Raw genomic sequence first — 57,671 nt, forward strand, 5'->3', positions numbered from 1 at the left:
GGATAATAGAATGATTTATAGGTGCTGCTTGACATTAATATAATGTGATAAAAACGTTACCTATCTATCAAATTTCTTTAATGTGAATAAGAATTATCTTTTTGTGTTACATCTTTGCGTAAAAAATACTTTTGAATCAAACGGAGTTAATTCTCCAGTTTAATCACAATAAAAAGATGCAGGCACAACATGTTAACTATTAATAAAACGAAAATAGCACTACTAATTAGTACGGGCATACTTAGCTCTACTATTGTTCAGTCATCCTATGCAGCTAACGTTCCAGCCGGAACTAAACTAGCAAAAAAACAAGAATTTGTACGAGGTAACGGTACCGAAGTGGCAACCATTGATCCTCAAAAGTCAGAAGGTGTTCCCGAGTCAAACGTCATTCGTGATTTGTTGGAAGGTCTGGTGACACAGGATGCCAATGGTGAAACCATTCCAGGTGTGGCCGAATCTTGGGAAACTCCTGACAATAAGACCTTCACTTTCCACCTCCGTCACAATGCTAAATGGTCCAATGGCGACCCTGTGACCGCGGGAGATTTCGTCTACAGTTTCCGCCGAGCAGTGGATCCGAAAACTGCGTCACCTTACGCTTGGTATCTTTCCTCAACCAAGATGAAAAACGCGCAAGATATTATTGAAGGTAAGAAAGATATATCTGAATTAGGTGTTGAGGCCGTTGACGACTACACACTGAAAGTCACATTGGATACCGAAGTACCTTATTTCGTTAAGATGTTGGCTCACACCACTATGATGCCTGTACATAAAGCGACAATTGAAAAATGGGGCGAGAAGTGGACCAAACCGGAGCACTTTGTTGGTAATGGCGCATACCTTCCGGAAAAGTGGGTGGTGAATGAGCGATTAGAGCTGAAGCGAAATCCTAATTACTGGGATAATGAACACACAGTGATCAACAAAGTCACTTTCTTGCCTATTGAGGATCAAGTCGCTGAAATGAACCGTTTCCTGTCGGGTGAAATTCAGATGACCAACGAAGTGCCAAACGAGCATTTCCATCGCCTTCAAAAAGAGTATCCGCAGGATGTCGCTATCAAGGGTAACTTATGCAGCTATTACTATCAGTTCAACGCAATGAAAGCACCGTTTAATGATGTAAGAGTCCGCAAAGCACTGTCTTATGCTATTGACCGTGACATTATCACTAAAGCCATTTTAGGGCAGGGACAGAAACCCGCTTACTTCCTAACGCCAGAAATCACCGCGGGATTTTCGCCACAATTGCCGGAATACGGCAAGCTAACGCAAAAACAAAGAGATGAGAAAGCGCGGGCGTTGCTGGCAGAGGCTGGTTACGATAAAGACCACCCGCTAGATTTTAGCCTGCTGTATAACACGTCGGGAAATCACAAGAAAATTGCGGTAGCTATTTCGTCGATGTGGAAGAAAAAACTCGGGGTTAATGTTCACCTGGAGAACCAAGAATGGAAGTCTTACCTAGCGAGTAGGGACCAAGGCAATTTTGACGTCACGCGTGCTGCGTGGTGTGGAGACTACAACGAAGCATCGACCTTCTTAACTTTGATGATGAGCGATAACGTCAATGGTGGTGTTCATTATAAGAGTCCAGCTTATGATGCCATTATCGACAAAGCCCTCAACTCAAAATCCGAGTCTGAGCGCACTCAGCTCTACTATGACGCAGAGGCACAGCTGTCGAAAGACATGCCTTTAGCTCCAATCTATCAATACGTGACGACACGTCTCGTTTCACCTCAACTTGGCGGTTATCCCGAAGGGAACGCGGAAGACAAGATCTACGCAAAAGACCTTTACATCAAAGCTAAGTAATCATTGTTAAAAAGTCAGCAAGGACTCTGTATGTGATCGTACATGCAGTGTCCTTCTGTTATTCATAATTTCAAACTGGACACGTTTATGATTAAGTTCATCATGAAGCGGATATTGGAAGCAATACCAACGTTATTGGTGTTGATCACCGTATCTTTTTTTCTGATGCGTTTTGCACCGGGTAACCCTTTTTCAAGTGAACGCCCACTTCCCCCTGAAGTCATGGCAAATATTGAAGCTAAATATGGCCTAGACAAGCCAGTATTTGAGCAGTACACGACCTACCTATCTAATGTTCTCCATGGAGATTTTGGTCCCTCATTCAAGTATCAAGATTACACGGTTAACGAACTGATCGCTGTGGCACTGCCGGTATCGGCAAAAGTGGGGTTAGTCGCGTTTATCTTTACCCTCATTATGGGAGTGACAGTCGGTACGATTGCCGCCTTAAAGCAAAATACCTGGGTCGATTACACCATTATGTCGACCGCGATGTTAGGTGTCGTGATGCCATCCTTCGTGTTAGCTCCGGCACTGATTTACTTGTTCTCACTGCACTGGCACCTGTTTCCAGCAGGGGGGTGGCACGACGGTGGTCTGCAGTACATTGTACTACCCGTTATCGGGATGTCGCTTTTGTATGTGGCGACCTTCGCTCGTATCACTAGAGGCAGCATGATAGAAACGCTCAACAGTAATTTCATTCGTACAGCGCGAGCCAAAGGGCTGAGTTATTCCTATATCGTTCTTAAGCATGCGTTAAAGCCTGCTTTACTGCCTGTAGTGTCGTATATGGGGCCTGCTTTTGTCGGCATTATTACTGGCTCCGTTGTTATCGAAACTATTTTTGGCTTACCGGGTATCGGCAAGCTGTTTGTTAACGCGGCTTTTAACCGAGACTATTCGTTAGTGATGGGAGTGACCATTCTGATTGGTTTCCTCTTCATTCTATTCAACGCTATCGTGGATATTTTGCTTGCGATGATCGACCCGAAAATTCGTTACTGAGGAAGTGAGTGATGTTAACGAAAAAAGAAAACTTGGAAGCTGTCGAGAAGTTTTCAGAAAGTTTAGAAATTGAAGGTCGAAGCTTGTGGCAAGACGCGCGAATTCGTTTTATGCGAAACAAAGCTGCGATGGTGAGTTTGTTGATTCTGTTTGTAATGACCATGGCAGTGATTTTCCTTCCTATGATCGCAAGTTACACCTTTGATGATACGGATTGGTATGCCATGCACGCTGCACCAAGTGCAGAGCACTGGTTTGGGACGGATAGCTTAGGACGAGATCTCTATGTGCGGACCCTAATCGGTGGACGTATTTCATTGATGGTTGGTGTGCTCGGTGCTCTGGTTGCTGTGCTTATTGGGACTTTGTATGGGGCGACCTCTGGATTTATCGGAGGCAGAGTGGACCGCGTGATGATGCGTGTGCTTGAAATTCTCTATGCAGTGCCATTTATGTTTCTGGTGATCGTGTTAGTAACCTTCTTTGGTCGCAACATCGTGCTGATTTTTGTCGCTATCGGCGCAATTGCCTGGTTGGACATGGCCCGAATAGTACGTGGTCAAACGTTAAGTCTTCGTAGTAAAGAGTTTATCGAGGCGGCTCATGTCAGTGGTGTGAGCAACTGGCGAATCATTACACGCCATATTGTGCCGAATGTATTGGGTATTGTTGCGGTTTATTCGACACTACTTATTCCGAGCATGATTTTAACCGAGTCGTTCCTATCGTTCCTTGGATTAGGCGTGCAAGAGCCAATGACAAGTTGGGGCGCGCTACTGCAGGAAGGATCCCAGACAATGGAAGTGGCTATTTGGCAACTGGCTTTCCCTGCTATTTTCATGGTGGTCACACTATTTTGCTTTAACTACGTTGGCGATGGTCTTCGTGACGCGCTGGATCCAAAAGACAGATAGTCGTGACTAAGGAAAAATAATGAGTTTATTAGATGTAAAAGATCTGCGAGTTGAGTTTAAGACGCAGGATGGCTTAGTGACGGCAGTGAATGACCTCAACTTCGCGTTAAACCAAGGCGAAACGTTGGGGATCGTCGGCGAGTCTGGTTCCGGTAAGTCACAAACCGTTTTCTCGATTATGGGTTTACTGGCGAAAAATGGCATTGTCTCTGGTAGTGCTAAATTTGAAGGTCGTGAAATTCTTAATCTGTCTGAAAAAGAACTGAATAAAGTTCGTGCAGAACAGATTGCAATGATCTTCCAAGACCCAATGACTTCTCTCAATCCATACATGAAGGTCAGTGACCAATTGATGGAAGTCCTGATGCTGCACAAAGGGATGGGTAAAGCGGAGGCGCTTGAAGAATCTGTGCGCATGCTAGAGGCGGTGAAGATTCCTGAAGCCCGTAAGCGTATCTCGATGTACCCTCATGAATTTTCAGGAGGTATGCGCCAACGTGTGATGATCGCCATGGCTCTTTTGTGTCGCCCTAAGCTGTTGATCGCCGATGAGCCTACCACTGCGTTGGACGTAACAGTTCAGGCGCAGATCATGGGCCTATTGAATGAGCTAAAAACTGAGTTCAATACGGCGATCATTATGATTACCCATGATTTGGGTGTAGTCGCTGGTTCCTGCGACAAGGTATTGGTTATGTATGCAGGCCGTACCATGGAGTATGGAACTGTGGATGATATTTTCTATAACCCAAGTCACCCTTATGCAGAGGGTCTGCTCAAGGCTATTCCTCGATTGGACACGGAAGGGGAGATACTCCCTACTATTCCCGGCAATCCACCTAACTTGCTTCGCTTACCACCTGGCTGTCCTTATCAAGAACGTTGCCATCGTGCTATTCCACAGTGCAGCGTTACGGCGCCGGCGTTAGAGAACTTTGCCGATAATCGCCAGCGAGCCTGCTTCTCTGATTGGGAGACTTGGACCAAATGAATGCTATGAAAGATAACAAAAACCTGCTGTTAGATGTAAAACAGCTCAAAGTACACTTCAGCATTGCTTCGAAATCCGCATGGCCTTGGAGTAAGGCTTCTCAGTTGAAAGCGGTCGATGGAGTCAATGTCCGTCTTTATGAAGGAGAAACGCTCGGAGTAGTGGGTGAGTCAGGTTGCGGTAAATCCACATTCGCACGAGCGATAATTGGTTTAGTTGAAGCTACCGATGGTGAGGTGGTCTGGCTTGGGAATGACCTTGCTAAAATGCACTCTGTGCAGCGTAGGGAGACGCGCAAGGAAATCCAGATGATTTTCCAAGATCCGCTGGCATCTCTCAATCCTCGCATGACAGTAGGAGATATCATTGCTGAACCGCTAGAGACATTTTATCCAGAGCTTGGCAAACAAGAAGTGAAGCAACGCGTTAAAGAAATGATGGCGAAAGTCGGTTTATTACCTAATGTGATTAACCGCTACCCCCATGAGTTTTCTGGTGGCCAGTGTCAGCGTATCGGTATTGCCCGAGCACTGATTCTGCGTCCCAAGATGATCATCTGCGATGAGCCAGTATCAGCATTGGATGTATCGATTCAAGCACAGGTAGTGAATTTATTGAAAGCACTACAAAAGGAACTAGGACTGAGTTTGGTATTTATTGCTCACGATCTGTCGGTAGTCAAACACATATCAGACCGAGTGTTGGTGATGTATTTAGGAAACGCGGTAGAGTTGGGAGAGTCAGAGGCGTTGTTTGCTGAGCCAAAACACCCTTATACTCGAGCTTTGATGTCAGCGGTACCAATACCAGATCCTCACATTGAGCGCTCGAAAACCATCGAGATGTTGGAAGGGGATTTGCCTTCTCCAATCAATCCACCTTCAGGTTGTGTGTTCCGTACTCGCTGCCCACTAGCCAATGAAACCTGCGCCAAGGAAAAGCCGATACTAACTGGTGACGAAGCGCACTCGGTATCTTGCCTGTTAGCATAATAAAACGGCGGCAGTGACTCTGCCGCCTTTATGCAACGTTTTTATCGCCTCCTTCCGTAACTTAAACTCAGTCTTATCAACCAGTTCTGCCACCATTGTTCCAATAGTGAGGGGGGATGTAACTCGGTGATTCAGCACTGTACTGGTGTTATATCAATGTTATGATGACGCTTTGTGCCAGCGCCGGAGTTACTATGTCTAAACCACTCAACCAATGTATTGTGCCTATGTATCCAACGATACAAGCTCTGGATGTGGAAGGTTTAGAGCCGGGTGAGCATAAATTTTGGTTTGCGGTCGCCACCGACGCCATAGGCCATCCCCAGACGTTGCCCGTTCGTGTGTTCAAGGGCTCTCGCCCTGGAAAACGGATTATGATTACCGCTGGTATCCATGGTGATGAGCAAAATGGGATCCTAACGGCTCAGCAATTGGCTAGAGAGCTGATTGGTAAAACGAATGCCGGTACGGTCACCATTGTGCCGACAGTTAACCTGTCTGGGATCGCACGCCATAGTCGTGATTACCACTCCGCTGCTCCGGATAGTTCCACCTCGAACTTGAATCGCGTTTTTCCCGGCAGCCCAGATGGCGATGATGCGAATCGTTTTGCGCACAGCCTTTGGACCAACCTTCTTCAGCCCAACGCCGATCTGGCCATTGATCTGCATTCCCAAACTTCGGGCGCGGCATATCCACTGTATGTGTTTGCCGATTATCGACTTGATGACGCCATTCGAATGGCGCGTCTGCTGAACCCCGATGTGATTTTAAACGACCCAGGAGACCCTGGCATTCTCGAAACTGTGTATAACCGAGCAGACATTCCCTCAATTACGATTGAAGTTGGCGTCGGGCGCTATTCTGACCTAGACATGGTGCAACGTGCGGTAGATGGGGTGCTGAATATTCTGCGCTCGTATCAGTTAATTGATGGTGAAGTGGTGCCGCAAACTCTACCTTGTACAGAGGGCGAGCAAATTGTCAGTATTCGAGCGAATCAAGGTGGGTTTGTGATCAGCCATGTTGAGTTGCTAGATAAGATATCAGAGGGTCAAAAAATAGCGACACAGTACAACAGTTTTGGTGATGTTATCGAAGAGTACTTGTCACCTTCAGACGGCGTGCTGATCAGTCACAATGTAGAGTCTGTACGAGCACCGGGTTCACTACTTGTTCGGTTAATTAAATAACGGCCATAAAAAAGCTCTCTAAAAAGAGAGCTTTTTTATGATTTCGAACGACAAATTGACTAACTCAGCAAAATAGAGGTTTCTAAAAGGTGCTGAGCGTTATCTAGTAGCTGTGGGTAGCTATTCATGATTTGCTTAAATTTGTCATCGATAGAGTCTATGCAAACCAAAGAGTTGAACATCTCTACTGCCTGATCAGGGTTGACACTCAGTGTGTTTTTGAGTGCTTCCAAATTGATATGGTTAGCGTGTTCTACTCTTGTAATTGCTGTGTCGACCATATCGAAGGTAATAGAGTTTATATTTTGTGTCATCGGATAGGTCACTTATATAGTTTTTACTTGAAAAAAGTAAGTCCAGTGCGTCTCGATGATACTGGATAAAAAGTGAGTTTCTTATGACTAAGATCATGTCTTGTTTGATTTTAGGCAGGACGACGCATAAACACACTGCTACAACTTAGAAGGAGTAGAACAAATATTAGTGAGTTTAGTTCGGGATAATTTTAATGAATCCATTCACAAGACTAATTAAAGTTGATATTATCAACCATATTCTAAAGCTAATCCTATGCTACTGACACAATCTGGTCATATCAGCATCGACTAGTACGCCCCTAAATCTTTCCAAATAAAGAGCTTTATGAACACTAGGCAGTTGATTTCGCACTATTTGTATATGAATCGCAAATCCTATATTTTCGCGATCATTTTTATTTTTCTCGTTAACTGGCTGCAAGTAGAAATTCCACGCTATATCCAACTGGCGATAGATCTGATTGATGATGCGTCGAATGACGGTCATCAACAATTGCAAACTTATGTCGCCATCGTAGTGGGCATGTCTGTAGCTATGGTTGTGGTGCGTATTCTGTCTCGAGTGTATGCGCTTAACCCCGGAAGGATTGCAGAAGCTGCACTTAAAAATAGACTGTTAAAACAGCTCAATCGGCTACCAAATAGCTACCACGAGAAGTTTGCATCAGGTCGACTCATTTCTATCATGAACAACGATGTGATGGGGGTTCGACTGATGTTTGGGATTGGCTTTCTCCAGTTCTTTAACACTATGTTTGCTCTTTCTCTGACACCAATTTGGATGTGGCGTATCTCTCCAGAACTGACCATGTATTCAGTCATTCCAATCTCCATTGCTTTTGTGATTTTCCGCATTGGATTTAAGCGAATGAAAGTGTTGCACACTGAGCATATGAATCGCCTACAAAGCTTGTCTGCTCAGCTTATGAGCTACTTGTCAGGCATCGACTTGATTAAAAATCAACGCATGTCACCTTGGGTAACTACAGAAATAGAGAAGCTCAATCAGCAACTGCTGCGTTGCCGAATGCAGATTACTCGAATCCAGGTGTTCTTTTTACCGGTACTTGATTACGCCAATGACTTAATGAAGATATTAATTCTCGGTCTAGGTGGTTACATGCTGATGAATCAAGAGCTAACTCTTGGCGAAATCACCGCATTTCTTACTTATTCTGTGTTACTGGCTATGCCACTGATGCAGCTTGGTCGAATCGCGACTATCTACCAGCGAGGTATTGTTGGTATTCAAAGTGCTCAAACTATCCTCAATGCTAAAATCCCTGAAACTGATCAAACTCGTCTCGCTGATGAGGATGTTGAACAGTTGAAAGGGGAGTCGTTATCGGTAAGAAATTTGAGTTTTCATTATCCAAATGATGAACGGCTGATTTTGGACAATATCAGCTTTGACATTCCAGCGGGGAAAAAAGTAGGGGTACTTGGTGGAATCGGCTCAGGCAAAACAACCTTGGTGAACTGCCTGAATCATCATTTAGATGTTCCCACTAATGCGATTTTCTTAGGTGGTAAAGACATTACGGATTTTGCCCGCAGTGACTTGCGTCGCTATGTTAAAACCGTCACCCAAGATCCTTATCTGTTCTCGGCCACGGTAGAAGAGAATATTCGATTCGGTAATGCCAACAATGATGCCACGAAGGAGCAAGTGGACGAAGTGCTCTCGCTGAGCCAGCTCGTAAACGATGTGGCTAGGTTTGAGGATGGTGATCAAACTCTGGTAGGTGAAAAAGGCATTATGCTCTCTGGTGGGCAAAAGCAGAGGTTGAGCATTGCACGAGCACTCTTAGAGCCTGCAGACCTTGTCATTATGGATAACGTACTCTCTGCGGTTGATTACGAAACCGAACGTAAAATATTGAATGGGTTATTTGAGCGACTCAAACACCAATCGGTGCTCGTGGTATCGCACCGTGTTAACGCTTTAGAATATATGGATGAGATCATCGTACTTAATGAAGGCAAGATAATTGCGAAAGGTGACCATAAAACGTTACTGAAAACATGCCCGTACTATTTGGAAACGTGGCAGCTTCAGCAAAATGAAGCGGAGGCGAGCGCATGTTAAAAGGTGTCGACGTAAAGTATCTCAAGCACTTCTTCAAGTTCGCTAAGAAATACAAGAAAACCGCTCTGATTGGTATTGCTATGCTTCCTCTGTCGGTCGCAACCAGCTTGTTATTCCCCTGGTTAATTATCCAAGTTATTGACGTTCAGTTGGGACAAAATGACTTCGCTGGGTTAATGCAGTACGTGGTGTATTTGGTTCTAGTCCTTATTGCTGGGTACGTGGTGGACACCACTTATGCTTACAATTTAAGAAAAACTGGTCAGCTAACGATTACTGATATGCGCGCAGTGTTGTTTGAACGCGTACTCAGACTTCCGCGCAGCTATTTCGACAATACGCCAGTAGGCGTCACGTTGTCACGTTTGACGAGTGATTTAGAGACTATTGGTGAAACGTTTGTGCAATCGGTTGTCGGGTTGGTAAAGGATTCAATAAACACCATTGCCTTGTTGGTAATGATGCTATTTATCGATTGGAAGCTGACTTTGATCGTATTAGTAGTCATGCCTCCTGTTATGTATTTAACGGTGTATGTACGTAATCGTCTAAGAGCTTTACATAAGATAACGCGCGCATCCTTGGCAAGAGGTATCGGTTATCTACAAGAATTGTTGTTCGGTATGAGTACCGTTCAAATGTACCGCGCTGAAGAGAAAGTAGAAGCGAAATACAATGGGCATATTGATGAGTTTTTGGTTGCTCAAAAGAAAATCAATAAGTATGACGCCATCTTATTCTCTTTCATTTCTGGTGTGACGTCGGTAACCATTGGCCTCATGATTTGGTATGGCTCTGAACAAGTGCTAGCCGGAACGCTGACTTTAGGTGTACTGATTGCCTTTATTAATACGCTAGAAAAAGTGTTTGTGCCGATTCGTGATTTCACCTCTCAAATTGCCTCTATTCAAAGCTCGTTTGCGGCGTTTGATCATATCGAAGAGCTGTTTGTTGAGCCGACCGAGGAACAAGGTCGAACCTTGTTACCGAGTCATCAGGTCCAACAACCATTGCAAGAGTTTGTGAGCTTAGAGTTCATTAATGTTAGTTTTCGATATAAGCAAGATGCTCCGTATGTACTGAAAGATGTCTCTTTCGTACTTAAAAAAGGCCATCAAATTGCCTTGGTAGGCTCTACTGGCTCTGGAAAATCAACCATCATGAGATTGATTTCAAAAACCTATCAAGATTATGAGGGCAGTATTCTGTTAAATGGCATTGAGCTATCGAAGATTTCAGTGGATGACTCGGCACACCTATTTTCGATGATGATGCAAGATGTTCATTTATTTGAAGAAAGTATCGAGTTCAATATCGCCCTTGGCAAACCAGGGATTTTGCGTGAACAAGTTGAGCAAGCCGCACGCTATGTCTATGCTGATCGATTTATAGAAGAGTTACCTCGAAGTTATGACTCGGTTTTAGATAAGAATGGTTCGAACTTATCGGTGGGGCAGACGCAGCTTATCTCGTTTGCTCGAGCAGTTGCTCAAGGTGGGCAGATTATGATGCTTGATGAAGCGACAAGCTCTGTAGATTCGATTACTGAAGATCTTATTCAGAAAGCCATGCAGCGTTTATTTGAGGAAAAAACGGTTATCGCTATTGCTCACCGTTTAAGTACCATCAAACACTCGGATCAAATTTTAGTATTAGAAAAGGGTCGAATAGTCGAACAGGGCAACCATCGACAATTGGTGTCTATTAATGGCATCTATGCAGGGTTGTTAAGTGAGTCGACAGGGGACACAAGTGAGATCGATTCTGCAGAAGCTATATGATTCAAGAAAGCTTCGCTTAGTCACTTTGACGATTATAGGCATATACTTTAGTACTGTTCTTCAGAGGGCGAGTATATGTCTAAAAACAAATTTATTCTTCATTCCGCATACCCACCTTCAGGAGATCAGCCTGAAGCCATCGCTCGTTTAATCTCAGGCATCGAAGGTGGTAAAAGCCATCAAACATTACAAGGCGTAACAGGGTCGGGTAAAACATTCACGATGGCGAATATTATCCATCGCTTGAAACGACCCACGTTGATTCTTGCTCATAACAAAACATTAGCTTCCCAGTTATATAGCGAGATGTGTTACTTCTTTCCCGAGAATGCCGTTGAGTATTTTGTTTCCTATTACGATTACTTTCAGCCAGAAGTCTACATTCCCGGTAGCGACCGTTTTATCCGCAAAGACTCCGCGATTAACGAACAGCTAGAGCGACTAAGGCTCTCGGCAACCAAGTCACTGATTGAGAGAAGAGACGTTATCGTGGTGGCTTCCGTTTCTTCTGTCTACGGGTTAGGCGATCCACAAACTTATCGAGACTTACAAATATCGCTCGCAGTAGGTGAGGCATTAGATAAAGCTGATTTAACTGAACGATTAGCACGCTTACAATATACCCTTACCGAGCCCAAATTAGAGCGCGCTGGTTTTCGCATTCGTGGCGACGAAATAGATGTGTTTCCAGCTGATTCTGCCCAAGATGCTATTCGCATTACTTTAAATAACGGAGTTATTCAGCATCTTGATTGGGTCGACCCTATCGCGGGTACACTCTTAAAATCTTGCACAGAGTACAAGATTTCACCTAAAACACTCTATGCGTCGTCACCACAAAAAGTCCGTAAAGCCAGTGAATTGATCCGTATTGAAATGGAACAAAGAGTTAGAGAGCTCAACGAAGCAAACCGATTAACCGAGGCGGCAAGGCTTTACGAACGGTGTATGCATGATATTGAAATGATGCAGCAATACGGTTATTGCTCCGGTATCGAAAACTATGCCTGTTATCTTAATGAACGAGATCCTGAGCTACCGCCGACGACATTAATGGATTATCTACCTAAGGATGGGCTGGTGTTTATCGACGAGTCTCACGTGATGGTTCCTCAGATTTCAGCAATGTCGAAATCAGACCGAAGTCGTAAAGATACCCTTATTGATTACGGGTTTCGTCTTCCTTCAGCTTTAAATAATCGTCCACTGACGTTCAGTGAATTTGAAAAAGCAAAACCGCAGACCATTTTTGTTTCTGCGACGCCAGGAAAATACGAAGTTCAGCGTTCAGGTGGAGTGGTGGTTGAACAAATTATTCGACCAACAGGTTTGCTTGACCCTGAGGTTGAGGTGCGCCCATCAGCGAACAATATGGAAGACCTGTTAAAGGAGATACGTCAGCGTACGAGTAATAATGAACGAGTGCTTGTGACTACTTTAACTAAGGTAAGTGCGGAATCGTTAAACGACTATATGGCGGAGCAGGGAATACGCGTTCGTTACTTACATTCCGATATTAAAACCTCAGAAAGAGTCGATATTATCAATGGATTAAGGGCTGGGGAGTTCGATGTCTTGATTGGTATCAACCTACTCAGAGAGGGGCTGGATATTCCAGAAGCTTCCTTGGTTGCCATTCTCGACGCGGACCACGCAGGATTTCTACGTTCGGTAGAAGCGCTGATTCAGATCATTGGTCGAGCAGCACGAAATGCCAATGGTAAGGCGATTTTGTATGCCGATAGAATCACACCCGCCATGAAGCAAGCGATAGACGAATCGCTACAAAGACGTAAAAGACAACAAGTTTATAATCAAGCAAATGCCATTGTGCCCGCTACATCGCGTCGTAAAGTGGCATCAGCAATTGAAGAGGCGCAGCAGCAGGCTTGTCATAATGTCGCGTTTTGCGACAGTCTTGCTAGCCTTTGTCAACAAATCACCGCGCGCGAGAAAGGACTGCTTGAAGCGGTGTCTACGCAAAATGAAGCGCAAATTCGTCAAATACGAGCGGAACTGGATAGTTTATATAGGCAGTTCATATTTATGTAGTTCTAGCTCACCTTGTTCGTTGGACGAGAGGTCAAAGTGCGTTACGATTTCGCTAACGCACTTACTTAACAGGATATCGGATGCTCAATTACATTGAACCGGTTTTTAGACCACCGTCGGAGTGGAAGTCGCTGATATTACAAGTAACCAATGGTTGTAGCCATAATCAATGCACTTTCTGCGATATGTATACTCAGCCTCAGAAGAAGTTTCGTCCTAAGAAGCTAGAAGAATTAGAGCGAGAGTTGCAGCAAGTGGCCGCGTCTGGTGCACGAGTTCATCGAGTTTTTCTTGCGGATGGTGATGCGATGACATTACCATTTCATCGCCTTAAAGCGATCTGTGAGTTAATTCATCGCTACCTTCCCAACATTCAACGTATCTCAAGCTACTGTTTGCCACGAAATTTAACCAATAAGACATCGGAGCAAGTCGCAGAGCTTAGAGAGCTTGGGTTGAGTTTGATGTATATCGGTTGTGAAAGCGGAGATGACGAAGTACTAGCTAAAGTGAAAAAAGGTGAGACGTTTGAATCATCGTTGGCCGCGCTAAACAAGATAAAAGCGGCGGGCATGAAAAGTTCTGTCATGATCCTAAATGGTCTAGGAGGCCCTATTTTGAGTGAGCAGCATGCACTGAATTCGGCCAAGCTAATGAATGCCGCTCAGCCAGACTATCTCTCAACCTTAGTAGTGTCTTTTCCATTTGGTGAAGAGCGCGTCGCGGCAGAATATAACGGTGACTTTCGCCAATTGACTCAACCCGAGTTATTCAAAGAAATAAAACTATTGCTTGAACACTTACAGTTAGACAAGACAATATTCCGCTCAGATCATGCTTCTAACTATCTAGTGCTCAAGGGAGTACTGGGTAAAGATAAAGAGGCATTATTGCAACAAGTTGAGCTGGCAATTCACCATCCAGAGCAAATTTCGCTTCGCCAAGAGTGGCAAAGAGGTTTGTAAAAATCCCCTTTTTTACTCGTTCATACAGTGAATTTCACAAAACCCTCTTTTAGCGGGTTTTGTGTTTTTTTGCATGTCTGATTTTATTAACGTTTTGAAAAATAGAGAATAAATATGATTTCTAAGAGTGCTTTATCGATTTTTACACAGAGTGATTTTGTAAAATTGACAGTGTAAAAATTTCGTTGTGAAATTGTTGTCAAAAAAGCGCTATTCTAATAATCAAGCAATAACGAGACAAACCAACAAGGTGTTAAGGGTATTTGCTTAAGCTGTTATTAATTGCCTCTGAAGGAATAGACTATGAATATGCAGACATTCGATAAAACAGAACTACATAACCCACAAAATTTTATCGCTGAAGCCGTGTTTGCCGTGGAAATGGTCAACGCTGATAAGCCAACTCAAAAACAACAAATGACTAAGCAACTTCTTGATACCTTGTTCCCGCTAGAGAATGGTTCTCACGAAGATGTAGTAAGTTATGAAATTGACTATCGCCACGTTCAAGCGTATTTCAAAAATGGTCAACATAGCGGCCTGCGCCATGCCAAACAGTTTGTTGCCTATACTGGCGATAAGTGTTCTCCGGATTCGATTCTATTCCGCGACGAAAGTGGCACTCATGTAGAAGTTACGTTTGCTCGCCGTCAAGGCAACGGCTTTCTGCAGTTGGTTCAAATTGCTGATATTCAATTAGAAACGTGTACTAAGTTTGGTCAGTCTGAAGGCCATCAAACCACAGGTCTTCGTCACTGGGTAAGCTTGGTGAAAGGCGATGATAAATGTCGCCCAACGGCGAGTAATGAAGACAAGGAATATACGGCGAAGAGTGGTGAAGATTACAAATTAGGTTTTTGTTTCGCTTATTAGCTTAGCTAGCTCACTTACAAACTGCTATAAAATAAAGCCGCGCTGTGTATGCGCGGTTTTTCTATTTAATCATTCATCGGTCGCTAGTCTTCGGTTATGTGATTTTAGTGTCTAAAATGGACCTAGAGTCAATTGGGGCGTTCTGAACGGCTAAGTTTGCTGTTTTGGCAGAACGCTGTGTAGGATGATTGGGGGAGTGGTTTGCTAAATAGAAAACCTTGACCCCACTGACAATCGTGATCTATCAAGATTTTCATTTGTTCTGCGGTTTGTATCCCTTCCGCAATGACATTAATACCAAGCTCATTAGCCATTTGTAAGGTCGAACTTACTATCGTCATGTCTTCTGGGTGAAGTTGGTCTATGAAAATACTGTCGATTTTTAAGCTATCAACAGGAAGTTGCTTTAAATAACTTAACGAGGAATAGCCGGTTCCATAGTCATCGATAGCTATATTTACCCCAATCTTCTTCAACTCTGTGATGAACCTGATGGCTTGGCCCATATTTTGTACTAATACACTCTCAGTAATTTCAAGTTCAAGGGCTTCAGGTGAAATCCCGTAGCGTTGAAGTGGATCCATCACATCGTCAATTAGTTGACCCGAAACTAGCTGCACTACTGATACGTTTACTGATACTTTTTTATGGTAAATATTCTGGTCTTGCCACACTCTGATCTGTTTGCAGGCTTGCTCGATGACCCATGCGCCAATAGGAATGATCTCTCCAGAGACCTCCGCAATAGGTATAAATGAATCGGGTGAAATTACTCCATAGGTAGGGTGGTTCCATCTTAGCAAGCACTCGCAACCAAGATGCTTCCCAGAGCGAAGCTCGATAATAGGTTGGTAGTATAATTCAAACTGTCCTTTCTCCAAGGCTCTCGGCAGTTCTGATTCAATAAATAGTTTGTGTTGTGCTTGTTTTCTTAAAGTGTTCGCGTAACAAAAATAACCAACCGATGACTCTTTCGCTTTATACATGGCGGTATCAGCTGCTCGAAGAAGATCGTCGACATTTTGACCATCTTTAGGGTAAGCGGCAATGCCTATACTAGTTGATATCGTAAGGGACTCTCTCCCAATTTGAATGGGTTTTCTCAACCCATTAATGATCTTTTTGGATAGAGCGATTGCTTGTTCTATGTTGGTAAGGTTTTCGATAAGAATTGTGAACTCGTCACCGCCAAAACGAGCTAGTACGTCGCTACTTCTCAAGCAACCACTTAACCTTTTAGAAACTTCGACGAGTAACTTGTCGCCAAAGTCATGCCCTAGGCTATCGTTTACGTGTTTAAAACGATTGAGGTCAAGAAAAAGAACGGCTGCGATCGAACGATTCCGTTCGGCCAATCTTAAAGCATGGTTAGTTTGCTCGATAAACATGCGTCTGTTAGGTAAGTTGGTTAGTGCATCGTTAAACGCGTAACGCTTAAGCTGATCTCTTGAAGCTTCCAATTCTTTAGTTCGACTTTTTACACGCCTTAATAAGACCTTATGATTGTTAAACACCGTCATGATAAGCAGTACACTTAAAGCACCAAACACAGACTCATAAATGAGAAATGTTACGGATTTTTGAGCGGTTAAAGAAAGGAGTACTTGTTGTGATACAGATAAAACGACGGTCCACTCTCGAGTAGTCACTTGTTGAGAAAAAGAAAACTCTACTGCGCCTTCAGATGGGGCTAAATTGTCTGGTGAGAAGTAGCGGTAAATAACTTCATTTCCTGCACTAGAGTCGAGAATTTCTACGTCCATATAGTGTGCAGAGCTATTGTTCACACTCGCTTTAACAATATCCCCAACGACAAAAACGCCAACGGCAAAACCAGATAGATTGAAAGAGCGCGTAATAACTGAGGTATCAAGAGAAGGTCCATCATTTATCGGAGTAAATATTAAAAATCCAGGCTCTTTGGTCTCAAGTTGGACAAGTTGAATAATCTCTGTAGCGACTGGATAGTTATTGTTCTGCGCGAGAATCATTGCTTCTCGCCGTGCTGCATTAGAGAACACATTGAAGCCAAATGCTTTTTCATTGGAAAGAAATGGCTCGATCCATTTTACAACAACGAGAGGATCATACTCATTCAATGGGGTGCCCCGAACTTTAAACATCGAAGAGCTTTGGTTATTGGTCTCTATTTCAAACTTGCTCACATGACGCTGTTCTACAAGTGGATTCCAAGAAAACCCTCGAATCCCAGGAGTTTTGTCGATAAGCGGCAAGGTTATCTCTCTAAACTCTTCTTGTGTAATGTCGCCATTCCCGGAAAGATGTCTAGCTAAAGTTGATAAAGACTTTAAATAGTTTTCTACTTGATGATTAAGGTTTTTTTCAATCAATTGAGAACGGACTTGGACCTCATTGAGGCTGTCGGATTTGAGCGTTTTATCACTGTAATTTTGAATGATAATAAGTGTAATAAAAACAATAGAAAGTGGAAATATCAGAGCCCTAGAGTGCTTTAGTCTGTTGGCTAGTCGGTCGCGCGATTTAAATAAGATAACAACGATAGGTGTAATAATGATGATACCTAAAAAGTCACCTAAGCATTGAATGACTACATTTGCCCAGTAGCTGTCGCTAAAGCGTAATATATGAGCGGGCTCTATGAGCAGGTTTACTAGCAAACTACCGATTAGAGAGCATATAAATGCTACTCCTATAAATAGAGTAACTTTGGTAAAGCTGGCTAAGCTGATGACATTTAAGGAGAGGTGTCTTAAAACGCGGTAATTTATCCAAGCTTGAACCGTAGAAGCGAAGCTGATTCCAATTGACGTTATTATTAAAGAGAGGCCAGTTGCATTCCCATCGAATAATTGAATCCCAATACTAAATATTAGTGAGCCAGCTAAGATTGCAGGTAAGAAGTGTCTCTGCCATAAAAAACAACCCGCAAGTGCAATACCAGCTGATGGCCACAATGATGCAACTAAAGTTTGAGGGCTGAGCATTGAGAAAAGAAATGAAGATACTATGTATAGAAAAAACAAACTCACATAGCGTAAATCAAAGGACGATAATGGACGGCCTTGTTTGCTGAGGGAATCAGTGGTAACTGATCTATTATTATTGTTCAAATGATCTCTTCCAGTGCTATTAACAAATGTGTCACTAGTTGGAGTTGCTTTTAGTAGTGTAGTAAAGAGAACAGGGAATGGTATGTTTGTTGATGATCAGTTGAACTATTGATGTTGTGCGGACAGCGTCTTAGGTGGCGAGAGGTACAGAAGCAGAACCAGCGCTATTCAATCCGTTTGAAGCTAACACTAATGCCCTAAAGGAGCAAAGGGCATCGGTGCGATATGGTGAGTTGCCAGACTCTAGGTTGCTCAATGGTATAGGTTTCCTATACATAGAAGCACTAATAGACAATTTCTGAACAGGCTAGGCGTATGCCTCCTTTTCGGCTTACAACGTCAGGGTAAATCCGTGTTCTGTCTTTTCAATCTGAATATCAGAAGGCTTGAATATATAGCCATCCGCGTCAGGCAATTCACTTCTTGAGCTATGACTGAGCACCGCAATGCTCTGGCAACCTGCTGCGATCCCTGAGTTGAGGCCAGCGACCGCATCTTCAAAGCATATGCATTCTTCAGGATTCAGGTTCAGTTCTTTCGCTCCTCTCAAATAAGGCTCGGGGTGTGGTTTGCCTTGGGAGAGCAACTCGGGTGTAACAAGGATTTTGGGCTGAGGGAGGTTTGCCGCTTTCATTCTAGCGGTTGCTACTGGCAATGTGCCGGAGGTAACGATAGCCCACGGGATACCGAGCTCATTTAAGCTGTTTAGTAGCTCAACGGCGCCAGGTAGTGCAGTGGTGCCTTCGGTGTGGGTGGCTTCATAGCGTTCTAGATAGTCAAATTCGGCTTGAACTTCTGGTGTATCGACTGATGCATTAAGCAGCTCAGCGATTGATTCGATAGCAGGCCTTCCGTGAATCCTCGACATCACGTAGCTAGGCTCGAGACCTTTAGATTCTCCCCAGCGTGACCATGCACGTGTCACTGCTGGGATTGAGTCGACTAATGTACCGTCTAGGTCGAATAACAGACCTTTAAATGAAAGCGTCGTCACGATAACTATTCCTTTTTCAAATACTGTGAGAGCACATCTACGATTAGCTGGTGGTCTTCGTATTGAGGCAAACCTGAAACCGTAATCGTTCCTATCATACCTGTGTTTTTAACTCGAATAGGAAAAGAACCGCCAAATGGGCTGTAATCTTTCTCATCAATGAAAGAAGCTTGTTCTATATTCTTTCCCTTCATTTCTAGGTAATGCTTCATATACCAAGAACTGCGCTGAAAACGCTTGGTAACGTTTGATTTTCTTCTCACCCATTCTTGATTGTCTAATGTTGCTCCGTCAAGTGCACAGTGGAAAAGGCACTGCTCGCCAACCGAAATATTGATGGCAACCTTGGCGTGCTTTTCGATGGCGTTGGCACGCAGCTCATTACCGATATCCCAAGCGACTTTCTGATTGAAATAGGGGAACTGCAACAGGTTTTCTTCCGTAATAAGGCTGTCGAGTCTTGTTTGAGTGCTTGATGTCGTAGTGGCGGGCATATTCCGCTCCTTTCTAAAACAAAAAGGGCGAAGTAACACTGGACACGAATGATGGTTACTTCGCCAAAAACTTGGAACCGAACAAGTTAGTCAGTCCAAGTCCGAGGTGAGAAGGTTTTGAATCCTTCTTACTTCCATTTGGAATTGGGGACTATAGCTCTAGCTCCGTCATGAGTTTCTGTTCTATTTCACTGCTCGATAGGGCGTTAAACAAGGCATCACGAAATTCGGCATGCATAATTTTACGTGCCAACTTAGAGAAGATCTTCATATGTTGGTCGCCGGCTGCGTGTTTGTTCAGCGTCAACATGATGACAAACTGCGCCTCTTCATCGCCCCATTGAATAGGCTTCGCTAGACGGCATACGCTCACCGCTGATTGCTCAATGTGTTCACTCTTGGTATGAGGGATAGCAAAGCCAAAGCCTAGACCGGTTGAGAACACATCTTCTCGAGCCCAAAGATCGTCCGCCAATTTATTCGGATAACGGCAACGTCCTGTTAGGAATAGGTTGTCAGCGAGTGTCTTAATCACTTCCTCTTTGCTACGCAGGTCGAGATCAAGCTTGATACAATCTTCTGAAATCAGTGGCGCTTCGGTTTGTGCCATACGGAACTGCGCAAGTAGATGCTCTACTTCCAATGGCGTACGGCATTGCATTGCTTTGTTTAACAACTGTCGACATTCTCGGCTATCTAGTTTGGAAATGCGTTCCTTGGTCGCAGCAATGCTTGGTGCGCTCATGCTGATTTCATCAAGCCCTAGACCAACGAGCAGGGGCAATACTGAGCCTTTAGCGCCAAGCTCCCCACACAGTCCAATCCATTTACCATGACGATGCACTTCATTGACGACGTGGTCTAGCGTTCTCAAGAATGCTGGATTTAGACTGTTGTAGTGTTTCGTTACTTTTGCATTGTCACGATCAACGGCCATCAAATATTGAGTTAGGTCGTTAGAGCCGATGGAGAAGAAATCCACTTCTTCACAACATTGATCGATGATAAAGGCTACAGAAGGAACTTCCATCATAATGCCAAGCGGGATTTTTTCATCGAACGGAACCTGTTCTTTACGGAGTTCTTGGCGAATCTCAGCAAGAATGTCTTTGACCCATAAAATCTCCTCCATCGAAGAAATCATTGGAATCATTATCTTCAGCGGACCATGTGCCGAAGCACGCAGAATAGCTCGTAATTGGGTTTTAAATAGGTCAATAAACTCTTCGTAGATACGTACTGCACGGTAGCCAAGGAATGGGTTGTTTTCTTTAGGAATATTGAGGTAGTCAACTGGTTTATCGCCGCCGATGTCGATAGTACGAACGATGATCGCACGACCTGAAGTTGCATCCAGTGCTTGGCAGAATATGTTGTAGAGCTCATCTTCTTTCGGCGCACTTTTGCGATCCATGTATAGCATCTCGGTACGGAATAAACCGATGGCTTCTGCTCCCGAGTCAAATGCTGATTTTGCTTCTACGGAATGGGCGATGTTCGCTGCAACTTCAAGTTTTTTTCCATCTTGTGTCATACCCTGTGTATCTTTGAACGCAGCCTGGCGCTCTCGAACCGTATTGATGATTCGGTTTTCTTGTTCGTAGTAACGAACCACAGGTTCAGTTAGGTCGGTGACGATTGCACCTAAATTGGCATCAAGATAAACCTCTTGGCCGATGTCGGCTTCCAATGCACCATCTTTCATTCCAACGACTGTTGGAATACCAAAAGAGCGAGCAAGAATAACTGTGTGAGATGTGCTGCCACCATGGGTCAAAACCAAACCTTTTAGCAGTGACTTATCCAGCTCTAAGAACTGACTAGGGGTGAGGTCCTCAGCCATACAGATAGATGGTTCAGTCAGCGCGAGTTGGCTGGTGTAATGTTCGTCACCGTAGATGGTTTGCAGTAATTGGAAGCAAACATCTCGAATGTCGAGTTCACGCTCACGAAGGTATTGGCTGGAAGATTTCTGTAGTTGCTCTGCATAGTGTTTTGCGGTTGCGACCACTGCCTGGGCACAGCTTCTTCCTTCTACGAGATTAGTATTCAGTTGTTGTGCGAACGACTCATCCCTCAATATAGATAGATGCGCGGCAAGCACTTCGCTTTCCGTATCTACTGATGTGTTGGCTTGCACTTCAATGGCCTTAGAAAGCTGAGCGAGACCGCTTTTTAGTTCAGACTTTTCTTCTTCAAGTGCTCTTGTTTCAGGAAGGTAGGGCAGTTGATCAAAGTTGATTGCACCTACTTTAACCACGACACCGCGGCCAATCCCACTGCTCACGGAAGTTGCACGAATCGCTCCTTCCGTGAGGTTGGATAAGTTACGTGGTAGTGGTTGCTGTTCTTCATTAGCGTGTGTTTGTTCTAGTGGAGAATCGCAATGTGGAAACTCATTCGCAATAAAGTTCTGTATAGCTTCCAGAGCAGACTCCTCATCCTCGCCGTCTATGGTGATCATACATGTGTCACCGAGTAGTGTGTCTGTCCCTATTAAAGACAACACACTTTTTGCATTTCCAGATAGACCAGTACGTTCGTTCTGCCACTCAATGTTAGATAGGTATTGATTACAAAGGGTTTCTACATGACCCGCTGGTCTTGCGTGAACACCATTGGGTAGCTCACAAGAAAAGGTAAAACTTCTCATAGGGGTTTAGTCCTTAGTTTCGAATTTGTTATTAGTCGTTTATGTCTACAACTTTAACAAAAAGCACCGTGTGGACTATTGGATAAAAGTGCTAAAAACTGGATATTTGTAAGGTAGTGGGCTGTTTGTGATACCGTTCAAAAATACAGTTTAGTATGTGACTTTAATCAAGTTTTATAAAAGATGTGTCAGTGTTTTATGTTCAACTAATCCTTTAATAACAGTTGCTTAATTGGTTTTCTTGAGTCTTTTGATAAAAGTACTAGTAAAGTGTGCTCAAGATCAATATTCACGCTGCATCTAACAAATATCCAGTAAAAAGCAGTTTTGTCCTCTAACTGGTTAGCACATTTGCTCACTATTATAACCCTGTGCTGTAGAGATGGAGTTTCTCTGAAGCTTAATCAGAAACGTGAGCCAATAAATACAAAAGAAGTACTTCCTTTAATAAAAATTTTAATACTTATGTACTCAAAGGAGAGGTCAATGAATGACTTAATCTCAATTCTTAAAAATACGAGACAACATCTAATGACAGGTGTATCTCACATGATTCCTTTCGTGGTTGCGGGGGGGATCCTACTGGCGGCTTCCGTCATGTTATATGGGGAAGGTGCTGTGCCTGAAGAAGGAACGTGGCTGCACGATCTATTCTTTATTGGTGTAGCCGGCTTCCAACTTATGGTGCCCATTCTAGCTGCTTACATCGGTTATTCGATTGCTGACCGCTCAGCGCTTGCGCCTTCTGCTATTGCAGCGTTCATTGGCGCAAACATGTACAACACTGGTTTCTTCGGTGCGATCTTCGCGGGTCTATTAGGCGGCATTGTTGTTTTCTATCTGAAGAAGATAAAAGTGCCAGCGTTTGCTCGTTCAATTATGCCAATCTTCGTGATTCCAATTATAGGTACATTTATTACCGCAGGTGCCATCGTTTGGGGTATCGGTGAGCCAATTGGCGCGGCAACAGAAGCGCTTACTGGTTTCCTAAAAGGTATGCAGGACTCAAGTATCGTTGTACTCGCTATTATCATGGGCCTAATGATTGCCTTTGATATGGGTGGTCCAGTTAACAAAGTTGCGTATGCATTCGTCATCCTTTGTGTCGGTGAAGGCATTTACAACGTCGCAGGTATTAGTGCAGTTGCGGTAGCAACACCGTCTGTGGGCATGGGTCTAGCGACATTCTTGAACAAGAAGCTTTACGCAGCTGACGAACAGGAAGCTGGCCGCGCGTCCATTCTAATGGGAACAATGGGTATTACTGAAGGTGCTATTCCATTCGCGGCAGCCGATCCACTTCGTGTGCTTCCTTCCATCATGATTGGCACCGCAGTAGGTGCGGCGACTGCAGCGATTCTTGGTGTTGAGTGTTTCGCGGCATGGGGTGGTTTGATTGTACTGCCAGTTGTAGACGGTCGATTCGGTTTCCTAATTGCACTTGGTGTTGGCTCTTTAGTGACCGCACTACTGGTTAACTTTCTTAAAGCTCGTCGTAAAGTAGAACAGCCGCAGAAAGAAGAATCTGATGATTTAGACCTAGACATATCAATCGGTTAACTCTAAGTCTTTGATTTAAATATTATCCAATAAAAACAGAACATTAAAATAAAGGTGAGAATTATGACTAATATCGTAGCAGTTACAGCGTGCCCATCTGGCGTAGCGCATACCTACATGGCGGCGGAAGCCGTAGAGGCAGCAGCAAAAGCAAAAGGTTGGAATTGCAAAGTTGAAACTCAGGGCTCAATTGGTATTGAAAATGAGCTGACAGCAGAAGAGGTCGCTCAAGCTGACATCGTGATTCTAACTAAGGATATCGGTATCAAGAATGAGGATCGATTCAAGGGTAAAACTATTGTTCGTATCGGCGTAAGTGATGCCGTCAAGCGTGCAGATGCTGTGATGAGCAAGATTGAAGCTCACTTAGAGAAAGCGACAGCATAACCAGTCAGGCTCCCTTAACACGAGGGAGCCTTCATACCACAGTTACTTTCTTCAAGCGTTATCGAAAGTGACTCTGTTATGAATCAAGAAAATGCCCATCAGTGGCAATAGACAATAATAATGGAGCCTATTGTGAGCACCGAAAGAATTACTCGATTAAAGTCCGCCCTATTTGAAGCTCAACGTGAAATCTCTCTAGAACGTGCGCTACTGTATACCGAGAGCCACCAGCAGACGGAAGGGGAACATACGCTTATCCGCCGAGCAAAGGCAACAGCACACGTTTTGGATAATGTTGCGATATCGATTCGTGATGATGAACTGATTGCCGGAAACCGCACCATCAAGCCGCGTGCTGGTATTGTCTCACCAGAAATGGATCCTTATTGGATTGATAAAGAGTTAGATATCTTTGAGTCACGCCCACAGGATAAATTCTATATCTCTGAAGAAGATAAAGTGGTCTATAAAGAGAAGCTGCTGAGTTACTGGTCCGAGCGTTCTATGAAAGATTTTATCAACGCTCAAATTCCTGAAAACGTCAAACAAGCGGTGTCCGAGAAAGTATTCAGTGTTAACCAAACCGATAAAGGTCAAGGCCACATCATTATCGACTTTGATCGCTTACTTGAAAACGGATTAGGTGCATTGACCGATGACATGTCTACGCTAGCAACCGTTAATAGTGACAACGAGTTTTATCAATCGGTACTGATTCTACTGCAAGCCTCAACTAGACATATTCGTCGTTACGAAGCGTTAGCCAAACAGATGGCCGCTGAGTGCGAGTGCCCCGTTAGGGCGGCAGAGTTAATTCGCATTGCAGGTATCTCTGGCAAAGTCGCCACACAAAAACCGCAAGGTTTTTATGAGGCGTGTCAGCTGTTCTGGTATATGAATATCATTCTTCAGTATGAGTCGAATGCGAGTTCACTATCTCTTGGGCGTTTTGATCAATATATGATGCCGTTTTATCAGGACTCTATCGCCAACGGTGAATCTCCTGCGTTTTTGCAAGAGCTGCTTGAGAGTTTGTGGGTCAAAACAAACGACATTGTCCTACTGCGTTCATCCAGCAGTGCTAAGTTTTTTGCTGGCTTTCCAACCGGTTATACCATCTTGCTCGGCGGTCTGACTGAAAATGGGCGTAGCGCAGTTAATACACTGTCAACACTCTGCCTTGATGCGTACCAAAGCGTGCAACTACCGCAGCCAAACCTTGGTGTTCGAGTTAACGAATTCATTGACCGTGCGTTTCTCAATAAAACCGCAGAAACCATTCGTCTAGGCACAGGTATTCCGCAAATATTCAATGATGAAGTGGTGGTGCCGGCGTTTTTGAATCGTGGTGTCTCTTTGGAAGATGCGCGTGATTATTCTGTCGTGGGCTGTGTGGAGCTGTCGATTCCAGGGAAAACCTATGGGCTGCATGACATAGCGATGTTTAACCTGCTTAAGGTCATGGAATTGGTACTTAAGCGCAATAAGGGCAATCAAGACGTCCGTTTTGAAACATTACTCGCTGAGATTCGCACTGACATTTGCCAGTATGTGCAGCTAATGGTTGAAGGGTCAAACATCTGTGATGTGGGGCATCGTGACTGGGCTCCTGTTCCACTATTGTCCTCGTTCATTAGCGACTGTATCGAGAATGGGAAGGACATTACCTATGGTGGTGGTCGTTATAATTTCTCTGGTGTGCAAGGGATTGGGATTGCCAACCTTTCTGATTCGTTAATGGCGTTAAAGCGTTTTGTATTTGAAGAAAATCGCATGAACTTTGCGGAGTTTATCGCGGTTCTTGAATCTAACTTCGAAGGTAAAGAGGGCGAACGAGTTCGTGCTCGTCTGATGAACCGCTACGAAAAATATGGCAACGATATCGATGAAGTGGATGCGTTGGGTGCTGACTTGTTAAGGCTGTTCTGTAAAGAAGTCGAAACCTACCAAAACCCTCGTGGTGGCTATTTTACTCCAGGGTCATACACGGTATCTGCTCATGTTCCCCTTGGTGCTGTGGTTGGTGCGACACCAGATGGAAGATTGGCTGGTGAGCAATTGGCTGATGGTGGCCTATCTCCTATGTTGGGCAAAGATCAGCAAGGCCCGACTGCGGTACTGAAATCGGTCAGTAAGCTGGATAACTACTTACTGTCGAATGGTAGCTTGCTCAATGTGAAGTTCACGCCATCAACCCTAGAGGGAGAGCAGGGCATTACCAAGCTAGGGGATTTCTTACGAGCATTTATGAAGCTCAAGCTGCAACACATTCAGTTCAATGTATTGAATGCAGACACGTTACGTAAGGCGCAAGAAAAGCCCGAAGATTACGCAGGATTGGTGGTGCGAGTAGCCGGCTATAGCGCTTTCTTCGTGGAACTATCGAAAGAAATTCAAGATGACATTATCCGAAGAACCGCTCATGAGCTGTAATTGCCAAACGAGCGAAACGGGTTGTTCAGAATCTGGGGAGTTTAGTGCGCCCCAGCTCAAAGCGCGAGTATTTAACATCCAGCGATACTCGTTAAATGATGGTGAAGGTATTCGTACCGTGGTCTTTTTTAAAGGCTGTCCTTTGAAATGTCCTTGGTGTGCTAACCCAGAGTCACGTTCGATTGATTTGGTAAACATTCGCAGGGAAGCCAAGTGCTTACACTGTGATGTTTGTGAGCAGGACGCGGATGAGTGTCCAAGTGGTGCGTTTGAACAAGTCGGTTATGACGTCACCATTGATGAGCTGCTCAAAGAAATTGCTAAAGATGATGTGTTCTATCAAACATCAGGCGGTGGGGTCACCTTGTCTGGTGGTGAGATTCTGGTGTATGGCCGATTTTGCATCGAACTTCTAAAGCAGCTAAGAAGACTGGGATACAAAACGGCGATTGAAACCTCAGGACATGGAAATAGTAAGCAGTTGAGCGATATGGCTCAATATTGCGATGAAATTCTGTTTGATTTCAAATTGATGGATGAGTTCAGAGCTAAGGAGATCATCGGCATTAATCTGGATAAGGTGCTCGAAAGCTTCAAGACGTTAATGGCCAAACCTTGCAAGGTCATCCCCAGATTACCGCTAATACCAGGCTACACCCTCGATCTCATTAATGTTGATAGGGTACTTGGCTTTATTGCTCCTTACGATATTGAAGAGGTCCACTTATTGCCATTTCATCAATTTGGCTCAAATAAATACGACACATTGGGGATGCACTACACCATGAAAGACATCCCAGTACCGACAAAACAAGAAATTGATGCGATTCAGCGCCATGTCGAAGCGCATGGATATAAAGTCGTCATAGGAGGCTAGACATGAGCAAGAAACGAATTTTGATTACAGGAGCGGGTGGTTTTTTTGGTACTCGATTTATAAATCGTTACCAAGGTGAATTTGAGATTAAAGGGACGGACGTTGCGCAACTGGATATCACTGATAACAGCGCCGTTAACCAGATATTTACCGAATTTCAGCCTGATTTCGTGATTCACGCTGCTGCTATTGCTGTAACGGATTTTTGTAATGAGCATCCTGAAGTTGCTCATAAAGTGAATGTCCAAGGTGCAATCAATGTCGCCAAAGCATGTAAGCAAGTTGGCGCGAAGCTGGTATTCATATCTACTGAGCAAGTTTTCAATGGTAACTCTGAAGCGGGTCCTTACACAGAACAATCAATCCCGGTTCCTGACACCGTTTATGGTCAGAACAAACTGGAAGCAGAGCGAGAGTTAGCGAGCATTCTGCCAGAAATGTGGGTGTTGAGGTTCACGTGGTTGTTTGGGTTGCCTGAAAGAAACACCACGATCAATCCCAATGTGGTTTGGAATGCCATTCAAACCTTATTCAAAGGGGGAGTGATGTACGAACGTGGTAATGAGTTCCGAGGTTTAACCTATGTGCACGAGCTTATCGAACAGTTTCCTAAGATCTTTGACATCCCTTATGGCACCTATCATACCGGTGCGCACAATGACGCGAGTCGTTATGACATTGCCGAGCATATTCTGACGGAACTCAAATTAGAGCAGCGTTTGCCGGACATATTGGTGCAATGCGATGCGCCTAAGACACGTGATGTTCGTTTAGACACGAGTAAGCTCGCGGCACAGGGCATCTGCTTCACTGAGAGTAAACAAGCCATTACTCAGTGTTTAAAAGAATTTGGTTATTAAAAAAGTAAACGACGAACCGAAATGAGAGGGCGTCGTGACTAGTGAAAGTTATTGGAGATGTACCATGATTTATATGTTAGATACCGCCAATTTAGATGCGATTAAGAAAGCGGTAGACCTGTATCCGATTGCGGGTGTGACGACCAATCCAACGATCATCGCAAAAGAAAACCGTTCACTGCGCGATATCATTTTGGATATTCGTGAGTTAATTGGCTCTGAGCGTATGCTTCATGCTCAGGTGGTAGGTAACACTGCAGAGGTGATGTTGGAAGAAGCAAAGGCACTGCGTAAGCTTGACCCTGAAATCATTATTAAAGTGCCGGTGACACCGCAAGGTATTAAAGCGATGAAGCTGATCAGAGCTGAAGGTATTCGAATTACTGCAACGGCGATTTTGACTCCGCAGCAAGCATTGATGGCCGCTATGGCGGGTGCTGAATTCCTTGCTCCTTATGTGAACCGCTTGGACAACATCTGTGGTGATGGCACGTTGGTTGCGGCTGAAATGGCCCACCTAATTGATGTCTATAATCTAGATGCAAAAGTACTTGCTGCTTCATTTAAAAACGTTCAACAAGTCCATGAAGTGGCAAAAGCAGGGGTTCAATCCGTTACGATTGCACCAGATGTGTTTGACCAATTGCTTGTTCATCCGTTAACCGATTCTGGTGTCGCTGGCTTTATGACTGATTGGCATGGCGCTTACGGTGAAGGCAAAACGGTTCTTGATCTATTATGAACATGATTAAAAACAAGTTTAGCTAGGATAGACAAAGACACGGATGCCTAGTGAGATTATACTCACTAGGCTTTTTGCTATAGGAAGATCTTAGGGTAATAATGAAGTTAGTTGGAGTTACGGCTTGTATCAGTGGCGTTGCGCATACCTATATGGCAGCGGAGTTGCTGGAGAAAGCAGCCAAAAAAGCAGGTTATAAAATCCAGGTGGAGACACAGGGAGCATTAGGCGCTGAGAATTCCTTAGAGCAAGCAGCAATTGATGCCGCAGACGTCGCATTTATCATTTCAGAGATCAACATTGAAGGGGCTGAGAGGTTCGAGCAATCACGCTTAATCAAGATGTCGATTTCAGATTTTTTGCGTAGTCCAGAGCTGGCGATTAACGCTATCGAGCGCGCTAAAGTAGCCCCAGCAGGGACTGTTATAAGCGTTTAGCTTTATTCTATCGTTCCGCTTTGGTAATGCGCTCGATATTCAGAAGGGGAGCGGTCTGTCTGCTGTTTAAAGACTCGGCAGAAGTAGTTGCTGTCGTTAAAACCGCAGCGATGAGCAATCTCTTTCACTTTCGTGTCATACTGTTTGAGTAAGTACTTTGCCCTCTCTAAGCGAATATGCGTTAAATACTCATTGAACTTCACTTTTCCCTCTTTGTTAAAAAGTTGCGACAGATAGTTCGGTGAGACGTAGAAATGTTTAGCGACTGACTCTCGCGTCAACGGCTCATGATAGTTCTGCTCCAAGTAATCTCTTACGGCATCGAACAACGCCTTACTCTTAGACGGCGTTTCGGGTGGGTTATGGATCAGGTCATGGATATGACTAAAGAGACTGCTAGCCAAAAGGTGCAACGTATTCTGATCTTGAGAGTGCCATGATAATTCCTCAATGGCTTGAAGAATGAAGGAGCCTGTTCTCGGTCCGCGCCTTGCGACGTTCTCTTTTATTGCCGAATCGAACTTTTCGCCGTCCCAACTCAAAAGACTCATCCCAAAACTTTGCTTACCCACAAGGACTGACATGGTGACCACAGGTTTATCCCAATTAGGTTTATTCCAACTTTCGGCTGGTAAGTAGAGAACATCACCTTGTTTGAGAGTGACCTCCGTATCTGTTCCTATGCTATTGCCAACGTCCATCTCCAGTTCACCAATTAACACCATTTCAATACGAGGAAAGTGAACTTGATACGCAAGCGGCGGTGGGCTTGGTAGGTTACCTGCAAACAGCAATGAGTGGATTTGCTCCGTATGCGTTGCGTAGTGTTCTAAGGCTTCAATGAGGTAGGTTCTATCTAACATGCTTTATAACATTCTTCTAGGTGGTGGAGGCGGAACTAAATAAGAATCTAGTATACGCGACAAGCCTGACTGGTCTATTTGCGTTGCTTCACATTTAGTAAACGATCTTACAAATATCCAGCTTATCGTAGATATTGCCTACAGGATTATTACGGCTTTAAAAGTAGATTGGTAGGGGAAAAGTCAGCCGAGAAGGATAATAAAATGAGTCACGAATCTACAATAACTAGCCTCTACTCTTTAGAGGGATTAACACCGCATCAATATGATGATTTAGACACTCATGGCTTCACCATCATTCATGATGTGATTGACCCTGAGTGGCTTCAAGAACTCAGAGCAAAGTTTGACTACCTTGTAGAGAAAGAGGGAGATAACTTAGCCATTGAGCACCACCAAGAAGAGACGGTGACTCGAATTGCCAATTTGATTAATAAGGGCACCGTCTGGGAAAAAATCTGGTGTCATCCATTAGTACTTGATGCCTGTGAGCATATCTTTAATGGCGAATTCAAACTGTCGAGCTTGAATGGCCGCGAGGCTCACCCTGGTGGTGGCTTGCAACCGCTGCATGGCGATTGGAAGAAACCAAGGCCCGATTTCCCCAAAGTGCATTTAGTGAATTCTATCTGGGCACTTGATGATCTTTGCAGAGACAATGGCGCCCCTCGGATTATTCCGGGCACTCATTTACGTCCAGAGTTACCAGAAGATGTTTTAGAAGATACCGAAGCAACGCATCCAGATGAAGTCTACCTTGAGTGTCCTGCTGGCAGTATTATGATTTTTAATGCCCACACCTGGCACGGAGGTACGGTCAATAGGCTAGGCACGCGTCGCCGTGTATTGCATGGGTTGTATGTCGCTAAAGACGGGGCTCAGCAGCAAGACCAGAAGAAATGGTTAACGGCAGAAACCTCAATGAGACTTAATCAGTCGCAACGTCGACTGTTGGATGTTTAAGTTAGCGGGTGTGTTGGGTAAATAAGTTGGCGCTAAGTATTCAACGCCAACTTTTCGTCTCCTTAGCGAACTTCTAATCCTAAATTGTACTGAGCGAGACAGCGCGTAACATAACTCACTTTCAGCAAGCCCGCGATGACGATAGTACTAATGTGCGCAGCGATTTGTTGAGGTAGCGTAAATAGGTGTGCATAGGGGTAAGACACCAGAATACTCACGATCATGGCAATAAAGGTGGCCACTAATGCGATGTTTGAGAAAGTGAGTAGGTGGTCGAAGTTAAATTTATTATGTTGAGCAGTCATAAGTTACCTCACTGGGGTATTGTTTTTTTAATACTAATCTCACCTATTTCATTATCTGTGCCATGTTGTACTTTTGTTTTATTACAGTTACTTATGGTTTTTCTTTTCTTGTTTTTATCAAAAAGACAATAACTGGTTTGTGTCATTTTGACTCCAATGTGTTTGAGTTGTTGGTAATTTGAGCGTAAATAAAGATAACAAAAAAGGCTTCTTACAAGATTGAAAGAAGCCCTGAAGAATTAGTAGAGGTAGATTAAGCTTTGCGAATCTTCGCGGGCAATGATTGGCGAGCAGCCGCGCCAACAACCCAATCCAGCATGACGCCTTTACCCTCTCGGGTAGGGTCAGTTAAGCCGATGTCATTGATATTTACTCCATCCATTTGACGACTTTTGATAGGTTGCTGCTTGTCACCAATCCAGTGAGCTCGTTGTCCTAATTCGGTATGCCCAAAACCATGCTCGAATCCAAGTGTGCCTTGAAGGATTCCTGGCACAACCATCGCAAGGGCCGTGGTGCTTGCTCCTGGCGTTTCGATGATGAACTCATCACCTGTTTTAATTCCTGCGCTGCTGGCATCATCTGGGTGAATGTAGACCGGATTGATACCCTTAATTAAGTTTAACCTTGGTGAAAGGTTGGAGACCGCACTATGAATATTGGATTTAAAGTTTGTTAAGCTAAATGGCCATTTGTCTTTTGGATAGCGATCTTCTAATGGTGTTCCATCTGCTAGCTTCTGCGGGTGCCATGTCGGGCAGCCACTGTAGTATTCACCAGTCATTGTGTTTCTTGAGCTGCCCACACGCTCGTTCCAAACAGCAAGCGGACGAGACCATTTGTACTTCATCTGTTCGCCTTTATAAGCCTCGGTAGCATTTTCAAATCGTCCTCCTCGAGCGAAAATGTAAGCAACGCGACTCACTTCCTCTGGTGTTAATGTCTTTTGCATACTCGGTAGTAGTCGTTCTAAGCCTGACCAGGCGATGTCTTCTGCATTGACGTCAGGTACTCCACCTTTCACATAAGCTAGGTTAGCGGCTGAACGCAAATAATAGTCGTCCGCAGAATGGATCCCATGCCATTGACCATTGGTATCTCGAATTGCTTTTTCACCGAAACCTCCCAATTCCATTTCTTTAGCGACATCGATTAAGAAGTTTTCTAAGCAGATAGAGCGACCGTCGGCAGATTTTTCTGTTCGAGCTTCGACGATAGGCCAACGTGCAGTTACAGTTTTTACTGGAACATCATGCCAAGGTGTTGCCATCCCCCAACTTTCGTAGGTGACAGTATCAGGTACGATGTAATCAGATAATGCAGTGGTTTCGTTGATAAAGGCATCGACAGAGACAATTAATCCGAGTTGCTTCGGATCTCTTAGCTTGTCCTCTAATAATGTCTTTAGTCCTGGTACACCGTAAATAGGGTTTGCCATATGGTTAATCCATGCCTTAATGCGATACGGGTAACCATCAATGGCAGCGGATAAGTGCTCAGTCAGTAAAGGCGCTGCAAACGGATACCACGGTGCTCGCGTAGGGTATGGGGATTCTCCAGCTGCAACACGACGTTTGTACTCATTGGTCTTTTCATATGGAAATTTGCTGCGTGACAAGAAAACGCCTTTTGGCGCAGTTTTGCCAGGGAACTTCGTAAAGTCATAACGCGGGCCAGCAGCAGATGTAGGATAGCCGCCGGCTTTCGCCATTGCGCCTCCTTTCATATTGATATTACCGATGAGCGCATTGAGCATCATTATGGTAAACGCGTTATAGAACCCATTGGTGTGCATGTTGCCACCGTGTGTATCCACTACCGCCTTAGTGCCATAGCTTGCGAATTTCTTAGCCAAAGCAGTGATTTCATTAACGGGGACTTCACACTGTTTGCTGTAGAAGTTTAAATCATGTTTAAAAGCTTCTTCTTTTAATCGCTGCAGAGACGATTTAACTCGAACTTTGCCTGAAGAGAGCTCGACGGTTTGGTCAACAAACAATTCCGCTGAGCCTGTTTGAGTATTTAAGCCAAATTGCCCAGATTGCGCATCAATAATCACATAAGAATCGTTGTCAGATAGCGCTTCACCTTCGAATGGAAGGTTTAAATCGGAGGCGCGCAAAAAGGTGCCATAGCGCGGATGACTTTCGTCACTAATCACCAAATGCGTAGCGTTACACCAATGTGCGGTACCCGCGTTATGCATGGCATTCACACCAGGTTGGCTTAGGAAATTCTCATTGTAGCGCCTGTTTTTGATGATCCATTGAATCATTCCTAGCACTAATGCGGAATCTGCCCCTGGTTTGATAGGTAGCCAATGGTTGGTATCAGCTGCAGCGAGACTAGAAGAGCCTGCCGGCAAGCTCGGAGTTACTATGGTGTAGGTAAGCTTGCCTTCTGTTCGTGCTTTAGCAAGTTGGCGTGCTTGACGTTTGAACGGATTACCAGCTTGAGCGGGAGACATGCCGATAAAAATGATGTACTCAGCGTTGTCGAAGTCAGGTTTAAGATGGGCAAATTTGTCTAGGTCATTCATAAATGCACCACTGCCTGCTCGGAACGCATAACCGCAATATGAGCCGTGATGGCCGAAGTTTCTGGTTCCAAAACTGTTGAAGGCAAATCGTTTAAAGATGTCATCTCTACCTTCATTACCAGCGTTGGTCATCAAAAGTTGATTGGCTTTAGGTCCATATTCTGGGTTATCTGCATCGACAGGAGTTACAAGATCTCGAATATCTTTGAGACCTTCGACATGCCCCTCACCGAATAAGTCTCCGCCGTGTACGACTTCTTGAATCAATTGCTCATAACTGATGGGTTGCCATTTCCCATCACCTCGCTTGCCCACACGTTTCAATGGTTGTGTAATTCGATAGGGACTATTGCGAATCTCCATCATGCCGTTGCCGCGAGCACAAGCTGTAGATCGCCCTTCGAGGCCAGATTCGCCAGCCATGCCTAAATAAGCATCCTTAACAGGCGTATTGAATGGAATATGCTGTTGGTGAGAGAGTGGATGGTATGGGTTACCTGCAATACGCAGTATTTCGTCATTGCGATTGTCGATACGTACACGTAAACCACATAAGGTCCAACATCCAAAACACATAGAAGGTGCTACGCGCTGGTTCGGGTTTGGTATTAGGTCGCCCGTTGGGGTCACTTTGTATTCAGGTTCGAGTGAGTTTCCATGGTGAATATTACGGGTTTTCTGTCCTGCAGTACCTTCAACGACTCCATCGACCATATGCTTAGTAGTGGTTGAATAGCCAGCTGAAAAAGCACCCAGACCACCGACAGCTAGGCCAGATTTCAGAAACTGACGACGTTTGTTATCCATAGTGAAATCCTCTTAAATCAGTGTTGGTTTAGGGTAGTGGAGTTGATGTTCTGTTTAGGCTGAACAAGCTCAGAGCAAAGTAAAGCAAGAGCAATCCACAGGCCAAACATACCTATAATCCCGAGCAAGCCATTGCTGCCCACAGGAAGGTGATAAGGGTAAGGACCAACATCAAATTTCGCGATGGTTTGTACTTCCATCATGGTGACCCAGCGAACACTCCATGCGCTGACAAGGCAGATAAAGGACACGATAAACAAATAGAAAAAATGTGTTTTGTTGTCGCGTAGGCAGAAGAGCGACAACAGTATGTTGGTAACAAGCAGAGCGGTAAGCAGTGCAATTTTATTAACCCACTGCGAGTTGGCATAAAGTGAAAACGCGGAATTATTCGATGCCCAAAGAGGGATTAATATGAGGGCTAATACGCTACTCAATATCATAGTCTGTTTCACTAGACGGGTATCTCCCAATGACAGTGCCTTCGGTTTTGAGGGAATAAGGAGCAGAATTAGCAGAGTGAAGCCAGTTGCTGCTGAGAAAGCTGTGACGAACCAAATGAGTGGTGAGGCAGGTTGATTCCATAATGGACGAGACTGAACAACGGCTATCTCTGCGCCAGTATAGAGAGCAATTGTCAAACCAGAAATCACGGTGGCAATGGCTGCACTCATCATTAGTTTACGGCTGGTGGTCCATTGACCTAGTGATAACTTAGTAAAGAGTCGAAGCATTTTATTGTTCTGATGTTGCAGCGCAACTAGGTCATTTCGAAGATAAAGCCAAGCTGTCGCTATCGCCAATAACGAAAATAGAGGTAGAAAAATCGAACCTAAAGACATCCAAGACCAAGGTGTGAAGTGTGCGTAAAAGTGCCAAGCTCTACCTGGTTGATGTAAGTCTCCGGTTAAGGCAAGTGGGCCAACAATCGCACCGATGGCCAAGGTCAGTGCTAAAGCAGCACGCAAATGATGGCTGGTGTGAGATTGAAAGGTGAGAGCAATCAAAAACAAAATAGCTGCAGCATAGGCTGAGCCAATGTAAAAAAAGTACTGTACCGCCCACGGGAGCCATGCGATAGCCTGAGGTTGAACTAGAACTTCAGTAATGTTCATACTTGCTCTCCTTGTGGTTCGTAAATAGCGGGTTGACCTTCAATGTGCTGAGTAAAACGTTCATTCATGCCGATATAAAACACGTGGGGATCGGTTCCTTCTTCCGGTTTTAACACCTTAATATCATGACTATGCTCGCTCATTAAGCGTCGAACTTCGCTGTGGGGATCATTCAGGTCACCAATGACACGTGCACCTCCAACACAAGTCTCGACACAGGCAGGTAGTAAGCCTTGCTCCAGCCTATGTGCACAGAAGGTACATTTATCTGCAGTCAAAGTGTCTTCATTGATAAAACGCGCGTCGTACGGACATGCTTGAACGCAGTAAGCACAGGCAACACAACGACTGTTATCTACCATGACGATGCCATCTTCACGTTGAAAAGTAGCTTGAACTGGGCAAACTGCTACGCAAGGCGGGTTATCGCAATGGTTGCAAAGGCGCGGCAGCATAAAGGATTTCACTTCTTTGGTAGCGGTTGAACCGTCATCCAAAGTGACTTCATACTGTTTTACCGTGGTTCGGAACTGACCAATAGGAGCTTGATTTTCGATACTGCAACCGACTGTGCATGCTTGGCACCCTACGCATTTACGAAGATCGACAACCATGGCAAATCGTTTTCCAGTTTGACCTTTTCGGTCGGGTTCCTGATTGTTCCTTATAACTGTACTGGCGGTAGCTGTACCAACGCCTGCAACAGGGATGAGTGCAGCGCCAGCTGTAATGGCGCTGAGAAAGCGACGTTTGGTGGAATCCATAACTCACCTGCTAAGATTAATGAAAGCCTGTTGGTATTGTCAGAATTGTTACTCGCTGTCGATATAGTGGATTTCCACATACCACGATCAAAGTTGATCTAAGACAAATGCCGAAGTGCCTCTATTGCTGCTATTCTGGTGCTCTAAATCTTAAGGATTAAAAACAATTCATGGTGAGAAGCACGCTACGTTGGGTTCGTCTATTGATGGTTATCGTTGGCACGATAACTGGAATTGCCTATGCAGGGCAGCAAGACCAAGGGACTAAGATAGATTCAACAACTAAGGCACAAGTGGATGTGGGGGTCTTAGCTATCAGAGGGCATTTATATGCTAAGCAGCGTTGGCAGCCAACTATTGACTGGTTAAATCAACAGATCCCTGGCGCGCATTTTGTGCTGCATCCTTTAGATCTTGATGGAATGGCGCAATCGGTTAGAGAGCAGCGCATGGATTTCGTTTTAACGAATCCAGGGCAAGCCGTTCAATTAGGTCGTCAATACCCATTATCGTGGATAGCGACGATAGTAAGTCAAGCGCCAGAACGCTCAAACTACGGCATTGGTTCGGCTTTGGTTGTTCGGTCTGCCTCCCCATATAAGACACCAAGTGACGTTGCAGGTTTATCGATTGCTGCTGTTTCTAAAGATGCTTTTGGTGGATATCTAACGATGCGATACCAAGTTCTAACCGACGGAGGCGATCCTAATAGTTTCTTCTCCGATGTGCGCTACTTGGGGTTTCCAATTGATGCCAACCTATATCAACTTCGTGATAAGGCGGTAGAAGCGGCGGTTGTACCAGCGTGCTTGTTGGAACAAATGGAGAAGGAAGGATTGATAGATAAAGGGTTGTTGCGTGTGCTGAACCCTCTTGTACAAACGCATTCATCATGTGCTGTTTCTACACCTCTGTATCCTAACTGGTCGTTTGCAAAAACTGAACGCGGCTCATCTCAACTCGCCAAAGAAATCAGCCGAGCTTTGCTTGCTATGCCTGCTAACAACCCAGCAGCGATTGCCTCAAAAGCGTCAGGCTGGACTTCTCCGGTTAGTTTACTCTCCATTGATAAACTATTTCAGGCTATGGATTTGCATCCGCTTCAGCAGCCTTGGTGGAAGGAAGCGATTCGTTGGTTAAGGTTGCATCAAGAATGGGCATGGACACTGTTTTTATTCGTGATTGTATTGAACGCGTATCACTTTTGGCTTGAATATCGTTTTAGCAAGAGTAAACACGACTTAGAACAGACATTGCTACGACTCAAAGAAAAAAGTGAAATGTTAGAACATACACAGAGAGTCGCAATTATTGGCGAATTAGGCAGTAGTTTGGCGCATGAAATTAACCAACCATTAGCTGCCATTCGAAACTACAGTGAAGGTGGCTTGCTGCGCCTTGCCAAAAAGCGTCCTCCAGAAGACATTGTGCCAGTGTTGGAAAAAATCCAAGATCAAGTTGAGCGCGCCGATGCAATTATCAGCCGACTAAGGGATCTCATAAAGAAACGTGCGATCGCGAAGACAGAATGTGATGTTGAACAGTTGCTAGGGGATAGCATCGAGCTACTTAAATATCGATTAGACAAAAATGGTATTGAGACGGTTCGGAGTACAGAAGGGCAACAACGACTCGTCAATGTTGACGCGGTGGGTATACAACAAGTACTGGTTAATGTGATCAACAATGCTATTGAGGCCTGCTCAAAGCTTGCTGAAAAACAACGTGACTATAAAGGAACGATAGCTCTTCATACTGAGTATCAATCTCAAATGTTATCTATTCGAATCGCAGACAACGGCACTGGTTTGGAGCAAGATAACCCGACTCAAGCTTTTATAAGCAGTAAAAAAGATGGCCTAGGGTTAGGCTTGGCAATATGCCGCGATGTAGTGGAGATGCACAACGGAGAGTTACAAATACAATCAACGCAGCCGCATGGCTGTTTGGTCGTGATTACTTTGCCATACCATCTACCAGCAGACACCATGCTCACTGACGAGTAGCCAAGGAGTGATATAAATTGTGTGATAACCAACTGCCTGTATACGTCGTTGATGATGACGAATCTGTCAGAGATTCATTGGCGTTTATGCTTGAAGAGCACGACTTTAATGTAACCAGCTTTCCTGATGGTGTGACTTTTTTAAATAGCGCTGATATCCAACAAGCGGGTTGTGTGATTTTAGATAGTCGTATGCCAAAGCTTCGCGGCCAACAAGTACATCAAATCCTGACAGAAGCACACAGTCCACTCGCGGTTATTTATCTGACGGGACATGGTGATGTACCAATGGCTGTAGATGCCTTACAGTCTGGAGCCGTCAACTTCTTCCAAAAGCCAGTGAAAGGTTCAGAGTTAGCTCAAGCGATAATCCTAGGGTTGGCTCAGTCATCTGCCAACCTAGGTACAATGGAAGCAAAAAACGCGTATGCGTCGTTAACACCTCGAGAAAAGGACATTCTGCGCTTGATCATAGCGGGAAAGCGCAACATTCGCATTGCTGATGAACTTTGTATTGCTATGCGAACGGTGGAAGTTCATAGAGCTAGTTTATTGAGAAAATTCAAAGCAAAAACGGTGGCTGAGTTGGCGTTTATTTATGGTTTGACCAAAAACAGCTAATCGAAGGAATTTTACCTCATTAAAGAAAGTAACTCTTCATGTGAGCTAAGAAGTATTCAACGCGCATTGGCTTTAGTTTTCGCTCTTTGTATACCATGTTAACAGACGATTGCTGATAGATTTCGTTTGGAAGGACAGGCACTAGCGTTTTATCGGTATCGTATTTTTCTACTAGGTTAGGCATGATGAAAGCTAGTCCTAGGCCTGAAGCACAAGCTTTGAAAATGGTATAGCCGCTATTGACTGTCAATGCCACTGGTAGCTGTTTAAGTACTGACTTATCTGACTCTTGATAAATGAATGGGTTTTTAGATTTGAGCTGTCTATGAGGCGCTTTTAGGTCAGCAATAGAGCTAATGTCGCCATATTCTGAAAGATATGTCTTTGATGCCATAAGGTATCGTTTATATGATAGTAACTCACTTGAAATCAAGCTTTTATTACTTACTTCTCCAATACAAAACCAAATGTCGATGCCTTCTTCAAGCATATCGACTTGCTGATTAGAAAAATCAAGATCGAGCAAAACTTTAGGGTACTTTCGGGAAAAACTCACGAGGGCGTCTTGAAGTAGGAGGTTACCAAGGTCAACAGGTACAACAACTTTCAAAATGCCTGTGGGCTCAAGTTGGTGATGCATTATTTCATCTTCTGAACGTCTTAACACATCGTCCACATTTTGACAGTAGCGGTAGAGTGCTTTTCCCTCCTCAGTTAGGTCAAGTGCTCGTGTTGAACGTATGAGGAGTTTAACGCCGTAGTATGCTTCTATTTCTGATATCTTACGGCTTACAGTAGAGGCATTGATTCCTAGCTCTTCAGCGGCTTTAGACAACGAGTTTAGGTCTACTACACGCCGAAAGATGACAAGTGTATTTAAGTCAAAGCGATTATTGTTTCTGTGCAAAACTGTTCCTGATTTCGAGCCATTTAACCATAAGTCTATATGTAGATAATATGAAATCAATACACAGTATCTGATTGTAGTTTGCTCTTTCTAGGTATTGACGTTAATAGTACCGAATGAAGGACATTCTAAGATGAATTTAACTCTCCATAATCTTTCGAAACCTCTAACTTTAGCTGCCATTGTTCTATTGGTAATATCTGCTGTTAGCATGATTCTTAGTGACTTGTATTCTCCATTTACAACGGATAGTTACGTGATAAGTGATATATCGAAAATATCTACTGATATTGACGGTGTGGTAAAGCACATATACGTAAGAAATGGTCAATTTGTTAAAAAAGGTGACCCTCTTTTTAAAATTGAAACTGATGAACTTCAATCTAAGTACGATACCGCTTATGCAAATTTGATTATTCTAGAACAGAACTTTAAGAAGATTGAACTTGAAATGGGTTTGATTGAAAGCGAAATAAAGCAAAAAAAAGAAATTGCCAGTAATAAAAAACAGCACTATATCAGGATGAAAACCCTTCTACGCAATAAAGCTATTAACCGGCAACAATATGATGATGCTTACACAGCGTACGTTGATGAAATAAGAGAAATAGAACAACTTAAAATCAAGTTACAGATTAACCACGTTAAGCTTGGCTCAGAACAAGGTGGAAACGGTGGGCTGATGTTAGGGAAAGCTATATTAGAAAAAGCTAGGAAAAACCTTAATAAAGCTACAGTACATGCTCCATTTGACGGAGTAATCACCAATATGCAGCTCGTAAAAGGTCATTTTGTATCAAAGAGCTCACCGCAAATCGTCATAACCTCTCAATCACAGAAACAGCTCGTCGCTGATTTTAACGAAAAAGGTTTAGATCTTTTACCCAATGCGGATTGCTTGGTTGTGTTTGATGCTATACCCGGCAGAATATTCAAGACACAAGTAACTAGCATAGACCAAGCGATAACTGTAACTGGGGTTGGCGATCAAAAGTTAGGAGAGACTGCTACGGTAGCTCAAGGAGATAGATGGGTACGCAAAAGCCAATATGTTCGCTCTACTCTAAATATGCCAGATGTTGATAGCAGTTTAATTTCAGGTTCTCGAGCAACAGTAATGGTAGTTCGTGACGATAGCAAATACTGGAATTCGTTTTCATATATGACGATGCATGTTATTGCATCATTTCGTTACCTATACTAATGAAAGATATATCCTATGTTTAACATAAAAGCACCAATGATAAGAAGTGCACTGTTCTTTACTCTATCGATTGTTATCACTGATATGCTGCATTTAGGAATGCCAGTATTTAGTGTTTTTTTAGGTCCAGCTTTGATCTTACGAGATAAGTTTAGCTTGAATAAATCATTAGTGTTCATATCTTTAGTTAGCATCTATTTTATTTCGGGCTCCTTGGCTGCGACAATACTCGACCATAACCAGTGGGCGTTAATAGTAATCTCGGTTTTCGTCATATATAGCTATTTGCGAATTGAAAAACTTGCATCATTTTCAACGGCGCCGCTATTTTTATATTGTTATGGACTTATCAATACAACATATGGAACTTCGATGGAGTTGTATTTTTACCAACTTCTACATGTCGCGTTCATGATGTTACTACTGGCAAAAGCTATTTTTTGGATTTTTCCGACCCCAACTAACCAAATGTCATCCAGACAAAATCAAAAAGTCGCCAAGCGTTCTAAGACTCTGAATGTGATATCCACCATCATCATATCTCTATCCTTGATTTACTTTCTATCGATTGAAGTTGGCAAGGCCATATTCTGCCTTTCAGTGATCATAAGTATTGTTTGTAGACCAGATTATGCTTCGATAATAAAAGGCCTAAAAAGTATCTTACCGCTGCAGGTATCTGGCTGTTTTATTGCGCTAGTATTACATATGCTTGTGGTGGGTCATGGCCAAAATATACTGATGCTATCGCTAGTGATATTTGGCTTCTCCATTGTTGTATTTTACTTCGCTCATAGTTCGGAGAAAATCTCCAAGAAAATACCAAATTTCGAGATTGGACTCCTGGCAGCTACGCTGACACCGTTTACACTGTACACTCATTCAAGTGGGTTCGATATTGGTCCATTTATTCGACGAGCTGCGAATATGGGTGTTATTTGGGGGTTGGGTACACTCATGATTGTGCTGCTGCCATGGGGTCTGTCGTGGTTCAAGCGTATGTAAATACATTACTCTACGACTAGTTATTTTGTAGAAGGATAAGTGTGTCAATATGATGTTTTAAGTAGGTACCAAAAGTGTGCTAGCTCAAACATTAATGTGAGTACAGTAATAGAGTACTATCCAATGCTCTTAAATATAGTTTTAATCGTTTCACGAAGCCACTCATGACCTTTATCTTTCTTTTGTGATTGATGCCACGTCATGTATATGGGAACTTTCTTTGCAGAAAATGGTAATGGGAGTACATTCAAATCTAATCGTTCTGAAAATTTATTTGCATACCATTCACCACATACACTAAGCCACTCAGTTTCTGAAGCCAATTGCATGGCTGTTAGCAGTGAACCTGTAGAATAGGCTACTTTTCTAGTTGGAAGTTGGCCTTCGATAGCAAGAGAGTCTAGGGTATGAGTACTAAGACGTTGGCTGCGCCATGTAACGTGATGCGCTTGCATAAAGTCATCGAAAGATAATGAATCTTGAATAGTAGGATGCGACTTACTCGCTACAACAACTGCTTTTTGTTCCATTATAAGTTCATTGTGGTAGCCGTGTTCAGAGAGGGGAACGGTCGCCAGAATGACATCAACGGTTCTCCGGCGAAGGTCATCTTGTCTATCTGCTTCGTTCAAGTGTTCTACGTCTGCTTGAATCGTAATATGAGGAGCGTATTTCTGCTTATATTTGGTAATCGCAGGTACCATCATCAAATCAAAATCTTTATGGCTTGATATACGGAAAGTTCTTTGACTCTTAGAAGGAATAAATTCTTGTTTAGAACTGGTGCCATTGAGTAGAAAACTCAAGGGGCCTTGTATTTCACTGTGCAGTTGAAGGGCAAAATTGGTAGGCGTTATCCCTCTGCCTTGTCGAATAAAAAGAGGGTCTTGATACTGATCTCTAAGGCGGTTGAGAGCGTGACTCACAGCCGGAGCAGTAATATTTAAGACCTCGGCCGCCTCGCTAACGCTTTTAGACTTCATTACAACATCAAAGGTTTTTAATAAATTAAGATCCATAACCTACTCTTTAAGCAACATTACAATATGATAATGCATTCTATATGTATGATAGTCAATTTGTCGCTTAAGCAGTAATGAGAAAGTTGCTGCTGGTGGGATGTATTACGATTAACGAGAAGTTTGTTGAAGTTTACTTATCTATGTTTTGATGTCGTCTATCATACAGATGTTGTAAGGCTTTCCTACCGACTGGCAGTGCTCCACCCATCTAGTTGGCCAAAAGATACGGCTAGACTTTCCTATTTGTATGCACGTCATTTCAACTCCTTGGTAACTAATCTGTTTGCCCAGAGGTAACGATTTATCTTTAGACAAATAACAGTGTTGTTTCAGTTCGTTTTTTTGGGCTAATTGGTAAACCCAGTTATCCTCGTTACTTTGCTTAAAAGCACTATAGTATGACGCGTTTGCATTGGTCACGGCGGAAACTTCTTGCTGTTGAGCTAACAATTGTCCTGCATCGGCTGTGAAGCTAATCGGTGCCACTATCATTGGTAAAAGGGTTAAGCATCGTTTTAACTGCGTAACTTTGTACATATCGTTATCATCTCTTTGTTTTGTGGAGAAGTTCATACTGTAAAGCATCATAATTCGCCTGAGGTACTCTAGGTTTTAGCTCATTTAGGCAAGACTTGGCAGCCGTATTGTTCGATTCTATGTAAACACTACATAGTGTGTACAGTTGTTCTGCAGAGCCTGACAGTTGATACGCATGTTCGAAAAGCGGCACAGATTTTTCGAGGTCAAAACCTTTTTGCGCTACGGCATATAAATACCAATAATAGCTATTCGTTTCAGCTAAAATGGCAGCGGATTTGAAGTCGGAAAGCGCTTCGCGTTTGTTATCATTTCGTACACGAGCAAGTGCTCTGGCGTAATACAGTTGTGAAGCATTGGGATTTAACAGAATGCCTTCGTTCAGTACATCTAAAGCTTTGTCAGTATGACTGTCTGCGCGATAGGATTCTGATAATCCAACCCAAAAAGCTTGATTACTTGAGTCTTCTTCAATAAGTGATTTATAGGTCGTTATTGCTTTTTTAGTGTCACCTGATGCTTGATACACTTCAGCCAGTTTAAAGGTTGAAAAGGCGTCATGCTTTGATTTGTAATACTGCTCTAGTCTCGGGATATATAAATCAAGCTTGTGTCTCATAGATGTTGTTAACTTCGGATACATCTTTGCTAAGCTGTATGTTGCCGCATAGCTTAAGGTCGGGCTAGTGTCACCTAAAAAAGGTGAAATGAGCTCCCAACGATAGTCGAGTGCTAACCCATCACTACCTACTATTGCAGCATGTTGAATGCGTTCATTATCCTCTTTGAGTGCTCGAGCGATGGCTATTAGAGCATTTTGGGAAGGGGTGATTCTTAAAGACTCTAACGCGTCAATTCGTTGCTCGATTGGCTGAGACTTATCCTGAGCGACATATGCAGGATCATTTTTATTTGGATTGAAGTTTTCAGACGGTACTCCTGAAGCAAACACAGAAAACGATAACAAACCAATAAAGATTAAAGATAACGACTTCATGCCTATGCCTTGTGTTCAGAGATTATTTGATTATCGATTAGGGCTTGGTCACTATGCTTTCCATGAGCGACGGGTAAACCAAGTCTTCGCAGTGTAAATGCAAAGCCTGCATCTGCATGACGAAAGAACTTATTCCATCCCGCACACAGGTAGTTCAGGCCATTTTCGCCTTTTTTGGTCTTGATGAATCGATTTTTTGGACACTCTCCAAAGCATGCAAACTTATAGTCACATTCTCTGCATTGTTTTGGGAGGGATTTTGACTTCGCTGTACCGAACTGTTGTTGTTTAGCCGAGAACGCCATGTTTGCGAGTGCGGTCTCGGCAATATTACCGATTTTGTACTCTGGATAAACATAGTGATCGCACGTGTATACATCACCATTAGGTTCCATCGCTAAGCCCTTTCCGCACATTTCACCCAGAGTACAAAGAGGGTTTCTATGTCCCATCCACGCCTCAAGAAATGCTTCGAAATACTGAACAAATACGGTTCCCACATCGTTACATATCCATTCATTGAAAATAGCGATGAGAAAATTGCCCCATGCATGATCAGAAACACAGAACGGTTCCACTACGGAGTCTTTGTAGCCTGGGATAAGGCGTTTGTCACCTTGCATTAATCTCTCGTCAATCTGCCAAGTATTTGGTGCAGTTTCGCGGAAGGTTTTCATTTCAACAATTGGGATGAACTGCATCTGAGGTGACTTCACTACATCCCTTAAAAAACGATACACCTCTAATGGGTTTCGACTAGTTATATTGTTAACACAGGTAAGTGTTGCAAAGCTCACTTGGTGTTTATGTAACAGTTCAACAGCTCTCATTACTTGTTTGAAGGTACCACGGCCAGATTTGTTGGTACGATAGGTATTGTGCAGCAGTTCAGGGCCATCAATGCTTAAGCCAACAAGAAAGTTGTTCTGTTTGAGAAACTTACACCACTTGTCATTTAAAAGGGTGCCATTGGTTTGAAGGTCGTTGGAAATAATTACACCTTCAGGTTGGTGTTTTTTTTGAAATTCAACGATCTTTTCAAAATAAGGAAGACCTAGCATAGTAGCTTCGCCGCCCTGCCATGAAAAAGTAATCTGCGGTGTATTTTGACCTTGAATATAATCTTTAATGAATTTCTCTAGTTTTTGGTCATCTAGTTTTGGTGAACATCCTTTTTTATATTCAAGCAGGTCTTCTTTACTTAAATAATAACAGTAATCGCAGTCTAAATTACATGCTGCGCCAATCGGCTTTGCCATTACATGCATGCGCTTAGATGGTTTGCCATTAAATTGTGGTCCCGCTTGAATTACAGGGCTGGTATCACTCATAAATAACCTTTCTCGTGTTTCGTTGATAGGGGTACTATAAGGCGTCCAATGCCAATTAATTGAATAGCGGTGCTTATTAGTTATTTAACTAAAACTAAATCCAACTCTATGTGTATGCTCAATCAAGAACTCAAGGCACTGATTAGCTTCATCTTATCTTTCTCTGTAAGGTTCCCACTTTCAATTAAGATTTTGATGGATTGATAAACAGAAGACTCAGCACGTGTTGGTGCGGCCGTTTGTTTACTGGATGTCGCGGTAGTAGGCATGACAATTTGGGGCTGGCTTGGTGCCTTCTGGTATTGTTGTTGGCTAATTTGAACCATATCTGATTGGCCATTAGACATTTCTTTTGCCGTTTGCTCGTACTTATTAAAACGAGCGATATTTTCTAGTACTGCGCTGTTAGAGTCATCTGCAGTCGTTGCATGAGCGCAAGCTGATGTGACCAATAAAAGTATTAAAGCTGCTTTATTCATGGTTTTCTCCAAAAAAGAGGGTGAACGTCAATTCACCCTTGTATCGTTAGTTGAGTTTTGTCTAGTGAGCAGCTTGAACTTTTGAGCCACCAGCACCTATACCAAAGTTTTTGTAAACCGTTTCACTTGCGCCAGACATGGTGAAAGATCCAGGACGTTGTGATGGTGGGTAATCCTTGTATGTCATTAGGTGTTCTTTAACCAATTGGTTAGCTTTATAAAACACAAATACATTGTCAATTTCCCAGTTCCAGTAGCCATTTGCGTTTTGATCAGCACGCTCAAATGGGTCTTGGCGAAGGTTAAAGATTTTAGGCAGACGTAACCATGTGAACGGTTCTGCCCATAGAGCCATTGTTTTCGCACGTTGTTCACCGTACACAACTTTCCAATCCGTGCTGTGGTTTTTACCGCCACCGATGTAGTTGTCTTGTGAGTAGCGCATCGCAACGATCTGAGCGTCGGCGTTGTACAACATAATGCTCTTACGTGGAGTTTCTTTAGTGCGACCTGCGAAGTAATCATTCATGTTATAACCATCAAGATGGATCTTGAATTCTTTGTTGTTCGCTTTAAATCCACCTTTTAGAAGGTCTTGTTTGATGTGTGAGTTACCTGCAGCAGCGACTAGTGTTGGCAGCATATCTAGACCAGAAACCATGCCGTTTAGTACTCGACCACCATCCCAGTGACCGGCAGGCCAGCGAACGAATGCAGGTACGCGCCATGCACCTTCCCAGTTAGTTTCTTTTTCTGAGCGGAATGGAGTGATTGCACCGTCAGGCCATGCGTTATAGTGTGGACCGTTGTCGGTACCATACATGACTATGGTGTTGTCAGTTAGGTTGTTATCATCAAGATAATCGAGAAGTTGGCCGATGTTTCTGTCGTGAGACACCATGGCATCATTGTAGAAACCCTGACCAGAAATACCTCTGTCTTTCGGATTAAGGTGCGTTTTGAAGTGCATCTTGGATGAGTTCCACCAAACAAAGAATGGCTTGTGCGCAGCTTGTGCCTTGTCCATGAACTTAATAGCGTGTGCTGTAACGTCATCATCAATGATTTCCATGCGTTTTGTGGTCAATGGGCCTGTATCCTTGATTTGACCATCAGCCGTTGAATGGATGACACCACGAGGACCGTATTGCTCGGCAAACTTAGGATCTTTAGGGTAGAAGTCATGCTCAGGTTCTTCCATCGCGTCTAGATGATAAAGGAAACCGTAAAACTCATCGAAGCCGTGATTTGTAGGCAAGTCTTTATCTTTGTCACCTAGGTGGTTTTTACCAAATTGGCCTGTCATATAACCCATATCTTTAAGCGCTTCGGCAATCGTCATATCATCGTCAGCGATGCCTTGTGGAGCACCAGGAAGACCAACCTTAGTCATCCCGGTACGCAAGCCATCTTGACCTGTAATAAACGCACTACGACCCGCAGTACAAGATTGTTCTCCGTAGTAATCAGTGAAAGCGACGCCTTCATTGGCGACTCTATCTATGTTGGGAGTTTCATAGCCCATTAATCCACGGTTCCAGTAGCTGATATTCCACATACCAATATCGTCACCCCACATCACTAGAATGTTGGGTTTTTCGGTAGGTGTAGAGGGAGTTGATGGGGCGGCAGTTGCATTAATAGACGTCAATGCGGATAGCGCGAGCATCGCGGACGTTAATAGTGTCTTCTTACATGGTATTTTCATTTAGCTTCACCAGTATGTGTTTGAATTTAAATTAGCATTCAGCATCTAAGCTTGAGGTGAATATTAATGATGTTTGTAGATTTGAATAATTATTAATGTTTAAAGCACTATTTATCTAAATTAAATCATGGCTAACATGTTGATTTTTAGGTCTATTGTTCTGGCTATTGTTGTGTTTTGCATGAGATTAATATTGCTAAATGCTATTTTAAATACAATTAATTTATCTCACTTTTTCAAAAGGCTAATATTTTCTCTTCAACTTATTGGAGGTAAATATGTCAGTGACAAGTATTAGCCGCGATATACAAACGTTATCTGAATCACTAACACATAAAATAATCGGTCAACAACATGTTGTTGATTCCCTCTTAATTGCACTCTTGACTGATGGCCATGTACTTTTAGAGGGGTTACCGGGTACTGCTAAAACACGTTCAGTGCGTTCATTAGCACAGAGTCTCGATCTGGATCTAAACCGTATACAATTTACCCCAGACCTTATGCCTAGCGATGTTGTGGGTTATGAATCTCTTAATGACGAAGGAATGATGTCTTTTGTCAAAGGGCCGGCGTTTACCAATATTCTGCTTGCCGATGAGATTAACCGCGCGCCTCCTAAGGTGCAATCTGCATTACTTGAAGCGATGGAAGAAAGACAAATCACTGTAGGTGGACAGAGCCATGAACTGCCTGAAATCTTCCTAGTTTTAGCGACACAAAATCCAGTTGAGCAAGAGGGCACCTATCCATTACCAGAGGCTCAGTTAGACCGTTTCTTAATGAAAATTGTTGTTGATTATCCCAAACGTGCCGATGAGCTAGCGATATTAAAGCTTGTCAAAAAAGAGCAACAAATTGTGGAAGCACTAATGCAGGTTGAGCCTTCTGTAGTGCTAGATGCTAGAAAGGCTATTCTAGACGTTTACGTCTCTGATTCTATCGAAAGTTATATTGTAGATTTGGTAATGGCAACACGCTCCCCAGACTTATATCAGACCAGCCAATTGTCCAAATGGATTCGAATTGGGGCGAGCCCCAGAGCAACAATAGCCTTAGACAAAGCGGCGCGAGCTTATGCTTTTCTCAAAAATAAAGACTATGTTGACACTGATGATGTTAGAGCGGTTGCGCATAGCGTACTCTGCCATCGTATTACTTTGAGTTTTGATGCGATGTCTGATGCCATTGATAGTAAAGCGGTAGTGGATGAGCTAATTAACGTGGTGGAAATTGTCTAATGCCTATATCTGACCCCAGAATAGTTGTAGATCGTGCCACGTTAATGGACCTCAAAAATAAAGCAAAGCGATTAACTCTTTATGCGAAGTTCAAGCCTGACGGTATCTTTTCGGGCCAAAATAGTTCCAAGTTTCGTGGACAAGGGTTGAGTTTTGAAGAACTCCGAACATATCGAACTGGTGACAATATTAAGGACATTGACTGGAAAGCGAGCATGCGAGCGAATGGTCGTGTCACCAAAGTTTTTACCCAAGAGACAGATAGACCTGCTTTAGTTCTTTGTGACCAACGTGCAAATATGTTCTTCGGTAGCCAACGTTACATGAAATCGGTTGTTGCAGCGCAACTTGCTACGCTAATCGCTTGGTTACTGCACCTTCAAGGAGATCGTGTTGGTGGAATTACCATGGGTGCCAACCAAACTTTAGTTCAATACCCATCACGAACGACATCTCAAATATTGCGTTACATATCTGATATAACGACACTAAATCAAGCTCTGCGCGACTCACCTAAAGAGAAAGCTCCTGCGTTCGTTCCGCTTCAAGAAACGTTGACGACTTATACTCCTTTGTTAGGCAGCAGTGGTACGTTAGTACTAGTTATAGATGGATTGGCGCTGACAAATCAAGAGCTTGACCAGCTTAAACGTTTGTCAATAAAGCATAACGTGATGGTCTTTCTCGTCACCGACTTGCTGGAACAGGATTACCAGTCGGCATCTGACTTGCTAATTAGTGATGGTTCAAAGCAAATAAAACTTGATAACAACGCTCAAGATATACTGCGATATCAAACTGCATCTAATGAGCACTTTGCTAAAGTTCGCCGTTCGGTTCATCACTCTGGTTTACCTTTTGGTCTGTTTAATACTGTTGATGAACCCTACCTTCAGTTAAGTCAGCTTCTAAGAGAGGGCGGATGATGTTTACATATCAGATCCCTGAACCAGAAGTCTTTGGTAATTATATGTTAAAGGGTTTTAACGGCATCATCATGCCTACGTATGTGTCGTTGACGCCAAAAACCCCAGCTGCTTGGGGCTTGATCCTATGTTTTGTAGTGATATTAGCCCTTACTATTTGGTGGCAGATTCACAAATGGCGAGCTAATGCATATCGACGAAAAGCGATATCACTGCTCCATAGGTTGCCGTTGGAGCAGGGTATTGCGCTCATTCCAAACGAATTGCGCCAGGTCGCTTCTATTGCTTATCCAAACTTACCTATAGGCACCTTAAATGGGCAAGAGTGGTACGAATTTCTAAATTCATCCGCAAAGACGACAATATTTACTAAGGCTATTCAAAAACACATTGAAGCCATCGCGTTTCAGAATCCAAGAGTTTGGACGTCGAATGTTGAACTCAACTCACAATGTTTAAGTGCCGCTATAGATTGGATTGCACACCATAGGGCAGAAAAAGGAGTCTCTTTATGACTTTATTAACACCTTGGTGGCTTCTCTTGGGATTAGTTGCACCGCTAGTCTATTTCGTGATGCCTGCGTATCGAGAAAGCGAAAGTGCTGTGCGAGTGTCATTTTTCCAGAAAGTGCTAGACACTACGAGCAAGAGTGCGCAAAAAAACAGCTGCATTCCTCTTCGATCTAAAGTACAAAAAATATCACTGTTAATTACATGGGGCTTATTGGTTTTGTGTGCGGCTCAGCCAGTGATTCTTGGGGACAAAATCACTGAACAAAAGTCTGCTCGAGACTTAATGGTTGCTTTAGATCTCTCGAAGTCTATGAATAAAATTGACTTTCCGCAGCAAGACGGGCAGCTATCATCTCGATGGGGAGCACTGCAAAAACTCATGTGGAAGTTTGGGGCAGAGCGACAAGGAGATAGGCTGGGTTTGATCGTGTTTGGCAGCGGTGCTTATTTACAAGTGCCTTTTACTCAGGAATTAGAAACGTGGACACAAGTGGTTGAAGGTTTGGAAACTGAGATTGCCGGTCCTGCGACAGCTATTGGTGATGCAATTGGCTTGAGTATACGCGCATTTGACAAATCTGATGCAAAACAAAAAGTCTTGATTTTAGTCACTGATGGTAGTGATACGTCAAGTCAGCTGCCGCCGGTTGAGGCAGCGAAAGTGGCGAAAACACGTGATATTAAAATCTATACTATTGCGATGGGCAATCCTGATACAAAGGATGAAAATGCCAAAGTTGATGTGAACACTCTACGTCAAGTTGCCGCTTTAACGGGTGGAAAAAACTATTTGGCAATGAACAAAGATGCCCTTAAATCTGTGTTGCAACAAATTAACCAAATTGAACAAAGCAAATATCAACAAAGCAGCTTTCAACCATATATCTATCTTTACCCATATCTTCTAACTAGCCTCCTTACCTATTATGCCGTGATGTGGCTTGGGTTGTCTGTTGTTGAATGGAGAACGAGGAGTTCACATGGCTGATTATTTCCGAGCATTCCACTTTTTAGCACCAGAGTATTTATGGTTGGTTCTACCACTCATTGCCTTGATCGGGTATTTATTCAAAAAGCGCCACAATAAATTATCCATATCGACGACAGCAATCGCACCACATTTGCTCTCGGAGCTAGTAGAACAACCTAATAAAAAAGAAGGATATGGGCCTATTTTGGCGGTATCAATTGTTCTATTGATTGTTATTGGCACGTTGTCTAAACCTGTTTGGCAAGTTGCAGATATCTCATCACAAGACAATCCACCACTTTACGTTGTAATGGATGAATCATCTTCAATGAATAAGGTAGATATTCCACCTAGTCGAAATCTAAAAGCACAGCTGATCGTAAAACACCTGCTACAAACTGGAATGAATCGTCCCATATCGATAATAGCAATGGCCGGTAGTAGCCATGTTTTGCTACCACCGTCATCAGATCAGGATTTATTGACACTCTATCTATCTTACTTAGCGCCAAACGTGATGCCCTTGGATGGCGGGGACTTATCCAATCTGATAGCGCGATTAAATAACACCAAAGGGCTGAAGTTAGATGAATCTCAATTGTTGTTGGTCACTGATGGCGTTTCTTCAGGAGAGCAACAGTTAACGTCTTTTATCGAAAAACATCACATAACAGCGGCGGTGCTTTATCTCAATGAACTAGGTTTGCAAACGGCAAAGAACCTAACAGTTACTTCATTTGATGGAAGAGATATGACGATAAGTGATAACTCGCTTAGAAATTACTTTCTGAATTTCCATGAAAAGAGCTCAAAAGGCAATCACTGGCAGGATGAGTCGCACTGGTTGATCATTATATTGTTAATCTTTGTAGCGTTATGGTTTCGAAAAGGATGGACATTGCAATGGACTCTTTGTCTGTTATTACTGCTTCCTCATAGTCAAACTGCTGAAGCTGGTGCGTTAGATTGGTTTATGACCAAGGACCAGCAGGGGATGGTACTAATGTATATGGGTAAATTTCAACAAGCAGAGCAATCATTCCAAGACCCTAACTGGAAAGGGGTCGCTTGCTACTATCAAGAAAATTTTAAATGTGCAGAGAAAGAATTTGCCAAAATAGGTAATGCCACAGCGATTTTCAATATGGCTAATGCAGCCGCACAGGATGGAAGATATAAAAAAGCTCATCAACTGTATTTAGCTCTGTTAGAAGTAGACCCAAATAATGTTAAAGCTCAGCAGAACCTTGACAAGGTAGATGCAATTCTACTTGAAATGAAGCTACTTAGTGAAAATCAGCATGATCAACACCCGCCACCTAAAGATGCACCACCGCCGCCTAAAGATGTTAACGATATATCGGATGGTGCTAAGCGAAAATCGCTAGGGCAAGTCCCTCATTCGACGCTTAAAGCTTCAGATGTGTTGAGGAATGAGACAGCGACAAATAAATGGTTAAGAGATATTAGTCGTGACCCTAAAGACTTTATTCGACGGAAATTTCTGAATGAATATAACCGGGAGTTGAACTGATGTACCGATTGATGTCATTACTACTATCGTTATTAGTTTCTATGCCTGCTATTTCAGCGGCAAACGTATCCGTCTCTATAGATAAGCAAAATGTTGTACCCGGTGAGCAAGTGAACCTAGAGTTTATTGCTACAACAGATCAATATTTTGTAGACAGTCCAGAGTTCTCAGTACCTTATGTGGCAGACGCAATGGTTAAGCAAGAACAAACGTCTGTTCTATCTGGCTTTTCTTATGTAGATGGGAAGAAATATACCAGTCAACGTTGGTCCATACAGGTATACCCTAATAATGAAGGAGTGTACCTTATACCATCTATAGATGTGACGCTACTCACTGCTGGAGATGGGGGGAATTCGGTAAAAACGCACCATAAAACACAACCGATGGCAATTATGGTGAATGCTCCTGCCACTATGAAGGGCAAGTCTGGCTACTTAGTTTCACCAGCGGTTACAGTAACCGATAAATGGTCACCGAATGTAGGACAAAATGAACAGTTTAAAAAAGGGGACATAATACAACGAACCGTAACAATAAAAGCAGATGATACATCTACTTTTATGATGCCAGATTTTATACCACTGGCTCCAAACGGGATAAGTATATCGATATCTGAGCCTCAACTTTCATCCAATTACACTCGAGGAGAGCATTATTCAACCCTTACTCAGAAGGTAAGCTATAGCATTGATGAGCCCGGGCACTATTCACTAGGAGGAGAAGCGTTATTTTGGTGGAACCCGAGCCAGAAAGTGAAGCAGAGTTGGACCGCGAAGCACTATTCTATTGATTCTGGTGGATTTGATTATAAACAATTGACTAAGTGGTTGATTGGTCTGTTCGGAGCATTAATCGCTAGCGTGGGCGGAGTCATTTGCGCCAAAACAAACTCGAAAAGAACACTAAGGTTAAAACGATTGTTTTTTGGACAAAATGCCACTTGGATTAATAGTTGCTATTCGAAAGCAAGTGATAAATCTTTTATGTTACTCATTGATGCTTCGAGTGATGATCAAGTTTTAAAAGATGTATTAAAAGAACAGTTTATGCGAGAAAAGCCCGTTGGGAAATGGCAAAGATTCAAAGCATATATGACGTTATAAATAGTCTGTTACTAACCCCAGTTGCTCTAAGTGACAACCGGGGTTAATGAATGCTATGTAAATATAAAATAAGTGTAATAGCTATTACAGAAGTGCTTAACCTTAATCAAAATACTACTTTCCATTCTGTACTCATATTAATCGGTTTTATAAGTCCTTTGCTTGTTAGTTTCTGCAATTCATCTGTGTGCTTGTCGTATTTATCTTCACGTTCTGGGTCGTCATGGTGTAGCCACAAAGATAAGCCGCCATGGCTAGCGGTATAATGAAGCATTTGCTGGTCTCCGTTCGAATTGCCAACAGCAATTACTGGGACTAACTCACCAAATGTACGCTGGATGAGTTCAGATTTATGTGCCCAGTTATTAATCCAAAGTGGCTGCGCAGAGCGAGTTAATACGCCAATTCCATTTTCGAAGGTTAAGTCGTGTTTAATAGAAGTCCCAAATACTCTTTCTGGTGGAATACCGTAAAGTTGTTGGCTAAGCGGCCTCAAGAAATCAACTTCATCTGCAGTGAATATAAACACTTTGAACTGGTTTTGATGTAAGTAATCTATCAGCTCCTTCATTGGTGCGTAAGTTAAATCTTGATATCCCACATCATATTTAGAGTGTTTCCATGTTTTTAGAAACTGCTCGTTGTGTTTCGTGAAGGCACTGCTCGTCATCCCGGAATAGGGAACACCAAGCAATTGTTCGACGATGCTATCTAAGCCAAAACTCTCTATATCAAATAACTGACCGTAATGAGAAAGGTCTGGTTTACCACTTGCAATCGTTGCCCAGGGCTGCCTTGTCGCGAGACTCTTATCTCTTTTAAGTTGCTCGCCTAAAGTATGAAAGACTGCTTGAAAATGAATGTAAGTAGGCTTTTCGTTCCAAAGAGTACCGTCATTATCAAAGACCGCGATGCGCTCTTCCGGTGGTCTATACTGAGCACTGGATTCATCGACTGTATCAGCAACAAAATCCATAATATGTTGCTTAAGAACGGTATCATTCCAATTAGCCAAGGATTGCTCAGCTTGCGCCAAAGGAGTTGAGATTATAATCGTAAAAAGAAGGCTTAATGTTATTTTTATTAGTTTCAAAATCAATTCCTCTTAATCACTTAACCAAGTGGAAATATTGTACAGTATGACTGAATTTACAAGTTCGTATCGATATTAATGCGTATTCTCTTCAGACAAACTCGACGTCAGAATGAATGTCTTTGTCTTGAGCTTTTTTCTAGAAATTATCAACTTCATGTCCTAGGTTTCAGTTAACTGGTGATTAAGAAATTACTCTTAAACTGGTTCTATTAGCTGAAATGGAGTTTATCTATGAAGAGAGTTATTTTGGCCGGTCTCCTTGCTACCACTATGTTGGGAGCAGCACACGCCGCTGAAAAGCCCAACATTCTTGTAATGTGGGGGGATGATATTGGTCTTTGGAATGTCAGTGCATACAGCGGTGGTCAAATGGGGTACACCACCGATGGTATTGATCGTATTGCAAATGAGGGAATAAAGTTTACGGATTACTATGGTGAGCAGTCTTGTACGGCTGGACGTTCCTCATTTATTACAGGGCAAAGCGGTCTTCGGACAGGGATGACAAAAGTAGGTATGCCAGGCTTTCCTCAAGGCCAGACAGACGATGACATTACCATTGCGGAAGCTCTAAAAAACCACGGTTACGCAACGGGTCAATTTGGTAAAAACCACTTGGGTGACCAAGACCATATGTTGCCTAATAAGCATGGTTTTGATGAGTTTTATGGCTTTCTTTACCACTTAAATGCGATGGAAGAGCCTGAGTATCCGAACTACCCTAAATCCGCTGAATTTAAAAAGAAATTTGGACCACGTGGGGTACTTCATGCGACCGCAGATGGCAAGGTTGTTGATACGGGGCCATTAACGGTCAAACGTGTTCAAACCATTGATGATGATATTACTGAGCGTGCGATGAAGTTCATGGATAAAGCGCAAGCCGATGGTAAGCCGTTCTTCGTTTGGTGGAATGCTGCGAAAATGCACTTCCGCACGCATATCAAACCTGAGTCAAAAGGACTTTCAGGAAGAGGCTTTTATAACGATGGTATGGTCGAACACTCAAATCATGTCGCTACGCTTCTTGATTATCTTGATAAAAAAGGGATAGCAGATAACACCATTGTTATCTATGGCACGGACAATGGTCCTCAAACCAATACTTGGCCTGATGGCGGTATCTCACCATACCGAGCAGAAAAAGAGACACAATATGAAGGTGCATACCGTGTTCCATTTATGATCCGCTGGACTGATGGAGGCATTAAAGGCGGTAAAGTGTTAGATGGTATGGTGGCACACCTTGATTGGATGCCAACGCTTCTTGCAGCAGCAGGTGAACCAGATATTAAAGAAAAACTCTTGAAAGGGGGTTATAAGGCCAACAACAAAGAGTTCAAAGTGCACCTAGATGGCTATAACGTGCTTCCGTATTTGCAAGGTAAAGTGGATGAATCACCACGAAAATGGTTTATCTATCATACCTCAGAAGCAGAGCCAGTTGCGGTTCGCAATGACGTGGCAGCGGGTGACCAAGAAATGTCGCTGAAATGGACGTTTGCTGAGCAGAGGGGCTATAGAAACGGTATCGAACTTTGGGCTGAACCATTCACATGGCTTCGTACACCAATGCCAGTGGATT

The 57,671-nt window shown here is 43.3% G+C and carries 48 protein-coding genes and 1 pseudogene (1 of these 49 running past the window's edge); 30 read left to right on the forward strand and 19 right to left on the reverse strand.

Translation table 11 applies throughout. The features are described from left to right. Window positions 1–189 precede the first annotated feature (189 nt). The 6 genes from HW45_RS27095 to HW45_RS27120 all read left to right on the forward strand — a co-directional run bounded on the left by HW45_RS27095 (window position 190) and on the right by HW45_RS27120 (window position 6,922). The gene (locus HW45_RS27095; protein ID WP_038231149.1) at window positions 190–1,824 is read left to right on the forward strand and encodes an ABC transporter substrate-binding protein; all 1,635 of its coding nucleotides are present in this window, start codon (window positions 190–192) and stop codon (window positions 1,822–1,824) included. Between the two features lie 87 nt (window positions 1,825–1,911). Continuing rightward, window positions 1,912–2,832, forward strand: coding sequence for an oligopeptide ABC transporter permease OppB (oppB, locus tag HW45_RS27100; protein WP_038231229.1), 921 nt, complete (start codon window positions 1,912–1,914; stop codon window positions 2,830–2,832). 11 nt (window positions 2,833–2,843) lie between these two features. Further along, window positions 2,844–3,746: an oligopeptide ABC transporter permease OppC gene (gene oppC / locus HW45_RS27105; RefSeq protein WP_038231151.1), complete on the forward strand. Its 903-nt coding sequence runs from the start codon at window positions 2,844–2,846 to the stop codon at window positions 3,744–3,746. Between the two features lie 19 nt (window positions 3,747–3,765). Beyond that, window positions 3,766–4,737, forward strand: coding sequence for an ABC transporter ATP-binding protein (locus tag HW45_RS27110; RefSeq protein ID WP_038231153.1), 972 nt, complete (start codon window positions 3,766–3,768; stop codon window positions 4,735–4,737). A 5-nt stretch (window positions 4,738–4,742) separates the two neighbouring features. Next, window positions 4,743–5,729 (forward strand): murein tripeptide/oligopeptide ABC transporter ATP binding protein OppF, encoded by a 987-nt coding sequence (gene oppF, locus HW45_RS27115; protein WP_038231230.1) that lies wholly within the window; start codon window positions 4,743–4,745, stop codon window positions 5,727–5,729. A gap of 194 nt (window positions 5,730–5,923) precedes the next feature. After that, window positions 5,924–6,922, forward strand: coding sequence for a succinylglutamate desuccinylase/aspartoacylase family protein (locus HW45_RS27120; protein ID WP_038231156.1), 999 nt, complete (start codon window positions 5,924–5,926; stop codon window positions 6,920–6,922). A gap of 59 nt (window positions 6,923–6,981) precedes the next feature. On the opposite strand, the gene HW45_RS27125 is transcribed toward HW45_RS27120, so the two are convergent. Continuing rightward, the gene (locus HW45_RS27125) at window positions 6,982–7,236 is read right to left on the reverse strand and encodes a hypothetical protein (protein WP_006071801.1); all 255 of its coding nucleotides are present in this window, start codon (window positions 7,234–7,236) and stop codon (window positions 6,982–6,984) included. Window positions 7,237–7,564: 328 nt separating this feature from the next. On the opposite strand from HW45_RS27125, the gene HW45_RS27130 reads away from it, so the two are divergent. From HW45_RS27130 to HW45_RS27150, 5 genes are all read left to right on the forward strand, one after another. Further along, window positions 7,565–9,328: an ABC transporter ATP-binding protein gene (locus tag HW45_RS27130; protein ID WP_038231157.1), complete on the forward strand. Its 1,764-nt coding sequence runs from the start codon at window positions 7,565–7,567 to the stop codon at window positions 9,326–9,328. Then, window positions 9,322–11,109, forward strand: coding sequence for an ABC transporter ATP-binding protein (locus HW45_RS27135; RefSeq protein ID WP_038231158.1), 1,788 nt, complete (start codon window positions 9,322–9,324; stop codon window positions 11,107–11,109). Before HW45_RS27130 ends, HW45_RS27135 begins: the two co-directional genes overlap by 7 nt. A gap of 75 nt (window positions 11,110–11,184) precedes the next feature. Next, window positions 11,185–13,161: an excinuclease ABC subunit UvrB gene (gene uvrB / locus HW45_RS27140; protein ID WP_038231161.1), complete on the forward strand. Its 1,977-nt coding sequence runs from the start codon at window positions 11,185–11,187 to the stop codon at window positions 13,159–13,161. 80 nt (window positions 13,162–13,241) lie between these two features. Beyond that, on the forward strand, window positions 13,242–14,126 hold the full coding sequence (locus HW45_RS27145) for a radical SAM protein (RefSeq protein ID WP_038231162.1): 885 nt from the start codon (window positions 13,242–13,244) through the stop codon (window positions 14,124–14,126). A gap of 303 nt (window positions 14,127–14,429) precedes the next feature. Then, window positions 14,430–14,999, forward strand: a complete 570-nt coding sequence (locus tag HW45_RS27150) for a malate synthase (protein ID WP_038231164.1) — start codon at window positions 14,430–14,432, stop codon at window positions 14,997–14,999. A 128-nt stretch (window positions 15,000–15,127) separates the two neighbouring features. Here HW45_RS27150 and HW45_RS28520 read toward each other — a convergent pair whose 3' ends face one another. From HW45_RS28520 to ptsP, 5 genes and pseudogenes are all read right to left on the reverse strand, one after another. Continuing rightward, a complete protein-coding gene (locus HW45_RS28520; protein WP_235225552.1) occupies window positions 15,128–17,350 on the reverse strand; it encodes a bifunctional diguanylate cyclase/phosphodiesterase in 2,223 nt (740 codons plus the stop codon). Window positions 17,351–17,431: 81 nt separating this feature from the next. Then, a pseudogene (locus tag HW45_RS30420) lies at window positions 17,432–18,010 on the reverse strand (MASE1 domain-containing protein); the annotation flags it as partial. A 412-nt stretch (window positions 18,011–18,422) separates the two neighbouring features. Then, complete coding sequence (locus HW45_RS27160; protein ID WP_038231166.1) at window positions 18,423–19,085, reverse strand: HAD-IA family hydrolase; 663 nt, start codon at window positions 19,083–19,085, stop codon at window positions 18,423–18,425. A gap of 5 nt (window positions 19,086–19,090) precedes the next feature. Then, the gene (locus tag HW45_RS27165) at window positions 19,091–19,579 is read right to left on the reverse strand and encodes a heme-degrading domain-containing protein (RefSeq protein WP_038231168.1); all 489 of its coding nucleotides are present in this window, start codon (window positions 19,577–19,579) and stop codon (window positions 19,091–19,093) included. A gap of 151 nt (window positions 19,580–19,730) precedes the next feature. Beyond that, window positions 19,731–22,232 carry a phosphoenolpyruvate--protein phosphotransferase gene (gene ptsP, locus HW45_RS27170; RefSeq protein WP_038231170.1) on the reverse strand — a complete coding sequence of 834 codons (2,502 nt, stop codon included), beginning with the start codon at window positions 22,230–22,232 and terminating at the stop codon, window positions 19,731–19,733. A gap of 486 nt (window positions 22,233–22,718) precedes the next feature. Between ptsP and HW45_RS27175 the strand changes: the two genes are divergently transcribed. The 7 genes from HW45_RS27175 to HW45_RS27205 all read left to right on the forward strand — a co-directional run bounded on the left by HW45_RS27175 (window position 22,719) and on the right by HW45_RS27205 (window position 29,528). Next, window positions 22,719–23,792, forward strand: a complete 1,074-nt coding sequence (locus HW45_RS27175) for a PTS fructose transporter subunit EIIC (protein WP_038231172.1) — start codon at window positions 22,719–22,721, stop codon at window positions 23,790–23,792. Between the two features lie 63 nt (window positions 23,793–23,855). Further along, window positions 23,856–24,179, forward strand: a complete 324-nt coding sequence (locus HW45_RS27180) for a PTS fructose-like transporter subunit IIB (protein ID WP_006071781.1) — start codon at window positions 23,856–23,858, stop codon at window positions 24,177–24,179. 132 nt (window positions 24,180–24,311) lie between these two features. Beyond that, window positions 24,312–26,612 (forward strand): formate C-acetyltransferase, encoded by a 2,301-nt coding sequence (locus HW45_RS27185; RefSeq protein ID WP_268745563.1) that lies wholly within the window; start codon window positions 24,312–24,314, stop codon window positions 26,610–26,612. Continuing rightward, the gene (locus tag HW45_RS27190) at window positions 26,578–27,489 is read left to right on the forward strand and encodes a [formate-C-acetyltransferase]-activating enzyme (RefSeq protein WP_038231175.1); all 912 of its coding nucleotides are present in this window, start codon (window positions 26,578–26,580) and stop codon (window positions 27,487–27,489) included. The genes HW45_RS27185 and HW45_RS27190 overlap by 35 nt, the downstream gene beginning before the upstream one ends. A gap of 2 nt (window positions 27,490–27,491) precedes the next feature. Continuing rightward, window positions 27,492–28,349, forward strand: coding sequence for an SDR family oxidoreductase (locus tag HW45_RS27195; RefSeq protein WP_006071775.1), 858 nt, complete (start codon window positions 27,492–27,494; stop codon window positions 28,347–28,349). A 64-nt stretch (window positions 28,350–28,413) separates the two neighbouring features. Then, on the forward strand, window positions 28,414–29,091 hold the full coding sequence (locus tag HW45_RS27200; protein WP_038231178.1) for a fructose-6-phosphate aldolase: 678 nt from the start codon (window positions 28,414–28,416) through the stop codon (window positions 29,089–29,091). Window positions 29,092–29,192: 101 nt separating this feature from the next. Next, window positions 29,193–29,528, forward strand: coding sequence for a PTS fructose transporter subunit IIB (locus HW45_RS27205; RefSeq protein ID WP_006071772.1), 336 nt, complete (start codon window positions 29,193–29,195; stop codon window positions 29,526–29,528). A 2-nt stretch (window positions 29,529–29,530) separates the two neighbouring features. On the opposite strand, the gene HW45_RS27210 is transcribed toward HW45_RS27205, so the two are convergent. Then, entirely contained in the window at window positions 29,531–30,391 is an 861-nt protein-coding gene (locus tag HW45_RS27210) for a helix-turn-helix domain-containing protein (RefSeq protein ID WP_006071770.1), read from the reverse strand. A gap of 204 nt (window positions 30,392–30,595) precedes the next feature. Here HW45_RS27210 and HW45_RS27215 point away from each other — a divergent pair, with 204 nt between their 5' ends. Next, window positions 30,596–31,354 carry a phytanoyl-CoA dioxygenase family protein gene (locus HW45_RS27215; protein ID WP_038231180.1) on the forward strand — a complete coding sequence of 253 codons (759 nt, stop codon included), beginning with the start codon at window positions 30,596–30,598 and terminating at the stop codon, window positions 31,352–31,354. A gap of 62 nt (window positions 31,355–31,416) precedes the next feature. Here HW45_RS27215 and HW45_RS27220 read toward each other — a convergent pair whose 3' ends face one another. The 4 genes from HW45_RS27220 to dsrO all read right to left on the reverse strand — a co-directional run bounded on the left by HW45_RS27220 (window position 31,417) and on the right by dsrO (window position 36,884). Next, entirely contained in the window at window positions 31,417–31,659 is a 243-nt protein-coding gene (locus HW45_RS27220; RefSeq protein ID WP_038231183.1) for a hypothetical protein, read from the reverse strand. Between the two features lie 253 nt (window positions 31,660–31,912). After that, window positions 31,913–35,005 carry a tetrathionate reductase subunit A gene (locus HW45_RS27225; protein WP_038231186.1) on the reverse strand — a complete coding sequence of 1,031 codons (3,093 nt, stop codon included), beginning with the start codon at window positions 35,003–35,005 and terminating at the stop codon, window positions 31,913–31,915. Between the two features lie 17 nt (window positions 35,006–35,022). Next, on the reverse strand, window positions 35,023–36,120 hold the full coding sequence (gene nrfD / locus HW45_RS27230; protein ID WP_038231187.1) for an NrfD/PsrC family molybdoenzyme membrane anchor subunit: 1,098 nt from the start codon (window positions 36,118–36,120) through the stop codon (window positions 35,023–35,025). Next, window positions 36,117–36,884, reverse strand: a complete 768-nt coding sequence (gene dsrO / locus HW45_RS27235) for a sulfate reduction electron transfer complex DsrMKJOP subunit DsrO (RefSeq protein WP_038231188.1) — start codon at window positions 36,882–36,884, stop codon at window positions 36,117–36,119. The genes nrfD and dsrO overlap by 4 nt, the downstream gene beginning before the upstream one ends. A 170-nt stretch (window positions 36,885–37,054) precedes the next feature. Here dsrO and HW45_RS27240 point away from each other — a divergent pair, with 170 nt between their 5' ends. After that, entirely contained in the window at window positions 37,055–38,890 is a 1,836-nt protein-coding gene (locus HW45_RS27240; protein ID WP_038231189.1) for a sensor histidine kinase, read from the forward strand. Window positions 38,891–38,907: 17 nt separating this feature from the next. After that, entirely contained in the window at window positions 38,908–39,510 is a 603-nt protein-coding gene (locus HW45_RS27245; RefSeq protein WP_038231190.1) for a response regulator transcription factor, read from the forward strand. Between the two features lie 19 nt (window positions 39,511–39,529). Here the strand turns inward: HW45_RS27245 and HW45_RS27250 are convergent, their stop codons facing one another. Continuing rightward, window positions 39,530–40,417 (reverse strand): LysR family transcriptional regulator, encoded by an 888-nt coding sequence (locus HW45_RS27250; protein ID WP_235225553.1) that lies wholly within the window; start codon window positions 40,415–40,417, stop codon window positions 39,530–39,532. A gap of 133 nt (window positions 40,418–40,550) precedes the next feature. Between HW45_RS27250 and HW45_RS27255 the strand changes: the two genes are divergently transcribed. Together HW45_RS27255 and HW45_RS29405 are read left to right on the forward strand one after the other, a co-directional pair. Then, window positions 40,551–41,621, forward strand: coding sequence for an HlyD family secretion protein (locus HW45_RS27255; protein WP_038231191.1), 1,071 nt, complete (start codon window positions 40,551–40,553; stop codon window positions 41,619–41,621). 15 nt (window positions 41,622–41,636) lie between these two features. Continuing rightward, on the forward strand, window positions 41,637–42,626 hold the full coding sequence (locus HW45_RS29405) for a hypothetical protein (RefSeq protein ID WP_152559727.1): 990 nt from the start codon (window positions 41,637–41,639) through the stop codon (window positions 42,624–42,626). 116 nt (window positions 42,627–42,742) lie between these two features. On the opposite strand, the gene HW45_RS27270 is transcribed toward HW45_RS29405, so the two are convergent. From HW45_RS27270 to HW45_RS27295, 6 genes are all read right to left on the reverse strand, one after another. Continuing rightward, on the reverse strand, window positions 42,743–43,645 hold the full coding sequence (locus HW45_RS27270) for a LysR family transcriptional regulator (protein WP_038231195.1): 903 nt from the start codon (window positions 43,643–43,645) through the stop codon (window positions 42,743–42,745). Window positions 43,646–43,786: 141 nt separating this feature from the next. Beyond that, window positions 43,787–44,185, reverse strand: a complete 399-nt coding sequence (locus tag HW45_RS27275) for a hypothetical protein (RefSeq protein WP_038231198.1) — start codon at window positions 44,183–44,185, stop codon at window positions 43,787–43,789. 7 nt (window positions 44,186–44,192) lie between these two features. Beyond that, entirely contained in the window at window positions 44,193–45,182 is a 990-nt protein-coding gene (locus HW45_RS27280; protein WP_051868426.1) for a tetratricopeptide repeat protein, read from the reverse strand. A 2-nt stretch (window positions 45,183–45,184) separates the two neighbouring features. Then, window positions 45,185–46,513, reverse strand: a complete 1,329-nt coding sequence (locus tag HW45_RS27285; protein ID WP_038231199.1) for an anaerobic sulfatase maturase — start codon at window positions 46,511–46,513, stop codon at window positions 45,185–45,187. Window positions 46,514–46,635: 122 nt separating this feature from the next. Beyond that, window positions 46,636–46,992 carry a hypothetical protein gene (locus HW45_RS27290; protein WP_038231201.1) on the reverse strand — a complete coding sequence of 119 codons (357 nt, stop codon included), beginning with the start codon at window positions 46,990–46,992 and terminating at the stop codon, window positions 46,636–46,638. Between the two features lie 61 nt (window positions 46,993–47,053). Continuing rightward, window positions 47,054–48,700, reverse strand: coding sequence for an arylsulfatase (locus HW45_RS27295; RefSeq protein ID WP_081875915.1), 1,647 nt, complete (start codon window positions 48,698–48,700; stop codon window positions 47,054–47,056). 278 nt (window positions 48,701–48,978) lie between these two features. Between HW45_RS27295 and HW45_RS27300 the strand changes: the two genes are divergently transcribed. From HW45_RS27300 to HW45_RS27325, 6 genes are read left to right on the forward strand one after another with little or no spacing between them, the layout of a single operon-like run. Beyond that, a complete protein-coding gene (locus tag HW45_RS27300) occupies window positions 48,979–49,941 on the forward strand; it encodes an AAA family ATPase (RefSeq protein ID WP_051868430.1) in 963 nt (320 codons plus the stop codon). Then, complete coding sequence (locus HW45_RS28525) at window positions 49,941–50,867, forward strand: DUF58 domain-containing protein (protein WP_051868432.1); 927 nt, start codon at window positions 49,941–49,943, stop codon at window positions 50,865–50,867. The genes HW45_RS27300 and HW45_RS28525 overlap by 1 nt, the downstream gene beginning before the upstream one ends. Continuing rightward, window positions 50,864–51,382 (forward strand): DUF4381 domain-containing protein, encoded by a 519-nt coding sequence (locus HW45_RS27310; protein ID WP_038231203.1) that lies wholly within the window; start codon window positions 50,864–50,866, stop codon window positions 51,380–51,382. Before HW45_RS28525 ends, HW45_RS27310 begins: the two co-directional genes overlap by 4 nt. Continuing rightward, window positions 51,379–52,368 carry a VWA domain-containing protein gene (locus tag HW45_RS27315; RefSeq protein WP_038231204.1) on the forward strand — a complete coding sequence of 330 codons (990 nt, stop codon included), beginning with the start codon at window positions 51,379–51,381 and terminating at the stop codon, window positions 52,366–52,368. Before HW45_RS27310 ends, HW45_RS27315 begins: the two co-directional genes overlap by 4 nt. Continuing rightward, window positions 52,361–53,884, forward strand: a complete 1,524-nt coding sequence (locus tag HW45_RS27320; protein ID WP_038231206.1) for a VWA domain-containing protein — start codon at window positions 52,361–52,363, stop codon at window positions 53,882–53,884. Before HW45_RS27315 ends, HW45_RS27320 begins: the two co-directional genes overlap by 8 nt. Further along, complete coding sequence (locus HW45_RS27325; protein ID WP_038231208.1) at window positions 53,884–54,990, forward strand: BatD family protein; 1,107 nt, start codon at window positions 53,884–53,886, stop codon at window positions 54,988–54,990. Before HW45_RS27320 ends, HW45_RS27325 begins: the two co-directional genes overlap by 1 nt. Before the next feature lie 106 nt (window positions 54,991–55,096). Here the strand turns inward: HW45_RS27325 and HW45_RS27330 are convergent, their stop codons facing one another. Then, window positions 55,097–56,005, reverse strand: coding sequence for an HAD family hydrolase (locus HW45_RS27330; protein ID WP_152559728.1), 909 nt, complete (start codon window positions 56,003–56,005; stop codon window positions 55,097–55,099). 312 nt (window positions 56,006–56,317) lie between these two features. On the opposite strand from HW45_RS27330, the gene HW45_RS27335 reads away from it, so the two are divergent. Next, on the forward strand, window positions 56,318–57,671 hold the 5' portion of the coding sequence (locus tag HW45_RS27335) for an arylsulfatase (protein ID WP_038231210.1). The gene runs 224 nt beyond the window's last position; the window shows 1,354 of its 1,578 coding nt (coding positions 1–1,354); it begins with the start codon at window positions 56,318–56,320; the stop codon falls past the right edge of the window.

Origin of the sequence: Vibrio sp. ER1A, from assembly GCF_000733315.1 — a bacterium.
GTDB lineage: Bacteria > Pseudomonadota > Gammaproteobacteria > Enterobacterales > Vibrionaceae > Vibrio > Vibrio mediterranei.

Bases quoted from the DNA above. Each gene is read 5' to 3' on its own strand.
- HW45_RS27175 (WP_038231172.1), top strand. From the start codon at position 22,719: ATGAATGACTTAATCTCAATTCTTAAAAATACGAGACAACATCTAATG.
- HW45_RS27180 (WP_006071781.1), top strand. From the start codon at position 23,856: ATGACTAATATCGTAGCAGTTACAGCGTGCCCATCTGGCGTAGCGCAT.
- HW45_RS27205 (WP_006071772.1), top strand. From the start codon at position 29,193: ATGAAGTTAGTTGGAGTTACGGCTTGTATCAGTGGCGTTGCGCATACC.
- HW45_RS27325 (WP_038231208.1), top strand. From the start codon at position 53,884: ATGTACCGATTGATGTCATTACTACTATCGTTATTAGTTTCTATGCCT.
- oppB (WP_038231229.1), top strand. From the start codon at position 1,912: ATGATTAAGTTCATCATGAAGCGGATATTGGAAGCAATACCAACGTTA.
- HW45_RS27220 (WP_038231183.1), bottom strand. From the start codon at position 31,659: ATGACTGCTCAACATAATAAATTTAACTTCGACCACCTACTCACTTTC.
- HW45_RS27320 (WP_038231206.1), top strand. From the start codon at position 52,361: ATGGCTGATTATTTCCGAGCATTCCACTTTTTAGCACCAGAGTATTTA.
- HW45_RS27255 (WP_038231191.1), top strand. From the start codon at position 40,551: ATGAATTTAACTCTCCATAATCTTTCGAAACCTCTAACTTTAGCTGCC.
- nrfD (WP_038231187.1), bottom strand. From the start codon at position 36,120: ATGAACATTACTGAAGTTCTAGTTCAACCTCAGGCTATCGCATGGCTC.
- HW45_RS27315 (WP_038231204.1), top strand. From the start codon at position 51,379: ATGACTTTATTAACACCTTGGTGGCTTCTCTTGGGATTAGTTGCACCG.
- HW45_RS27240 (WP_038231189.1), top strand. From the start codon at position 37,055: ATGGTGAGAAGCACGCTACGTTGGGTTCGTCTATTGATGGTTATCGTT.
- oppF (WP_038231230.1), top strand. From the start codon at position 4,743: ATGAAAGATAACAAAAACCTGCTGTTAGATGTAAAACAGCTCAAAGTA.
- HW45_RS27165 (WP_038231168.1), bottom strand. From the start codon at position 19,579: ATGCCCGCCACTACGACATCAAGCACTCAAACAAGACTCGACAGCCTT.
- HW45_RS27195 (WP_006071775.1), top strand. From the start codon at position 27,492: ATGAGCAAGAAACGAATTTTGATTACAGGAGCGGGTGGTTTTTTTGGT.
- uvrB (WP_038231161.1), top strand. From the start codon at position 11,185: ATGTCTAAAAACAAATTTATTCTTCATTCCGCATACCCACCTTCAGGA.
- HW45_RS27135 (WP_038231158.1), top strand. From the start codon at position 9,322: ATGTTAAAAGGTGTCGACGTAAAGTATCTCAAGCACTTCTTCAAGTTC.
- HW45_RS27310 (WP_038231203.1), top strand. From the start codon at position 50,864: ATGATGTTTACATATCAGATCCCTGAACCAGAAGTCTTTGGTAATTAT.
- HW45_RS27150 (WP_038231164.1), top strand. From the start codon at position 14,430: ATGAATATGCAGACATTCGATAAAACAGAACTACATAACCCACAAAAT.
- HW45_RS29405 (WP_152559727.1), top strand. From the start codon at position 41,637: ATGTTTAACATAAAAGCACCAATGATAAGAAGTGCACTGTTCTTTACT.
- HW45_RS27145 (WP_038231162.1), top strand. From the start codon at position 13,242: ATGCTCAATTACATTGAACCGGTTTTTAGACCACCGTCGGAGTGGAAG.
- HW45_RS27215 (WP_038231180.1), top strand. From the start codon at position 30,596: ATGAGTCACGAATCTACAATAACTAGCCTCTACTCTTTAGAGGGATTA.
- HW45_RS27095 (WP_038231149.1), top strand. From the start codon at position 190: ATGTTAACTATTAATAAAACGAAAATAGCACTACTAATTAGTACGGGC.
- HW45_RS27270 (WP_038231195.1), bottom strand. From the start codon at position 43,645: ATGGATCTTAATTTATTAAAAACCTTTGATGTTGTAATGAAGTCTAAA.
- HW45_RS27200 (WP_038231178.1), top strand. From the start codon at position 28,414: ATGATTTATATGTTAGATACCGCCAATTTAGATGCGATTAAGAAAGCG.
- HW45_RS27280 (WP_051868426.1), bottom strand. From the start codon at position 45,182: ATGAAGTCGTTATCTTTAATCTTTATTGGTTTGTTATCGTTTTCTGTG.
- HW45_RS28525 (WP_051868432.1), top strand. From the start codon at position 49,941: ATGCCTATATCTGACCCCAGAATAGTTGTAGATCGTGCCACGTTAATG.
- HW45_RS27275 (WP_038231198.1), bottom strand. From the start codon at position 44,185: ATGTACAAAGTTACGCAGTTAAAACGATGCTTAACCCTTTTACCAATG.
- ptsP (WP_038231170.1), bottom strand. From the start codon at position 22,232: ATGAGAAGTTTTACCTTTTCTTGTGAGCTACCCAATGGTGTTCACGCA.
- HW45_RS27110 (WP_038231153.1), top strand. From the start codon at position 3,766: ATGAGTTTATTAGATGTAAAAGATCTGCGAGTTGAGTTTAAGACGCAG.
- dsrO (WP_038231188.1), bottom strand. From the start codon at position 36,884: ATGGATTCCACCAAACGTCGCTTTCTCAGCGCCATTACAGCTGGCGCT.
- HW45_RS27120 (WP_038231156.1), top strand. From the start codon at position 5,924: ATGTCTAAACCACTCAACCAATGTATTGTGCCTATGTATCCAACGATA.
- HW45_RS27130 (WP_038231157.1), top strand. From the start codon at position 7,565: ATGAACACTAGGCAGTTGATTTCGCACTATTTGTATATGAATCGCAAA.
- HW45_RS27295 (WP_081875915.1), bottom strand. From the start codon at position 48,700: ATGAAAATACCATGTAAGAAGACACTATTAACGTCCGCGATGCTCGCG.
- HW45_RS27285 (WP_038231199.1), bottom strand. From the start codon at position 46,513: ATGAGTGATACCAGCCCTGTAATTCAAGCGGGACCACAATTTAATGGC.
- HW45_RS27290 (WP_038231201.1), bottom strand. From the start codon at position 46,992: ATGAATAAAGCAGCTTTAATACTTTTATTGGTCACATCAGCTTGCGCT.
- HW45_RS27190 (WP_038231175.1), top strand. From the start codon at position 26,578: ATGACATTATCCGAAGAACCGCTCATGAGCTGTAATTGCCAAACGAGC.
- HW45_RS27125 (WP_006071801.1), bottom strand. From the start codon at position 7,236: ATGACACAAAATATAAACTCTATTACCTTCGATATGGTCGACACAGCA.
- HW45_RS27225 (WP_038231186.1), bottom strand. From the start codon at position 35,005: ATGGATAACAAACGTCGTCAGTTTCTGAAATCTGGCCTAGCTGTCGGT.
- HW45_RS27210 (WP_006071770.1), bottom strand. From the start codon at position 30,391: ATGTTAGATAGAACCTACCTCATTGAAGCCTTAGAACACTACGCAACG.
- oppC (WP_038231151.1), top strand. From the start codon at position 2,844: ATGTTAACGAAAAAAGAAAACTTGGAAGCTGTCGAGAAGTTTTCAGAA.
- HW45_RS27300 (WP_051868430.1), top strand. From the start codon at position 48,979: ATGTCAGTGACAAGTATTAGCCGCGATATACAAACGTTATCTGAATCA.